General features: G+C 71.2%; 48 protein-coding genes and 1 pseudogene (2 of these 49 only partly in view). 19 read left to right on the plus strand and 30 right to left on the minus strand.

The genetic code is table 11. From position 1 onward, the window contains the following. A protein-coding gene (locus ACIRQP_RS19695) for a UBP-type zinc finger domain-containing protein (protein WP_403891466.1) crosses the window boundary here: on the plus strand, positions 1 to 69 show its final stretch. 249 nt of this gene lie to the left of the window's left edge; 69 of the gene's 318 nt are visible here — the last part of the coding sequence; its start codon lies off the left edge, out of view; the stop codon is at positions 67 to 69. A 58-nt stretch (positions 70 to 127) separates the two neighbouring features. On the opposite strand, the gene ACIRQP_RS19700 is transcribed toward ACIRQP_RS19695, so the two are convergent. Next, positions 128 to 760 (minus strand): TetR/AcrR family transcriptional regulator, encoded by a 633-nt coding sequence (locus ACIRQP_RS19700; RefSeq protein ID WP_403891469.1) that lies wholly within the window; start codon positions 758 to 760, stop codon positions 128 to 130. Between the two features lie 117 nt (positions 761 to 877). Here ACIRQP_RS19700 and ACIRQP_RS19705 point away from each other — a divergent pair, with 117 nt between their 5' ends. Both ACIRQP_RS19705 and ACIRQP_RS19710 read left to right on the plus strand, forming a co-directional pair. Further along, a complete protein-coding gene (locus ACIRQP_RS19705) occupies positions 878 to 1,348 on the plus strand; it encodes a nuclear transport factor 2 family protein (RefSeq protein ID WP_403891471.1) in 471 nt (156 codons plus the stop codon). Between the two features lie 54 nt (positions 1,349 to 1,402). Then, complete coding sequence (locus tag ACIRQP_RS19710; protein ID WP_403891474.1) at positions 1,403 to 2,392, plus strand: NAD(P)H-binding protein; 990 nt, start codon at positions 1,403 to 1,405, stop codon at positions 2,390 to 2,392. On the opposite strand, the gene ACIRQP_RS19715 is transcribed toward ACIRQP_RS19710, so the two are convergent. From ACIRQP_RS19715 to ACIRQP_RS19745, 7 genes are all read right to left on the minus strand, one after another. Next, a complete protein-coding gene (locus ACIRQP_RS19715; RefSeq protein WP_403891615.1) occupies positions 2,373 to 3,155 on the minus strand; it encodes a VOC family protein in 783 nt (260 codons plus the stop codon). The genes ACIRQP_RS19710 and ACIRQP_RS19715 overlap by 20 nt on opposite strands. A gap of 155 nt (positions 3,156 to 3,310) precedes the next feature. Further along, on the minus strand, positions 3,311 to 3,850 hold the full coding sequence (locus ACIRQP_RS19720) for a DUF4232 domain-containing protein (RefSeq protein WP_403891477.1): 540 nt from the start codon (positions 3,848 to 3,850) through the stop codon (positions 3,311 to 3,313). Positions 3,851 to 4,122: 272 nt separating this feature from the next. Next, positions 4,123 to 5,241: an ABC transporter permease gene (locus ACIRQP_RS19725; RefSeq protein WP_403891480.1), complete on the minus strand. Its 1,119-nt coding sequence runs from the start codon at positions 5,239 to 5,241 to the stop codon at positions 4,123 to 4,125. A gap of 76 nt (positions 5,242 to 5,317) precedes the next feature. Continuing rightward, complete coding sequence (locus tag ACIRQP_RS19730) at positions 5,318 to 6,166, minus strand: sulfite exporter TauE/SafE family protein (protein WP_403891483.1); 849 nt, start codon at positions 6,164 to 6,166, stop codon at positions 5,318 to 5,320. Positions 6,167 to 6,231: 65 nt separating this feature from the next. Then, a complete protein-coding gene (locus ACIRQP_RS19735) occupies positions 6,232 to 7,524 on the minus strand; it encodes an MFS transporter (protein WP_403891485.1) in 1,293 nt (430 codons plus the stop codon). 8 nt (positions 7,525 to 7,532) lie between these two features. Next, complete coding sequence (locus tag ACIRQP_RS19740) at positions 7,533 to 8,648, minus strand: PLP-dependent cysteine synthase family protein (RefSeq protein WP_403891488.1); 1,116 nt, start codon at positions 8,646 to 8,648, stop codon at positions 7,533 to 7,535. 143 nt (positions 8,649 to 8,791) lie between these two features. Continuing rightward, on the minus strand, positions 8,792 to 9,235 hold the full coding sequence (locus tag ACIRQP_RS19745; RefSeq protein WP_403891491.1) for a hypothetical protein: 444 nt from the start codon (positions 9,233 to 9,235) through the stop codon (positions 8,792 to 8,794). A gap of 143 nt (positions 9,236 to 9,378) precedes the next feature. Between ACIRQP_RS19745 and ACIRQP_RS19750 the strand changes: the two genes are divergently transcribed. Beyond that, on the plus strand, positions 9,379 to 10,056 hold the full coding sequence (locus ACIRQP_RS19750) for an NUDIX hydrolase (RefSeq protein ID WP_403891493.1): 678 nt from the start codon (positions 9,379 to 9,381) through the stop codon (positions 10,054 to 10,056). A gap of 188 nt (positions 10,057 to 10,244) precedes the next feature. On the opposite strand, the pseudogene ACIRQP_RS19755 reads toward ACIRQP_RS19750, so the two are convergent. Next, positions 10,245 to 10,721 (minus strand): annotated as a pseudogene (locus ACIRQP_RS19755) (YoaK family protein); the annotation flags it as partial. A gap of 272 nt (positions 10,722 to 10,993) precedes the next feature. On the opposite strand from ACIRQP_RS19755, the gene ACIRQP_RS19760 reads away from it, so the two are divergent. Both ACIRQP_RS19760 and ACIRQP_RS19765 read left to right on the plus strand, forming a co-directional pair. Next, positions 10,994 to 12,352, plus strand: a complete 1,359-nt coding sequence (locus ACIRQP_RS19760) for an FAD-binding protein (protein ID WP_403891496.1) — start codon at positions 10,994 to 10,996, stop codon at positions 12,350 to 12,352. A 112-nt stretch (positions 12,353 to 12,464) separates the two neighbouring features. After that, complete coding sequence (locus tag ACIRQP_RS19765) at positions 12,465 to 13,004, plus strand: DUF5954 family protein (RefSeq protein ID WP_403891499.1); 540 nt, start codon at positions 12,465 to 12,467, stop codon at positions 13,002 to 13,004. A 41-nt stretch (positions 13,005 to 13,045) separates the two neighbouring features. Here the strand turns inward: ACIRQP_RS19765 and ACIRQP_RS19770 are convergent, their stop codons facing one another. From ACIRQP_RS19770 to ACIRQP_RS19785, 4 genes are all read right to left on the minus strand, one after another. Further along, positions 13,046 to 13,825 carry a class I SAM-dependent methyltransferase gene (locus ACIRQP_RS19770; protein WP_403891502.1) on the minus strand — a complete coding sequence of 260 codons (780 nt, stop codon included), beginning with the start codon at positions 13,823 to 13,825 and terminating at the stop codon, positions 13,046 to 13,048. Between the two features lie 47 nt (positions 13,826 to 13,872). Continuing rightward, on the minus strand, positions 13,873 to 15,330 hold the full coding sequence (locus ACIRQP_RS19775; RefSeq protein WP_403891505.1) for a PLP-dependent aminotransferase family protein: 1,458 nt from the start codon (positions 15,328 to 15,330) through the stop codon (positions 13,873 to 13,875). A gap of 141 nt (positions 15,331 to 15,471) precedes the next feature. Continuing rightward, the gene (locus ACIRQP_RS19780) at positions 15,472 to 16,491 is read right to left on the minus strand and encodes a helix-turn-helix domain-containing protein (protein WP_403891508.1); all 1,020 of its coding nucleotides are present in this window, start codon (positions 16,489 to 16,491) and stop codon (positions 15,472 to 15,474) included. A 133-nt stretch (positions 16,492 to 16,624) separates the two neighbouring features. Next, a complete protein-coding gene (locus tag ACIRQP_RS19785; RefSeq protein ID WP_403891511.1) occupies positions 16,625 to 17,632 on the minus strand; it encodes an alpha/beta hydrolase in 1,008 nt (335 codons plus the stop codon). A gap of 289 nt (positions 17,633 to 17,921) precedes the next feature. Between ACIRQP_RS19785 and ACIRQP_RS19790 the strand changes: the two genes are divergently transcribed. From ACIRQP_RS19790 to ACIRQP_RS19805, 4 genes are all read left to right on the plus strand, one after another. After that, positions 17,922 to 18,794: an ABC transporter substrate-binding protein gene (locus ACIRQP_RS19790; RefSeq protein WP_403891514.1), complete on the plus strand. Its 873-nt coding sequence runs from the start codon at positions 17,922 to 17,924 to the stop codon at positions 18,792 to 18,794. Positions 18,795 to 18,814: 20 nt separating this feature from the next. Then, a complete protein-coding gene (locus ACIRQP_RS19795) occupies positions 18,815 to 19,720 on the plus strand; it encodes an amino acid ABC transporter permease (RefSeq protein ID WP_403891618.1) in 906 nt (301 codons plus the stop codon). Beyond that, positions 19,717 to 20,523, plus strand: coding sequence for an amino acid ABC transporter ATP-binding protein (locus ACIRQP_RS19800; protein ID WP_403891517.1), 807 nt, complete (start codon positions 19,717 to 19,719; stop codon positions 20,521 to 20,523). Before ACIRQP_RS19795 ends, ACIRQP_RS19800 begins: the two co-directional genes overlap by 4 nt. Before the next feature lie 182 nt (positions 20,524 to 20,705). Further along, positions 20,706 to 22,121: a S41 family peptidase gene (locus ACIRQP_RS19805; protein WP_403891519.1), complete on the plus strand. Its 1,416-nt coding sequence runs from the start codon at positions 20,706 to 20,708 to the stop codon at positions 22,119 to 22,121. Positions 22,122 to 22,159: 38 nt separating this feature from the next. On the opposite strand, the gene ACIRQP_RS19810 is transcribed toward ACIRQP_RS19805, so the two are convergent. The 6 genes from ACIRQP_RS19810 to sthA all read right to left on the minus strand — a co-directional run bounded on the left by ACIRQP_RS19810 (position 22,160) and on the right by sthA (position 27,689). Next, the gene (locus ACIRQP_RS19810; RefSeq protein ID WP_403891522.1) at positions 22,160 to 22,321 is read right to left on the minus strand and encodes a hypothetical protein; all 162 of its coding nucleotides are present in this window, start codon (positions 22,319 to 22,321) and stop codon (positions 22,160 to 22,162) included. A 203-nt stretch (positions 22,322 to 22,524) separates the two neighbouring features. Beyond that, positions 22,525 to 23,133: a GTP-binding protein gene (locus ACIRQP_RS19815; RefSeq protein WP_403891525.1), complete on the minus strand. Its 609-nt coding sequence runs from the start codon at positions 23,131 to 23,133 to the stop codon at positions 22,525 to 22,527. Further along, positions 23,111 to 23,476 carry a DUF742 domain-containing protein gene (locus ACIRQP_RS19820; protein ID WP_030353841.1) on the minus strand — a complete coding sequence of 122 codons (366 nt, stop codon included), beginning with the start codon at positions 23,474 to 23,476 and terminating at the stop codon, positions 23,111 to 23,113. The genes ACIRQP_RS19815 and ACIRQP_RS19820 overlap by 23 nt, the downstream gene beginning before the upstream one ends. Beyond that, on the minus strand, positions 23,473 to 23,883 hold the full coding sequence (locus tag ACIRQP_RS19825; protein WP_030353840.1) for a roadblock/LC7 domain-containing protein: 411 nt from the start codon (positions 23,881 to 23,883) through the stop codon (positions 23,473 to 23,475). Before ACIRQP_RS19825 ends, ACIRQP_RS19820 begins: the two co-directional genes overlap by 4 nt. A 2-nt stretch (positions 23,884 to 23,885) precedes the next feature. Further along, positions 23,886 to 25,616 carry an ATP-binding protein gene (locus tag ACIRQP_RS19830; protein WP_403891529.1) on the minus strand — a complete coding sequence of 577 codons (1,731 nt, stop codon included), beginning with the start codon at positions 25,614 to 25,616 and terminating at the stop codon, positions 23,886 to 23,888. A gap of 669 nt (positions 25,617 to 26,285) precedes the next feature. Further along, positions 26,286 to 27,689 carry a Si-specific NAD(P)(+) transhydrogenase gene (sthA, locus tag ACIRQP_RS19835; RefSeq protein WP_403891532.1) on the minus strand — a complete coding sequence of 468 codons (1,404 nt, stop codon included), beginning with the start codon at positions 27,687 to 27,689 and terminating at the stop codon, positions 26,286 to 26,288. Between the two features lie 113 nt (positions 27,690 to 27,802). Here sthA and ACIRQP_RS19840 point away from each other — a divergent pair, with 113 nt between their 5' ends. Further along, positions 27,803 to 28,885, plus strand: a complete 1,083-nt coding sequence (locus ACIRQP_RS19840; RefSeq protein WP_403891535.1) for a DUF475 domain-containing protein — start codon at positions 27,803 to 27,805, stop codon at positions 28,883 to 28,885. 18 nt (positions 28,886 to 28,903) lie between these two features. Here ACIRQP_RS19840 and ACIRQP_RS19845 read toward each other — a convergent pair whose 3' ends face one another. The 4 genes from ACIRQP_RS19845 to ACIRQP_RS19860 all read right to left on the minus strand — a co-directional run bounded on the left by ACIRQP_RS19845 (position 28,904) and on the right by ACIRQP_RS19860 (position 33,112). Then, positions 28,904 to 29,626 (minus strand): VOC family protein, encoded by a 723-nt coding sequence (locus tag ACIRQP_RS19845; RefSeq protein WP_403891539.1) that lies wholly within the window; start codon positions 29,624 to 29,626, stop codon positions 28,904 to 28,906. Positions 29,627 to 29,703: 77 nt separating this feature from the next. Beyond that, positions 29,704 to 31,617 (minus strand): glycoside hydrolase family 15 protein, encoded by a 1,914-nt coding sequence (locus ACIRQP_RS19850; RefSeq protein WP_403891541.1) that lies wholly within the window; start codon positions 31,615 to 31,617, stop codon positions 29,704 to 29,706. 45 nt (positions 31,618 to 31,662) lie between these two features. Next, positions 31,663 to 32,352: a beta-glucanase gene (locus tag ACIRQP_RS19855; protein WP_403891544.1), complete on the minus strand. Its 690-nt coding sequence runs from the start codon at positions 32,350 to 32,352 to the stop codon at positions 31,663 to 31,665. A gap of 127 nt (positions 32,353 to 32,479) precedes the next feature. Beyond that, positions 32,480 to 33,112, minus strand: coding sequence for a DUF6629 family protein (locus ACIRQP_RS19860; protein WP_403891621.1), 633 nt, complete (start codon positions 33,110 to 33,112; stop codon positions 32,480 to 32,482). Positions 33,113 to 33,505: 393 nt separating this feature from the next. Between ACIRQP_RS19860 and ACIRQP_RS19865 the strand changes: the two genes are divergently transcribed. Both ACIRQP_RS19865 and ACIRQP_RS19870 read left to right on the plus strand, forming a co-directional pair. Then, a complete protein-coding gene (locus tag ACIRQP_RS19865) occupies positions 33,506 to 33,709 on the plus strand; it encodes a cold-shock protein (RefSeq protein WP_014061102.1) in 204 nt (67 codons plus the stop codon). A gap of 274 nt (positions 33,710 to 33,983) precedes the next feature. Then, entirely contained in the window at positions 33,984 to 35,546 is a 1,563-nt protein-coding gene (locus ACIRQP_RS19870; protein ID WP_403891547.1) for a DEAD/DEAH box helicase, read from the plus strand. Between the two features lie 99 nt (positions 35,547 to 35,645). Here the strand turns inward: ACIRQP_RS19870 and ACIRQP_RS19875 are convergent, their stop codons facing one another. From ACIRQP_RS19875 to ACIRQP_RS19890, 4 genes are all read right to left on the minus strand, one after another. Then, positions 35,646 to 36,023, minus strand: coding sequence for a hypothetical protein (locus ACIRQP_RS19875; protein ID WP_403891550.1), 378 nt, complete (start codon positions 36,021 to 36,023; stop codon positions 35,646 to 35,648). 75 nt (positions 36,024 to 36,098) lie between these two features. Then, entirely contained in the window at positions 36,099 to 36,407 is a 309-nt protein-coding gene (locus ACIRQP_RS19880) for an SCO5918 family protein (RefSeq protein WP_403891552.1), read from the minus strand. A gap of 116 nt (positions 36,408 to 36,523) precedes the next feature. Further along, complete coding sequence (locus ACIRQP_RS19885; RefSeq protein WP_403891554.1) at positions 36,524 to 37,822, minus strand: DUF6056 family protein; 1,299 nt, start codon at positions 37,820 to 37,822, stop codon at positions 36,524 to 36,526. A gap of 303 nt (positions 37,823 to 38,125) precedes the next feature. Continuing rightward, complete coding sequence (locus ACIRQP_RS19890) at positions 38,126 to 39,118, minus strand: glycosyltransferase family 2 protein (protein ID WP_403891557.1); 993 nt, start codon at positions 39,116 to 39,118, stop codon at positions 38,126 to 38,128. 703 nt (positions 39,119 to 39,821) lie between these two features. Between ACIRQP_RS19890 and ACIRQP_RS19895 the strand changes: the two genes are divergently transcribed. The 6 genes from ACIRQP_RS19895 to ACIRQP_RS19920 all read left to right on the plus strand — a co-directional run bounded on the left by ACIRQP_RS19895 (position 39,822) and on the right by ACIRQP_RS19920 (position 55,609). Continuing rightward, a complete protein-coding gene (locus tag ACIRQP_RS19895) occupies positions 39,822 to 46,814 on the plus strand; it encodes an SDR family NAD(P)-dependent oxidoreductase (protein ID WP_403891560.1) in 6,993 nt (2,330 codons plus the stop codon). Positions 46,815 to 46,819: 5 nt separating this feature from the next. Beyond that, on the plus strand, positions 46,820 to 51,364 hold the full coding sequence (locus tag ACIRQP_RS19900; protein ID WP_403891563.1) for a beta-ketoacyl synthase N-terminal-like domain-containing protein: 4,545 nt from the start codon (positions 46,820 to 46,822) through the stop codon (positions 51,362 to 51,364). Further along, positions 51,354 to 51,689 carry an acyl carrier protein gene (locus tag ACIRQP_RS19905; protein ID WP_403891566.1) on the plus strand — a complete coding sequence of 112 codons (336 nt, stop codon included), beginning with the start codon at positions 51,354 to 51,356 and terminating at the stop codon, positions 51,687 to 51,689. The genes ACIRQP_RS19900 and ACIRQP_RS19905 overlap by 11 nt, the downstream gene beginning before the upstream one ends. 4 nt (positions 51,690 to 51,693) lie before the next feature. Continuing rightward, complete coding sequence (locus tag ACIRQP_RS19910) at positions 51,694 to 52,503, plus strand: alpha/beta fold hydrolase (protein ID WP_403891568.1); 810 nt, start codon at positions 51,694 to 51,696, stop codon at positions 52,501 to 52,503. Beyond that, the gene (locus tag ACIRQP_RS19915; protein ID WP_403891571.1) at positions 52,500 to 53,690 is read left to right on the plus strand and encodes a glycosyltransferase; all 1,191 of its coding nucleotides are present in this window, start codon (positions 52,500 to 52,502) and stop codon (positions 53,688 to 53,690) included. The genes ACIRQP_RS19910 and ACIRQP_RS19915 overlap by 4 nt, the downstream gene beginning before the upstream one ends. Positions 53,691 to 53,758: 68 nt before the next feature. After that, entirely contained in the window at positions 53,759 to 55,609 is a 1,851-nt protein-coding gene (locus ACIRQP_RS19920) for an ABC transporter ATP-binding protein (RefSeq protein ID WP_403891574.1), read from the plus strand. 89 nt (positions 55,610 to 55,698) lie between these two features. On the opposite strand, the gene ACIRQP_RS19925 is transcribed toward ACIRQP_RS19920, so the two are convergent. From ACIRQP_RS19925 to ACIRQP_RS19935, 3 genes are all read right to left on the minus strand, one after another. Further along, positions 55,699 to 56,499 carry an SGNH/GDSL hydrolase family protein gene (locus tag ACIRQP_RS19925; RefSeq protein ID WP_403891577.1) on the minus strand — a complete coding sequence of 267 codons (801 nt, stop codon included), beginning with the start codon at positions 56,497 to 56,499 and terminating at the stop codon, positions 55,699 to 55,701. Positions 56,500 to 56,574: 75 nt separating this feature from the next. Further along, positions 56,575 to 57,249 (minus strand): 4'-phosphopantetheinyl transferase, encoded by a 675-nt coding sequence (locus tag ACIRQP_RS19930; protein WP_403891580.1) that lies wholly within the window; start codon positions 57,247 to 57,249, stop codon positions 56,575 to 56,577. An 8-nt stretch (positions 57,250 to 57,257) separates the two neighbouring features. Beyond that, positions 57,258 to 57,671, minus strand: partial view of a metallophosphoesterase family protein gene (locus ACIRQP_RS19935; protein WP_403891583.1) — the 3' portion only. It continues 435 nt past the right edge of the window; the window shows 414 of its 849 coding nt (coding positions 436-849); the start codon falls outside the window, past its right edge; its stop codon occupies positions 57,258 to 57,260.

Consider the following 57,671-nt stretch of genomic DNA (forward strand, 5'->3'; position numbering starts at 1 on the left):
TGGTGGTGGTGTTACGAGGACGAGGTCGTCTTCGAGGTCGAGGGCGTTCCGCCGGTACGGACCGCCTGACCGCACACCCTGCACCGCCCTGCGGCTCCCGCGTCTCGGCCCCGTACGTCGTCGCCGTTCACCGGGCTCCACCTGAGGCCGAGGCTGAAGGCGCGGGGGAGGGGAGTGCCGAGGAGGAGAGGACGGCGGCGACGAAGGCGGCGAGTCGCTGACTGATCAGGTCGGGGGTGTCGCCGTCGGCGGCGAGGTGTTCGACCAGATCGGCCCGGGTCGCGGCCAGCAGGGCGTGCGCGGTGAATCCGCTGTCGCCGTGGCCGTCCCCGGGGAGCCGTTCCAGCAGGTCACGGATGACCGTGTGCCACCAGTCGTAGTAGGTGGTCCGATAGGGACTGCCGTCGGCGGGGCTCTCCAGGGCGAGCGCCAGATAGCGGCTGTCGAGTTTGAAACGGAGCAGGGCGTCGAGAATCGCCGCCACACGCTCGCGGGGCGGCGTCGCCGGGCCGAGCGGCGGCGGGCCGTTCTCGACGGCGTCGCGCAGCTCGGCCGTGTGCAGGTCGGCGAGCGCTCTGATCAGTCCCGTGCGGTCGCCGAACCGGCGGAAGAGCGTGCCCTTGCCGACACCGGCCGCGGCCGCGATCTCGTCCATCGAGACGCTGCCGGGTGACTGGTGGCGGGCGAACAGCTTGTCGGCCGCGGCCAGTACCGCCTCCCGGTTGCGGACGGCGTCCGCGCGTTCCTTGCGTCCAGTCATGGCGTCCTCGCTATCGCGTTCTCCGGATCCCGTTCTCCGGCGCTTGTGAAACGGACTGCCAGTCCGTATTGTTTACCGGACCGACAGTCCGCATTCTAACGGAAGCAGGGACCACTCATGGGTTCACTCATGCGCGAGACCGACGAGACCGACCGCACGACACCCGCCGCGCTGTATCGCCACAGTCTGCGGCTGCTGGTGGAGAAGGACATGGACGGCTGGGTCGGACTCTGGGCCGAGGACGGGCTCTTCGAGTTCCCGTTCGCGCCGCCCGGCGCCCCCGCTCGTATCGAGGGCCGCGAGGCGGTCGCCGACTACATACGTGACTACCCCCAGCACATCGACATCCACGACATCCCGTACCTGGAGATCCATGAGACCCGGGACCCCGAGACCATCGTGGTGGAAATGCGCACCGAGGGCCTGATCGTGGCCACCGGGGAGCCTTTCGACTTCTCGTACATCGCGGTGGTCACCGTGCGGCACGGCCGGATCACCCGCTACCGCGACTACTGGAACCCCCAGAAGATGCCCGCCTCCATGAAGCCCACGGCCCCCGCCACCAACCCGGCCTCCTCGACCGACTGACCACGCCCGACAGCGTCCGAACACACAGCGTCCGAACACTCCGGGAGACACCACATGACAGCTGGAACGGCCGACGACATGGCACCACGAGGGACAACACCCGGACCGACGACAGCCGACGACACCGTCCTGGTCACAGGCGCCGGCGGCAATACGGGCCGGCTCGTCGTCGCGGGGCTGACCGCGCTCGGCGTGTCCGTCCGGGCGGCGAGCCGCCGGGGGACCGCCGCGCCCGCCGGGGCCGGGCCGGAACTCTTCACCTCGGCACACTTCGACTGGCACGATCCCCGGACCCACACGGACGCCCTGGACGGCGTGGACCGGATCTATCTCGTACCGCCCATCGGCGCCGTCGAACCCGCCGACGTGATGGTGCCGTTCCTGCGGCGGGCGCGGGAGAGCGGGGTGCGCCGGGCGGTACTGCTGAGTTCGTCCGCGATCCCCGAGGGCGGCCCCGGGGCCGGACAGGTGCACGGTGCCCTGGCGGAGATCTTCCCCGAGTGGGCCGTACTGCAGCCGTCGTGGTTCATGCAGAACTTCATCGGCGGCCATCAGCACGGCGAGAGCATCCGCGCCCGTGACACCATCCTGACCGCGACGGACAAGGGCCGGGTCGGCTTCGTCGACGCGGCGGACATCGCCGCCGTCGCGGTGCGCGCCCTCATCGACGAGCCCGCGCACAACACGGCGCATGTCATCACCGGCCCGGAGGCGCTGAGTTACGACGACATCGCGGCCACGGTCGCGCGGGTGACCGGCCGGCCCGTACGGCACGACTCCGTGTCGTACGAGCAGCAGCGCGACCGCTTCGCCGCCGACATGCCCGCGGAGTTCGCCACACTGCTCGCGGACCTCGACCGGGCGATCGCCTCCGGCGTCGAGGACCGTACGACCCGCACGGTGGAAACGGTCACGGGCCGACCGCCCCGCTCCTTCGCGGACTTCGCCGAGGCCCACGCCTCTTCCTTCGTGGGCGACCGGGCCGACCGGGCCGACCGGGCTCAGCGTGACGTCGGTCCGGGCATCAGCCCGACGTCACGGTGAACAACGCGCCGTCGGGATCGCGCAGCGTCGCCTCGGAGGAGGTCCGCGACGGGTCCGGAGGTGAGAGCAGCGCGCCTCCGCCGTTGAGCGCCGCCGCCACCGAACCGGACACCTCCGGCACCCGGAAGTACACATGCCAGCGCGGGCGGATCCGCGGATCGGGCGTGGCCTGGACGGCGCCGCCGCGGATCTTGGCGACCACATGCTCGTCCTGCCGCAGTACCGCGTGGTCGTGTTCACGGACGAGGGTGAAACCGCCCTCGGTCTCCGGCGCCCAGCCGAGGACCTGGCTGTAGAACCTGGCCGCGTCGTCGGTGTCGCGGGTACGCAGCTCCAGCCAGGCCGGCGCGCTGCCGCGCCCCACGGTCCAGTCGGAGCGCACCGCGCCCTCCCAGATGCCGAACGCCGCGCCGTCGGGGTCCGTTGCCAGCGCGGCCCGGCCCGAGTGGAAGGCCAGCGGACCCACCGCGACCGTCGCCCCGCGCTCCCTGATCCGGGCCGCGGCCACGTCGACATCGGCCACCGCGAAGTACGGCGTCCAGGAGACGGCGACCTGGAGCGAGGCCGCCAGCGCGCCGATGCCCGCGACCGGCATTCCGTCGGACAGGGCGACACAGAAGTCGTCCCCCAGCCCCGCCGGCCGGTAGGTCCAGCCCAGCACATCGCCGTAAAAGGCCTGAGCGGCGGGCAGTTCACGGGAGAGCAGCGTCACCCAGCAGGGAGCTCCGGCCACCGTCTGTGAGGCAATCTTGTCCGGCTCCACGTCGCTCACTCCACCCTCGCCCCGACTCTTGTCACTCTCTGCTGCCACTACCTACTGCCCCCGTTCGGTGCCCCTACTCTGCCAGGCCCGGCACCACTTCCCCGCCGCGGGAGGCAGTTCCGGGGGTCCGCCGGCCCGCGGACCCCCGGAGCGACTCAGCGCAGAGCGGCGGCCGGAGCGGCGTCCGTCTTGGCTCGGGTGGGCTGCCAGAGCGTGGTGACCGGCTCCCAGACCGGGATGCCCGCGGGCGAGCCAAGGGAGGCGGCGTCGAACCGTGTGCCGTCATGCGAGGGGTCGCCCGCGACGGTCAGATACGCGACCGTACGGGAGTCCTCGGCGGCCGGGTCGATGGTGCGCACCGAGGCGTACGCGCTGCCTCCGGCGGTGAGCCTGTACGGCGCGCTCTCCACCGGCGGTACGGGCTGGGCCGTTCCGTCCAGGTCCCCGAAAGTGATGGTCGGGATACGGTCCACGACGCAGGCGCGGCCACTCTTGTTGGTGACGCTGATACGGACCTGGTTGACCACGCCGGACGCGGTCGCGGCCACCTCGACCGCGCCTTCGCGGCAGGTGGCGAGGGCCGCGGGCGCGAAGACCTCGGCGGGCGCGGGAACGGCGGCCGAGGCGCCGGTGGCGAGCAGGAGCACGGTGAGGGCGGCAGCCGCCGGGGCGACAAGGGCAGGACGGATACGCATGGGTGGTTTCCCCGTTTCGGTCGATCGGTGGTGAGCGGCGCAGCGCCGGACGGTGGACCGTCCGGTGTCGGTCGTGCTGTACCGCTTGCCTGGGATGACACGCGAACCGCCCTGGTGGTTGTGCGGTCCGGCGAGATTCGATCACAGGATCGCCCTGACTGGCGGCGCGTCAGCCGCCGTCCCGGGGAACGGTGTCCAGTACCTCCGCCGATCACCGTCGTTCGGGCCCCCGCGTTCGTCACGCTCAGGGTATGAGCCTCCCGAAGGGGCGTTCACACCGCGCTCGCACCCGCTCCCGCACCCGCTCCCGTTCCTGGACCTGTGCCGGCGTGCGCCGGTGTGTGCTCCCGGCCGCCGGGGTGCCGGTGACGCCAGAACCAGAACACGGCGGTGGACACCGACGCCCAGCCCGCCAGGACGGCGAAGGGGAACACATGCTGGGCGTTGCCGAAGTACACAGCGGTGTGGGTGGCGTTGACCGAGGCGCCCGGTGGCAGCCACCGTCCGATGTGTCCCAGCAGGGAGGGCAGCAGCGGCCAGGAGACGGCCCCGCCGGAGGAGGGATTGCCCAGCAGCACCATCAGCGCCCAGGTCGGAAGCATCGCCCACCGGCCCATAAGGGTGTTGAACATGGTGAAGACCATCCCGGACGTGAACATGGTGAACGCCAGGATCAGCCAGGACTCCACGAACGGAAGATCGAGCGCGCCGATCCCCCAGTCGACCACCGAGGCGATCGCGAAGGCGCCGAGCAGGGAGTACGCCACGATGAAGGCGATCCGTTCCCCGGGGTTGAGCTCGTTCGCGTTGACGCTCAGCTGAATCGCCCCGACGAAGCCGACGATCACGGCGGCGAGGGAGATGTAGAAGAGCGCCAGCCCGCGTGGATCGCCCTTCTGCAGCGGTTTGATGTCGCTGATCCGTACGGGGAGTCCGACGGCCCTGGCCACGGGCAGGGCCGTCTCCGTGAGCAGTTGCGCCACGGAGGCCCCCGCCGCGCCGACCACCGCGAAATCGGCGCGGTCCGTACGGAACGTCAGAATCGCGAAGACCTGCTGCTCCTCCACCCCGTGCCGCGCCGCTGTGCCGCTCGGATAGCGACGGAGTTCGAGCGAGCCGTTGAGGGCCTTGTCCATGCCGTTCACGAACGCGGTGGCGTGTGCCGTTCCGGTGGGCCCCACCGCGCCGACGGGGATCCGGTGGGGCGTCGGATTCGCCATGTTGTACGTGTAGGAACCCGCGAAGAGCCCAGCGGCCGCGGCGATGATGAAGGTCAGGACGATCGCGGGGAGGAAGGGCGAGGCGGTGAAGGCGGACCACCGCTCGCCCATGGTCCGATGTCTGCCGTGCGCGCCGCCGGAGTGGGGGTGACCTTCATGATCCGCGTCCATGAAGGCACCGTAAACCACGCATATCGGAATAACCGCCCATGCCCTCCACCCTCGTCCGGCAGTCCAGGGGCGCGATTCAGCGCAGCAGAAGTTGCAGACCGCCGAGGGCGGTCGCCCCGATCACCAGCCGCTCGAAGAGCCGTTGGTCGATACGGTCCACGCACGCCTTGCCGATGAGGGCGCCCGGGAGGACGAAGAGCACGAGAGCGGCGTCCAGCAGCAGGGAGCGGCCGTCGACCAGGCCGAGTCCCACGCTGAAGGGCAGCTTGGAGGTATTGACGATCAGGAAGAACCACGCGGAGGTGCCGAGGAATCCGAGCTTCCGGAAGCCCGCGGAGAGCAGATAGAGCGACATGACGGGGCCGCCCGCGTTGGCGACCATGGTGGTGAATCCGCCGAGCACGCCGTACGAACGCGCCCTGAGGCGACCGGTGGTACCGGTGGACGATGCCGACGGTGCCTCTGGGCCGCCCTTCCCGGCGACCACTTCCGCCTGGTCCGTCCCCTCGCCGTCGGCCTGTTTCCCCTGTGTCTCTTCCGGCTTCTCCTTCGCGCTGTCCGCGCCGACGCGGCGGCGCCAGATCGTGACGCCCGCCATCATCAGGAGAATCGCGCCGATGGAGGTGCGGACAGCGGCGTCATCGGCCCAGAGCAGGAAGACGGTGCCCGCCACCACCCCCGCGGCGACCGCGGGAAACAGCCGCCACAGCGTCGGCCAGTGGGCATGCCGCCGATAGGTGAGCACGGCCAGCACATCACCGACGATCAGTATCGGCAGCAGTACGCCCGTCGACGTACGCGCCGGCAGCACGGCCGCGAATACGGCCAGACTGACCGTATTCGCGCCGCTCACCGCGGTCTTCGAGAAACCGACGAGCGCCGCCGCCGCGGCGAGCGCGGCAAATCCCCACCAAGATATGTCCATTTCGGCAACCGATGGTATGCCCCGGCGCGGGACCGCCACAGGGCAGGCGGCGCTCGAAGCGGGGCTCAGCCGGGTGCCGGCCGGGTCACCGGAGCGTTCAGCCGGCCGCCGCGCGCCAGCGCGAACACCGCTCCGGCGCAGGTCAGGCCCGTACAGGTCAGCACTGCCCAGGGCAGCCAGCGCGCATCATGGCGCTGTGCCGTATCCCACAGCACGCCCGTGCCCAGATTGCCGAGCGTGATGCCCAGCCCGGAGACGGTGTTGTAGAGGCCGTAGTGGGTGGCGACCAGCCGGCCGCCCGACAGCGCGACCACCGTGTCCATCTCGAACGGATAGACCACCGCGCTCCCGACGGCCAGTGCGACGACCGTCGCCACCAGCGCGGCGAGCGTCCACGGCCGCGCCGTATATCCCTCACCGGCGAGGACCAGAGCCGGCGGGACGAACGCCAGCCCCATGACGGTCAGCCCCCGCGTCAGCGCTCCCGGCGGACTCCAGCGCCGCGTGGCCCAGCGCGTCAGCCGGGTCTGCCCCACCACCGCCACGGCGGCCGAGACCACGAAGAGGCCGCCCGTGGCCTTCTCGGCGGCCGGCCCCAGCGCGTCGGCGGCGGCCAGCGGCAGCGCCAGATAGACCTGGAAGGTCAGTACGTACGAGCCGATCATCGCCAGCGAGAACAGCAGGAACGGCCGGTTGGCCAGCACCGTGCGCCACTGCGCGGACACCCCCTCGGGCCGCTCGCCCGCGCTCTCCCCGCCGCCCCGGGCGGGCAGCGCGCGCCACTGGAGCACGGTCAGCGCGGCGAAGATCACCGCCGCGACCACGCACACCAGCCGGAAGTCGGCGGCGAGCAGAACGAGACCCACCGGCGGCCCCAGCAACATCCCGGCCTGGTAGTAGACATTGAAGACCGCGAAGGCCTCGACCCGCCGCTCGCCCGCCTCGGCCGCCAGATACGCGCGTACCGCCGGGTTGAACAGCGCGCCCGCGAATCCGGTCGCCGCCGAGGCCACGATCAGCGCGGGCAGTTGGTCGACCCCTCCCAGCAGCGCGAAGCCGCCCGTGCGCAGCAGACAGCCGGCCATGATCGGCGCCTTGTAGCCGAAGCGGTCGGCGAGGGCGCCGCCGATCAGGAACATCCCCTGTTGCGAGAGCGTGCGTACGCCGAGGACCAGACCGACCGCCCAGGTGGCCAGCCCGAGCCCACCGGCCAGATGCGCCGCGAGATACGGCATGAGCATGTAGAAGGCGAGATTGATGGCGAACTGGTTCGCCATCAGCAGGCGTGCCGCGGGCGGAAAGGACCGGGTCGTGGCCCACAGGCCCGTCGTCCTGGCGTGTGCGCCGGGGGCGGTCATGGAGCCCTTCACCGGGCCACCCCCGCCAGGCCGCCGCCCGCTTCCGGGCCGGTCGTGGTGAGCGGGTCCACCACCGTGGTGCAGCGCGTCCACCGGGTGACGGTGCGTTCGGCGGGATGCGTGATCTCCCGCGGATGGTCGGTGGGCCGGTGGTCCAGCAGCCCGTGCTCACGGCAGTACGTGTCGTCGAAGACGGTCCCGACGTAACGCTGCGGCCCGTCCGGGAAGACCGCCACGATCCGCTCCCCGGGCGGCCGTACGGCGGCCAGCCAGCGCGCGACCAGGGCGACGGCCCCGACACTCCAGCCGCCCGTCGCGTACCGCGCCCGTGCCAGTGAACGCGCGGCCCAGACCGCTTCCGGGGCGGCCACCCAGTGCACCTCGTCGAAGAGTCCGTACGCCACATTGCGCGGATGGATGCTGCTGCCCAGACCGCGCATCAGCCGGGGCGCCGCGGGCTGGCCGAAGATGGTCGAGCCGGTGGTGTCGACGGCCACCACCCGCAGGGCGGGGAAGTGGTGGCGCAGCACAGTGGCGATCCCGGCGGAGTGCCCGCCCGTACCCACGCTCGCCACCAGGGTGTCGATCCGGCCCAGTTGGGACACCAACTCCTGGGCGAGCGGACGGTACGCGGCCACATTGTCCGGGTTGTGGTACTGATCCGGGCACCAGGAATCCGGATACACGGCGAGCAGCTCCGTCACCCGGCGCCGGCGGGCCTCCTGCCAACCGCCCACCGGATGCGGCGTCCGTACCAGCTCGATGTCCGCGCCGTACGCCCTCAGCAGCCCGGTCATCAGCGGTTCCATCCCCGGATCGGTGACGACGGTGACGGGATGGCCGAAGGTCACGCCGGCCAGCGCCAGCCCCAGGCCCAGCGTGCCGGAGGTGGATTCCACGATCCGTGCCCCGGGCAGCAGTTCGCCGCGTTCCCGGGCGCGCGCCACCATGTAGAGGGCAGTTCGGTCCTTGATTCCGCCGGGGTTGTGTCCCTCCAGCTTGGCCCAGAAGCCACGGCCGGGAGCCGTGAACGGGGCGCCGATCCACAGCGTCGGGGTGTCGCCGACCAGCGCCGCCGGGCTGTGGGCCGGCTGAGGGGCGGGGGAAATGTCGAAGTGGTCCATCGCGCAGAGCTCCAGTGGCCGGCCGCGCGTGGGCGCGCCCCGGCCGTGGTGAGGGGTGTGAGGGGTCGGAGAGCCCGGGGAGCCACCGGCGGTACGGGCGGGCGGTGCCGCTCGCCCGTACCGTCAGAGGCCCGGGGCCGTCGTCAGTTCCGCCACACACCCAGCGCCGCGCGCCGCCGCTGTTCCGCGCCCCGACCACCGCGGGCGTCCCCGCGCTCCGCATGGGCACGTGCGCTCATCGGGTTCCGCACGGCGGTGTCCGCCGCGTTCGGTCCGTCCACCGCGAGGGGTGCGGTGGAGGCGTCAGGGCGCTGCGGCAGGAGGCCCGGTTCATCCGTGTCGGTGCAGGAAGCCGCCCCATGGCTGGCCCGGCCGGCGCAGCCGGCCACCGGCGTGGCCGGGTGACCGGGAGCGGAGTACTGCGGCGCGACTGCCGCCGTGGGCGCCGCCGCGCTCCGGAGAGACGCGGCGGAGACCGGACCGTGCGCGCAGCCCAGCACATGCAGGAGCGCGGCCAGCACGGTGAGCAGGACGACGCAGGGTCTCGACCCGCGCCCGCTCTTCCCGTTCCTCACCGCACCGTTCATGTAGCGCAGCGTATGCGATCGCTCGCCCTACGTCGCAACCGGAGGGTGTTCGCCTCGGTCCCCTCGAACAGGGGGCCGCAAGCCGCGAGCGCGCGAAAACCCGGAGGACATCCGCCGCCGTCATCCGTAACGTCCTCGGTGGCGTGGCGCGCGACGACCGCGTCGGCTTCCACGAGTTGACGGATGTGACAGGCGTGACGGATGTGACGGGGATGACAGGTACGGGTATGGAGAACGCGACGCACGCTGTCGGCCGACCGATCCTCGATCTGCTGTCCCGGTACCGGACACGGGATCCGCGCGAGGCCGCCGACGTGGCCCGCGTTCGCGCGCTCGCGGAGGGCGCGGGTGATCCCTGGCTGCGTTCGATTCCGCTGCATGTGACGGCGTCCGCGCTGATCGTGCACCCCGCGAGCGGACGGGTGCTGATGCGCTGGCACGCGCGACAGCGCTCATGGCTCCAGGTCGGGGGCCACGGCGATCCGGGCGAGAGGGATCCCCGCGAAGTCGTGTTGCGGGAAGGCCATGAGGAGACCGGGCTCGGGGACCTGGTCCCGTATCCGGACGCGTCGCTCGCTCAGCTCGTACAGGTGGTGATCGTGCCGGTCGCGGCGGGCGGCGGTGAACCCGCGCACGAACACGCGGACCTCCGGTTCGTCCTGGCCACGGCCGACCCCGACGCGGCACGTCCGGAGAATCCCGACGCCCCGTTGCGCTGGATGACCCCGGCCGAGGCGCGCGAGGCCACCTCCGAGGAGAACGTCCGTGAAGCGCTGCGCCGGATGGAGGAGTTGCTGACCGTCGCCGCGGAGCGCGGCTGACCGGCGCAACGGCGCGGGCCGGGCGTCCTCAGACCGCGGCGTCGTCCGGTACCGGCGCCAGCGCGAACACACAGGCGACACCCGCCACCAGGACGGCCGCGAGCCCCACCACACCCGCCAGAGTCGTCTGAAGCAGCAATCGCGCCGGCCGCCGCCCCGCCCAGCATGGCCAGCAGCGAGCCGATCTTGCGGTGTGGTTTCGTACCCGTGCCCGCCCCGAGCACACTCTCCGCCGTGAGCCCGGTGAGCGTCTGGGTGAGGACGGTCGTCGTCAGATCCCGGGGGGCGAGCAGGCGCACCGTCGCGTTCTGCAGGCCGCAGCAACCGCCGAGCAGTGCGATGATGACCAGTCCCATCCGGCCCTCGGTGCCCAGCACCCCCGTACCGATCAGCAGGGCCGTCAGCGTGAGTCCGGCGGCCTGGCAGGCGAAGGCGCAGACGAGCCAGAACCGTGGCCGGCCGCCGAGGAACTTGCTGAGCTGCCCGCCGAGAAACGACCCCAGGACGAAAGCCGCCATGGCCACGATCGGTGCCACCACCGGCAGCTGGTACGCCGTCGCGACGGAGAAACCGAGGAAGACGACGTTGCCGGTCATATTGGCGACGAAGACATGTCCCAGCCGCAGATAGCTCACCGCATCCACGAGACCGGTCGCGAAGGTCATGGTCAGCAGGGCCCCTACGGCCCAACGTCGCGCCAGGGGAAGTTTTTCGGGCACGGGGGCACCTGCTTTCCTTCGCGCTTTCCCTCACCGGACACTCAACGGACACGGCTTCCGCGGACGGCTTCCGCGGACGGCATTCGTGGACGGCTTCCGCGCACGGCTTCCTGTACGGACCAACGGATCGAAACCCTAGCCCCGGCGTACCGGCCGCCCTGGCCGCACGACGCGGACCGGCGCCGCCGGCGCATGAGGTAAGAAGTAAGGGAACGGGCATGGCCGCCACGCCCGACCGCAGAGAAGGAGACGCCGTGCTCACGCCGCCCGGAAGCCCCGATGTTCCCCGTGACCGGGCCATACGTCCCGTACCTCCGGTGCTGAGGAACTGGGCGGGCAACATCACCTTCAACGCGGCGCGCGTCCACACGCCGTCCTCGGTGGAGCGGTTGCGGGAGATCGTCGCCGGGAGCGGCGCGGTGCGCGCTCTGGGCAGCGGCCACTCGTTCAACACCATCGCGGACACCCACGGCGATCTGGTCTCGGTGGCCGGGCTGCCCCGGATCGTGGAGATCGACGAGGCGGCCGCCACCGTCACGGTCAGCGCGGGTCTGCGGTTCGCCGAGTTCACCGGAGCCCTCCATCGGGCGGGCCTGGCCCTGCACAACCTCGGCTCGCTCCCGCACATCTCCGTCGCGGGAGCCTGCGCCACCGGAACGCACGGATCCGGGGCCGGCAACGGGACACTGGCCTCGGCGGTACGCGCGCTCGAACTCGTCACGGCGGACGGCGAACTGCTCGTCCTCGACCGGGACGACGCGGACTTCGCGGGGGCGGTGGTCGCCCTGGGCGCGGCCGGTATCGTCACCCGTATGACGCTGGACCTCGTACCCACGTACGACATCCGGCAGTGGGTGTACGAGGGACTCCCGTACGAGCACCTGCGCGAGCGGTTCGACGAGGTGCTCTCCGCCGCGTACAGCGTGAGCCTCTTCACCAGCTGGCGTACGGAGCGGATCGAGCTGATGTGGCTCAAGCAGCGCGTCGGCGACGGCGATCCGGATCCGGCGCCGGACCGCCGGTTCGGTGCCGTACGCGCCGACGGCCCCCGGCACCCGGTGCCCGGCATGGACCCGTGGACCTGTACGGAGCAGTCCGGCGTCCCCGGGCCGTGGCACGAACGACTGCCGCACTTCCGGCCCGAGTTCACTCCGAGCAGCGGCGACGAGCTCCAGAGCGAGTACTTCGTGGCACGGGAGGACGGACGGGCGGCCTTCGACGCGCTGGCCCGGATCCGGGAGCGCATCGCGCCGGTCCTCCAGATCGGTGAGATCCGGACGGTCGCGGCCGACGAACTATGGCTCAGTCCCGCCTATGGACGGGACACCGTGGCCTTCCACTTCACCTGGCACCCGGACACCGCGGCCGTCACGCCCGTGCTGGACGCGATCGAGGAAGCGCTGGCGCCGTTCGAGGTCAGACCGCACTGGGGGAAGCTGTTCACGATGGGCCCGGAGCGGGTCGGGGCGCTGTACGAGCGGTACGCCGACTTCGAGGCGCTGACGGCGAAGCTGGACCCGCGGGGCGTCTTCCGTAACGACCTGCTGGAACGGTACTTCCCGGGCGGGCGCGGATAGCGGCGGACGGCGGTCCCCGGCCGATCCGCACCACGTAAACATGGCGGGATTTACCCCGGAAGATCCTCCTATCCCGCCCTCGGGGATCACCGTTTTACGGCACGCTACTTACGTGAGCGCGAATCCCGGCGAGGCGGCGGACGATGAGGCGGCGGGCGACGAGTCCGCGGCCGACGAGTCCGCAGGCGAGTTGTTCGATGACGCGGCGGCCCGGCGGCTGCTGGAGCTGGGCGAGCGTGAGGAGGCGCTGCGGCGTAAGTTCCCGGTGAGCGGTCCGGACTGGGAACGGACGTCGGTCTCGCACTACACGGCGTATTCGGCGATGCTCCACGAGGACGGGGGCTGGCGGCAGCTCTTTCCGGCCGTTCCCGCCGAGGCGGAGGCCAGGACGGATCTCCGCGATGTGCTGCGGGTACGGGCCCTGGACGCGGGCGAGCTGGGGCCGCGCTTCACCCGGGCCGCCGAGGCGGTCGTACGCGGCGAGGACCAGGTGATCATCGGCGGTGATGTCTACCGCGTGGTGCGGATCGAGCAGACCATCATCATGACCGGCCATGGTCCGCAGCCGCCGCAGCCGCGGGACCAGGAGTTTCCCGAAGTGCTCGATGAACGTCCCGGTCCCCGGGGGCCGGGACGGGTACTGGACGACTGACCGGACCGAGCGGGCCCGCACGGCCCACGGGAGTACCGGACTCACCTCCGGCGTGCCACGACCAGGGCGCACCGGGGGCTGCCGTCGGGGCGCCGGCCGAGATCCGTCAGCGGGAGGAGTTCCGTGGTGAACCCCGTCCGGGCCAGTTCGTCCAGTACGTCGGGCAGCCTGAACGTGCGGTAGTACATGACGAACCGCGGATGCCAGAGCAGATTGCGCAGACGCATCGCCGTATCGAAGCCCCAGAGGGCCCAGTAGAGCGGGGAGCCGACGCGGGGCGGGGCCGGAACGGGAAAGACGAACAGGCCGCCCGGCCGCAGCACCGCGTGCGCCTGCGCGAACAGCACGGGCCGCTCGGCGGGCAAAAAATGACCGAACGCCCCGAAGCTGACGGCCAGATCGAAGACCGGCGCGAAGGGCAGGGCGCGCGCGTCGGCCCGTACCCAGTCCACGGCCGCCGAGGTGAATTCGGGGGAGGCGGCGTGGGACGCGGAGGACGCGGAGCGAGAAGGAGAGGCAGCGGCAGAAGCAGAGGCGGAAGCGGCGGCGAGCATGCCCGCGCTGAAGTCGACACCGGTCACGCGCTCGTCGCACAACCGCCGCAGCACCCCCACTCCGGCCCCGGTCCCACAGCAGATGTCGAGTCCCGTGGCGAACGGTCCGAGCGGCCGGACCGTGCGGACCGCCGCGTCCAGCAGATGAGCGGGCGTACGGAACGGCGTGTGGTCGAACTTGGGCGCCAGCAGGTCGTAGCCGTGCTCGATGGACGAGAACGCCTGCACGGCGAGTTCGCGAAGGGTCGGGCCCTGGGGTGTGAACATCAGGGCCCAGGGTAACGACAGGGCCCCACGCCTCGCCCCACGCGTCCTCAGAAGGTGCCGGACAGCGACTCCCGAGCCACCCCGATGCGTCGGACGGCGTCCCTGAGCCGGTCCGGGGGCTGGGTGAAGGGCAGGCGCAGCCAGCGCTCCAGCTGGTCCTGTACGCCGAAGTGGGCGCCCGGCGCGAGGAGCACGCCGTGCTGTTCCGCGGCGGCGACCAGACGCGAGCCGATCGGGGACGGCAGCCGGCACCAGAGGCTGACGCCGCCGTCCGGCAGCCGGAAGGTCCAGTCGGGGCACTCGGCGCGCAGCGCGGCGGCGAGGGTGTCGCGCCGCTCGCGCAGCTCACGGCGGCGCGTCCGCGCGTGGGGCGCCGCCGGATCGGCGAGGAGTTCGGACAGCCACAGCTGCTCGAAGAGCGGAGAGCCGAGGTCCAGCGAGACACGGCGCTCGCCGAGCCTCTCGACGAGTTCCCTAGGGGCCCTGATCCAGCCAATACGCAGGCCGCCCCAGTGCGACTTGGCGGGCGAGCCCACGGTGATCGTCCAGCGTGGCGCGAAGGCCGCCAGGGGCGGTGGTGCTTCTCCGTCCGTCCGGTCCGTGGAATGGCTGAGGTCGAGATCCACCGCTGATTCGTCCACGACGGTGTAGGTACGGGTGGCACGCAGTACGGCGCCCAGCCGCTCGCGGCCGGCCGCGTCCAGCCTGCGGCCGGTCGGATTGTGGAAGTCCACCATCAGATACGCCAGCCGGGGCGCGGTCTGCCGCACGGTCGCCTCGATACCGTCGATGTCCCAGGCGGGTGCGGCGAACGGGTCGACCGGCACCGGTACCGGCTGGGCCCGCGCGGCGGCTACGGCGGCGAACGCGTGCGGATAGCCGGGCTGTTCGACCAGAACCCGGTCACCCGGCCCCGCCAGCAGATGGAGCGCCAGCACAAATCCGTGGTGCGCACCGTTGGTGATCATGATCTCGGACGGCGCGGTGGGCAGCCCCCGCGCCGTGTACCGGGCGGCGAGCCGCTCGCGCAGCGACGGGATGCCCAGGTCGTCGTAGGTCTCGTCATGGAGCGCGTCCCGCATCGAGCGCCGCGCCGCCTCGAACGCGGGCAGCAGGCCCGGGACCGCGGCCGGGGACGCGCGGGCGAGATTGATCAGGCCCGAGCCGCCCGGCAGCCCGCTCGTATCGCCCCGTACACCGGGCGGAGCGGCGGTCCAGGATCCCGCGCCCTGGCGGGAGGCGATCAGACCACGGTCGCGGAGCCGGTCGAGGGCCGCGCCGATCATGGTTCGGCTGACGCCGAGGGCGGCGGCCAGCTCGCGTTCCGGAGGCAGGCGGATGCCCGGAGGCAGCCGGCCGTCGTGGACGAGGGCCGCGAGGGCGTCGGCCAGATCCTTCCCGCCGCTGCGGGGCCCGCCCGCACGCCAGCTCCCGAGGGTGTCGGCCAGCCGGGCGGCGGAGATACGGCCGGTCACGCGGCTGGGGAAGGGCGGAGTGGCACTCATGGCCCCACTGTATGCGGATTGGTCATGGAGGAAACTTCTCTCTGGAGGACCACTGTGGTGGAAAGAGAGCGAATTGGTCCTTCAGTCCGTGCCACGGTGCCGGTACGCGCGCGGCGGCACGGACATGAATGCCGTACCTGCTCAGAGATGGAGGTTGCGATGCAGCCGCCGCAGCGCGAGGGCCAGTTGCAGCCGCAGCCGTCCCCGCGGATCGTGCACCGGCCAGCCGAGCCAGTGCTCCGCCTGCGCCAGCCGGTCCTGGAGCGTGGAGTGATGCATGTTCAGCTCCGCGGCGGCGGCGCGCAGGCTCGTGGCGTAGGCGACCGTATGGAGTGTGCCGCCCGCCCAGGGGGCCGCGGTGATGGCGCGGTCCAGCGCCCGTACATCGGGAATCGGTTCCGTGTCCGGGCCGACGGAGGCCGCCAGCAGGGCGAGACCGCCCAGCTCGTCCGCGTACACCACCCTCGGCCCGGGATCCTGGTCGGTGCCCTCAGCGGTGAACCGCAGCGCGGTCCGGGCGGCCGCCGTGGACGCCGGCAGTTCGAGCACGGGCACCGCGGGACCGACGCCCACACGCCGGCCGCCGGGCAGCGGCGGCCGGGCTTCCGGGGCGTGCGCCGCCTCGATCACCGGTACATCCCCCGTGGGCGCCACCACCCGGGCCAGTGCCACGTTCCGCAGCCCGAGCAGGCCAGCCGCCCGCCACCGCGCCTGCTCCGGGGCTGACGCGTCGAGCAGCACCTCCACCGAGGCGGGATCGGTGACCGGGCCCGCCAGCGGCGCCCGGCCACGGGTCCGGTCGAGGACCCCCCGGGCGGCGGCCGCGGTCCGTTCCAGCACCATCGCGTGGACCCCGTTGGGCGGTCCCGCGCTCTCCAGCCAGAGCGCCGGGGCCCCGCCCGGCACCAGCGGGGCGGACATCCACGACGACAGCGCGTGTCCGGTGCGGTCCTGACGCACCCCGTCGGCGTCGACCCGGATACGTACGCCACGCTCGGCGTCCACCAGCCGGGCCGGGCAGCCCGACAGCACGGCGGCACCGCGCACCAGCGACTCCAGGCCGGCGCGGCCCTCGACCAGCCGGTCGAAGTACGCGATCACATGGAGGGCCGCGCCCGCGTCGGGGTCCAGCGCCGCAAGCTTGCCCGCGAGCTCCTTCACACCCACATCCTGCTTCTCCGAGCGGCCGGTGCCAACCATTCCGTTGCCTTTCCGGAGAATCCCGGCCCGTTCGCCCGTCCGCCGGCTTGTCCGGTCGCCTGTCCGGTCGCGGGTCCGGCCGCCGGTGCGCTCGTCAGCCGGCTGCCAGCAGTCTGCGCAACCACGTCAGCTGAGCGTTCCGCGCGTCCTGGGAGATCACCGCCTGCGGCACCAGGATCTCGAACCCGTGGAAGCCGCCCGGCCACACATGCAGTTCGGCTTGGCCACCGGCCTGCCACAGCCGGCCGGCGTATGTGACGTCCTCGTCCCGGAAGGTCTCCGCGGAACCGACGTCGATGAACGCGGGGGGCAGCCCCGACAGATCCTCGGCACGGGCGGGCGCGGCGTACGGGGAGACATCGGGGCCGCCGCGCCGGTCCCCGAGAAGCGCGGTCCATCCCGTGTGGTTCGCCGCCCTGTCCCACACCCCGAGGCCGGCCATCTGGAGACTGGAGGGCGTGTCGTTGCGGTCGTCGAGCATCGGGCACATCAGCATCTGCCCCGCCAGTGCGGGTCCGCCCCGGTCGCGTGCCAGCAGTGCGACGGCGGCGGCCAGGCCACCGCCCGCGCTGCCGCCGGCGACGATGATCCGGCCGGGGTCGATGCCGAGTTCGTCGGCGTGCTCCGCGGTCCAGACGAGTCCCGCGTAGACGTCCTCCACCGGCGCCGGGTGCGGGTGTTCGGGGGCCAGCCGGTACTCCACCGAGACGATCACCAGGTCGAGTTCCCGTGCCCAGTCGAGGAGGGGCACGACGCCGGACCTGTTGTCGCCGAGGATCATCCCGCCACCGTGGACGTGGTAGAGCGCGGGCAGCGAGGTGCCGGCCCCGGCCGGCCGGCCGATCAGCAGGGAGATGTCCGGCTCGCCCGGCGGGCCCGGCACCGTACGTTCCTCGATCTCGAACGCGCCGTCCTGCCGCAGGTCCTCGTCCGAGGGCCGGACCATGGTCTCGCTCCCGCGTATGGCGGGGATGTCATCGAGGTTCAGGGTGTCCATATGCTCACCGATGACACCGAGCGCCGCGGCGAGTTCCGGATCGAACGGCGGTGGCGGCGAACCGGCCCGGTCGGCCCGTATACCGGAGGACGGAGTGGCGTTCATGGGTACCTCCCTGCGTCGCGGTCACGTCCCTGTGACCGCCTGCCGCCATCCTGCCTCCGGGCCCGAGCCCGTCGGGAGTGCCAAACGGCGGAGATCGCCCGCCGGACGGCGGGTGCCGCACGGGCTGCGGGGCTGTGTGGGCCGTGCGGGGTGGGCGGCACGCGTCGGCCGGGGTGCCGGGGGCGCCCCAGGCCGATCCCGGCCACGCGGCCCCGCTCACCGGCGGAATTCATGCGATCGCAACGCCGTGATCTCGACAGATCCCCCCGCGCGGTGCCACTCTCCCGCCATGCACCTCACCGCCCGAAGCCTTCTCCCCGCGCTTCCCGCCCTCCTCGTCATCGCCGCCGCCACGGCCTGCGCCCCGCAGGACACCTCGACCGAAGCCGACGCGTCGTCCTCCGCGTCCGCCTGCGCCCCGGGCGCACTGGCCACGCGGGCGAAGGGGAAGCTGACGGTGGGCACGGACAAGCCGGCCTACGCGCCCTGGTTCCAGGACGACGATCCGGCGAGCGGCAAGGGCTTCGAGTCGGCGGTGACCTACGCCGTGGCCAAGGCCCTCGGGTACGAGAAGAACCAAGTCGTCTGGCAGACCGTGCCGTTCAACAACTCGTTCGCACCCGGCGAGAAGAACTTCGACTTCGACATCAACCAGATCTCCATGAGTGACGAGCGCAAGAAGGCCGTCGACTTCTCCTCGGGCTACTACGACGTACGGCAGGCCGTCATCGCCCTGAAGGACTCCCCGTACGCCAAGGCGACGACCGCCTCCGACCTCAAGGGCGCCAAGCTCGGCGCGCAGGTCGGCACCACGAGCCTCGACACGATCAACCAGGTCATCAAGCCGACGCGGCAGCCCGCCGTCTTCCAGAAGAACGACTTCGCCAAGTCGGCGCTGCGCAACGGCCAGGTCGACGCGATCGTCGTCGATCTGCCCACGGCCTTCTACATCACCTCGGCGGAAGTGCCGGACGCGAAGGTGGTCGGCCAGTTCGCGGACTCGGCAGGCGTCGCGGAGCGGTTCGGACTCGTCCTCGACAAGGGCAGCGCGCTCACGTCCTGCGTCACTCGGGCCGTCGACGGACTGCGGGCGGACGGCACGCTCGCCGCGCTGGAGAAGCAGTGGCTCTCCGACGCCGTGGACGCCCCGGTGCTCAAGTGACCTCCTCGAACACCGTCCGGCTGACGAAGGACGAAGGCGAGGGCGAAGGAGGAAGCGAGGCCCGGCCCGGCGCCGAGGACACGTACACGCCCTCGGCGCGGCGGATCGCGCGCGAGCGGTACAAGCGCGCCCGCGCCCGCCGGGCCACCGCCGTCGCCGCGCTCTCCACGCTGGTGACGGGCGTGGTCCTGTTCCTCGTCATCACGGGCTCGCCCGGCTGGCAGCGCACCCGCGAGACCTTCTTCAGCGCCGAGTACGCGCGTATGGCCCTGCCCAAGGTCCTGGACGGACTGCTGCTGAATCTGCGGCTCCTGGCGATCTGCGGGGTGTGCGTCCTGCTGCTCGGGCTGCTGCTGGCCGTCGCCCGTACCCTGCGCGGCCCGGTCTTCTTCCCGGTGCGCGCCCTGGCCACCGCGTACACCGACTTCTTCCGCGGGCTGCCACTGATCATCTGCCTGCTGATGGTCGTCTTCGGAGTCCCGGCGCTGCGGCTGCAGGGCGTCACCACGGACCCCGTACTGCTGGGCGGGACGGCGCTGGTGCTGACGTACTCCGCGTATGTCGCCGAGGTCTTCCGGGCGGGCATCGAGTCCGTACACCCGTCCCAGCGGGCGGCGGCCCGTTCGCTGGGGCTGTCAAGCGCCAAGACGCTGCGGTACGTCGTGCTTCCGCAGGCCGTACGGCGCGTCGTGCCGCCGCTGCTCAACGACCTGGTGTCGCTGCAGAAGGACACCGGTCTCGTGTCGATCGCCGGTGCCGTGGACGCCGTGTACGCGGCGCAGATCATCGCCGGAAAGTACTTCAACTACACGCCGTATGTGGTCGCGGGCCTGGTCTTCGTCGCGCTGACGATCCCGATGACCCGCTTCACGGACTGGGTCACGGCCCGGATGGACCGCCGACGCGCCCAGGGAGGAACCGTATGACGGCCGACGAGACCCGTACGTGGGCCGACGGCACTCGCGCGGCAGGCGAGGGCGACGCCCCGGTGCTGCGCCTGGAGTCCGTACGCAAGACCTTCGGGCGGGACCGGGTCGTCCTGCGCGATGTCACTCTCGACGTGGCCCCGCACACCGTCACCGCGCTGATCGGCGCCTCAGGATCCGGCAAGTCGACCCTGCTGCGGTGCGCCAATCTGCTGGAGGAGATCGACGACGGCGCGATCTTCCTCGACGGCGAGGAGATCACCGATCCGCGGACCGATCCGGACGCGGTGCGCCGCCGCATCGGGGTGGTGTTCCAGTCGTACAACCTCTTCCCGCATATGACGGCCCTTCAGAACATCACGCTGGCCCCGCGCAGGGTCCTCGGCGTCTCCCGCGAGGAGGCGGAGGCGCGGGCGCGCGAGCTGCTGGTACGGCTCGGCCTCGGGGACAAGGCGGGAGAGTACCCGGACCGGCTCAGCGGTGGTCAGCAGCAGCGCGCGGCGATCGTACGCGCGCTCGCGGTACGGCCGCGGCTGCTGCTCCTTGACGAGATCACGGCGGCGCTCGACCCCGAACTCGTCGGTGAGGTGCTCTCGGTCGTACGCGATCTGAAGGGCGACGGGATGACGATGGTGCTGGCCACTCATGAGATGGGCTTCGCCCGTGAGGTGGCCGACCAGGTGTGCTTCCTGGACAACGGGGTGGTGCTGGAGCGCGGTACGCCCGAGCGGGTGTTCGGGGATCCGAGGCAGGAGCGTACGAGGCGCTTCCTCCGGCGGATTGTCGAGGCGGGCCGGCTGTGACGAGGTGAGGCCGGCTGTGACGAGGCGGGCTGACCGCGACGAGGCGGGTCGGCTGTGACAGGCGCTGACGGCGAACTGGGGTTTTCCTCAGCCCCATTGTGTGGCCAGCAGGATGGTCCGCGACCACCGTCGATCCGATCATGGGAGTCGTACCTGAACGATCGACGGGGGAAGACATGACCATGCGATGGAAGCGTCACTCGGGCCGGCCGGCCGGTGCCGTGACGGCGGTCGCGCTGCTGTCGGTGGTGGGCGGCGTGGCGCTGCCCACGGCCCCGGCGGATGCCACGTCCCGGCCGCTGCCGCCGACCGGTATCTGGCGGATGGACGGGTACGGGACGGTGCTCGCGGCGGACGACGGCGTTCTGCGGGAGTACCAGACCACCGCCGTCGGCTGTCTGGAGGGCGTCCCGGCGCGCCGCACGGGCGGGGACACCGGATCGGCCCGGTACACCAACGATGGCGGTGATGTCTTCACCCTGCGCGCGACGGACAGCCGGGACCGGGCGTCGATGCGTGTGGACGGGTCGGCCGGGGACAGGACCCTGCTCCGTATCGCGGCGCTGCCGGATTCCTGCGCCCAGGAGCAGGCAGGCGACCCGGTGGCGACGTTCGACGTCTTCTGGCAGACCTTCGAGGAGAACTATCCGTTTTTCGCGGCCAAGGGGATCGAGTGGTCCGCGGTCCGGGAGCGGTACCGCCCCACGGTCCACGAGGACACGACCGAGGCCGAACTGTTCGCCGTTTTCCGCGAGATGGTGCGGCCGCTGTACGACGCCCATGTCGCCGTCCTCGGCGGTTCCGCCGGCGTCTTCGCGCAGAGCAGGCCGGGCACCGCCGTACCGGGCCCGGAGCTGGACAACCGCACCAGGGAGTATGTCGAGCGGCGCGATCTGGGCGGTCGTCAGCTCCAGGAGTTCGCGCGGGGCCGGATCGGCTACGCGGATCTGCCCGGCGGACAGGGCTATCTGCGCGTCTCGGGCTTCAGCGGCTATACGGAGGAGGACACCTACGCAGCCGACAGCGCCGAACTGGACCGTGCCCTGGACGAGATCCTCACCCGCGAGCGCACGGCCGGACTGAGCGGGCTGATCATCGACCTTCGGGTGAACGGTGGTGGGTCCGACATCCTCGGACAGCGGATCGCCGCCCGTCTCACCGACCGGCCCTACTTCGCCTATGCCAAGCGGGCCCGCAACGACCCGGCCGATCCGACCCACTTCACCCGGCCGCAGCCGCTGTACATACAGCCGGCGCGGACGCCCCGGTTCACCGGACCCGTCGCTGTGCTGACGGCGGGCACCACCTACAGCGCCGGGGAGACCTTCACCCAGGCCCTCATCGACCGTCCCGGCAGGACCGTCCGGATCGGGGAATCGACACAAGGCGTCTTCTCGGACGTCATGGAGCGCGGGCTGCCCAACGGATGGTCGGTCCTGCTACCGAACGAGGAGTTCCTGACCCGCTCGGGCGAGACCTTCGACGGTCGGGGTATCCCCGCGCACATACCCGAACAGGTCTTCACCGAGGAGGAGTTCGACCAGCGGCGGGACTCGGCGTTCGACCGGGCGACCGAGGTGCTGCCGGCCCGGTCCTGATCGCCGCTTCCCCTCCTGGCATACCGGACAGTTCACGATCACTCGCAGGGGCGCGGGGTGCGTGAAGTGCGGCAGCGGATCGACACGGGGCCCAGCCCGCGGAGCCCGGCCGCCTCGCCGCGGTGGCCGGTGCCGGTGCCGTACGGATCGAGTGCGACGACGGGTATCCGCTTCTCGGAGGGAGCCGGTTGCGAGGTCATGTTTCTCCAGAGGGCGGGTCCGACGTGACGGTTCTATCGGGGGCCGGGGCCGGGGGCCTCGGACGCGGAGAATTCCACGGGGAGGGAGATCGGGATACGCGTCCAGGGCGAGGGGCGCCAGGGGGAAGGGGCGGGGGAGGAGTGCGCCGGGCACCCGGGCGGCGGGGAGAGTGCCGGGGGCGGGGCGGGCGGCGAGGAGGGGCTCATGAAGCGGTCTCCTTGGTACGTACCGTACCGACGCTCGACACAAATTCGACCAGGCTGATCAGCGCGTCCACCGACGCGGCACGCTCCCGCGCGTCGCACATCACCACAGGTGTCTCCGGCAACAGGTCGAGCGCGGCGCGCAGTTCCTCCACCCCGTACTCCTCGCTGTCCGGGAACTGATTGACCGCCACCGCGAACGGCAGTCCCCGGAGTTCCAGTTGCTCCAGAACGTCGAAGCTGTCCTCCAGCCGCCTGGTGTCGACGATGACGAGCACACCGAGGGCGCCCTCGGCGAGGCCGTCCCACAGATCCCAGAACCGACGTTGTCCGGGGGTGCCGAACAGATAGAGGACCAGCCAGGAGTTGAGGGTGATCCGGCCGAAGTCCATGGCGACCGTCGTGGTGGTCTTGGTGCTCATGCCCGCCAGATCGTCCACGCCGACACTCGCCTCGGTCATCACCTCCTCCGTGCGCAGCGGTGCGATCTCGCTGACCGAGCCGACCAGGGTGGTCTTCCCGACGCCGAAGGCGCCCACCACCAGAATCTTGACGGCCTGCTGGACCGTGTCGGGCAAGTAGCGGTCAGCGGAGCCGACGGAGACCATCCAGTACCTCCTGAAGCAGTTGCGAGTCGGGCAGAACGGCCTGCGGAACGCCGGAGCGCGCGGACAGATGGCCACTGTCGACGAGATCGGATGCCAGCACCTTCACCAGACTCACCGGCAGTTCGAGATGGGCGGCGGCCTCCACCAGCGACAGCAGGCGCTCGCACATCCGCACCAGCGCGCGCTCCTCCCGCGTCGCGGAGACCGGAACGTCGCGCGGGGGATCGACGGCGATGAGGAGGGTCTCGACTCCTATGGTGTTACGGGAGGGCCTGGAGCGTCCCTTGGTGATCACGTAGGGACGTAACGCACTGGCCGCGTACTCACCGTCCGGTTCACTCACCGCGCGGACTCCTGTCGCGGCGGGCTGCTCAGATTGCCGGCGCCGATCTTCATGACCTGCGCCTGCATCTGACGGGCGACCAGCTTCGGGTCCACCACAGGGCCCGTCACCACCGCGAGATGGGCCCCGTTGGCGCTGCGCATGAACAGGAACCCGCCGTTGAACTCCACCATCTGCTGATGGACGGCCCCACCGTCCTCGCCGAACTCCCTGCCGAGGCTGCGGGCCAGGGACTGGAGACCCGAGCAGTTCGCCGACAGCCGGTCGGCGGAGTCCCGGTTCATCCCCTCGGAGCTGGCGAGCAGCAGTCCGTCGGCGCTGAAGACGATCACCTCGCGCACCCCGGGGACAGCGGCGACCTCGGCGATCATCCAGCCTCGCTGCTCCGGGTTCTCCACGTAACTCATGCTCACGTCAGTCCTTCCGGTGAATCGGGGGTGGGGGAGGAGCCGTCCTGGCCCTCGTACGGGACGGAGCCGGACGCCGGGATGGACCGGCCGCCCTCGAAGAACTGCTCCATCCAGTCACCGGCCTGTTCCGGTGTACCCGGCGGGGTGAGGGCGGTGGGGGCCGCCTCGACCGCGGGCGCGTATTCGTCACGCCGCGAACGGCGCTGGGGGAGCCGACGGCCGTTCCGTGACGGGAGGGCCGGCGAGCCGGACACCGGGGTGTTCTGGACCGCCGCGTTGCGCGCGGCGGGCACCGACACGTCCCGCGCGGGCGACGGTGCCGATGCGGCGGTTTCAGGGACGGCGGGCCGCGGAACGACCGACTGGGTCCCGGCTTCGGGAGCGGCGGTGCCGGGGACGGCGGTGTCGGGGACGGCGGGCTGATCAGCGGCCGGCTGAGCGGCGGGCGGCTGGCCGGCGGCGGGGCCTTCTCCGCTGGCGTGCCGCTCCGGCGGGGTGCCGGTCGCGTCGGGCGATGAGGTGGGCTGGGGCACGTGGGGTACCTGGGGTACGGGAGGGACGGGCGTCGTGGTACCGGCGGGGGCGAGGGTCTCCAGTACCCCCGTGGGCACCAGGACCACGGCGCGGACACCGCCGTACGGCGAAGGGCCCAGGTCGACCTGGAAGCCGTGCCGGTCGGCGAACCGGCCCACGACCGCGAAGCCGGTCTGCGGGATCTCGCCGACCTCGCCGACCCCGAGCAGCCGGCAGCCGGAGACGATCTCGCGCGCCTCGGCCAGCCGGTACTCGTCCATGCCGAGACCGCCGTCGTCCACCTCGATGACCGCGCCGCGCTGCACCGTACGCACGGTCACGGGCACCCCCGTCCGCGGCGGTGAGTACTCGGTGGCGTTGGCGAGCAGTTCGGCCAGCAGATGGATCAGCGGTTCGACCACCGACGGTGTGACCCCGACGTCAGGGTCGCCGGTGACCTCGACACGCTTGTACGCCACGATCCGTCCGGAGGCCGCCCGGACCACGTCCACCATCGCCAGCGGCTTCTGCCACTGCTGTCCCGGCCACTCGCCGCAGAGCACCTTGAGGCTCTGCGCGTGCCGGGCCTGCTGGGTCGCCGCGTGATCCACCTGCATGGTGGTCTCCAGCAGATCGGCGTCACCGGGATAGCGGTCCGCCAGCCCCGTCACCGCGGCCTGGATCCGGTGCGCGGAGGTCTGCACCCGGCTGGCCAGCTCGACCAGCGCGAGCCGCTGCGACTCCTCGCGGTGGTCCACCGCCTCGGCGACCTCGGCCAGCAGCCTGCCGAACCAGTCGGTGACCCCTTCGCCCAGCCGTTCGGGGCTGTGCAGCGGTCCGGGGATCTCCGTATTGGCGAGCGCGGCGGGCAGCCTCTCCTTGACGAGATGCTCGACCTCCTCCCGTACCAGCTCGGCCTGGTGCTGGACATGGGAGCGCCAGCGGGTGTCGCGACGGGCCGTTTCCGCCTCTCGCTCCCGTGTCTCGTCGCCGTGGCGGACCACATCGGACTCGGCGCGCCGGTGCTGCGCGCGCAGCACGGACAGAGAGACGAGGACCAGCAGCGCGATCACGCCGTAGGCCACGGCCGCGCCGCTGCCGAGGCGCGCTATCGGCACGATCGCGACAGCGAATGCGGCGAGGGCGGCCACCAGGGTTGTCGGCCAAAGCCACGGCGACCTGCGGGATCGGGCAGAGGGCGCGGGGGAACGTGCCATGGAGAACCTTCGAATCGGCTGAGAAAGTGTGGTGCGGAGCATTCACCCGGCAGTGGTCACGGGGAGTGGGGAGGCACGGAGCCGGTACGACCGCCAGGTGCGAGGGTGTCCGTCAGCGGGGTATCTCAGTCCCACCGCGGCCATGCGACTTGATCATGGGTTGAACTACCTCTTCACCAGACGTTGTTGGGGGATCGTATATCCGCCCGGCCTTCCCTGAAGGCAAATCCCGTCCACTGGTGGTGGGGAGCGTGTGCTACGAGGTGGGCGCACGCCGGTGTTGTTATGTGCATGATCGTCGCGGCGAAGTCGACGGGCCCGGGGCCCTCGCGGCCCGTCTGGCGGGGCGGTTTTCCTCTCGGGTCCCCTCGCTCCGGGGGCGCGGGAAAGGGCTCCGGGCGCCTCGTGTATCCCCTTCGGGGTTCCTTGGACGACAGTCGGCGGGAAAGCAAAGAAAGGGCAAAGGTCGGCGGATCCGGTGTCATGCGGACACGGCGCGCCGTCACGACGCCCGGCGCTTCGCGGAAAGGATTCGCGGGAGATTCGCGGGAGAGAGGGGGGCCGACTCCTTGCGGGGAGCCCTGAAGCGGCCCGATCCACCGGTCTTCGACGCGCCGGTGAAAGCCGCGTCGGTGAAAGTCGCGCCGGGCTCAGCGCTTCACGCGCGGCTCAGCGCTTCATACGTTCGATCTCGCGGATCTTGTTGGTCACGTCGAGGGCGGCGACCTTGTACGACTCGGCCAGCGTCGGATAGTTGAACACCGCGTCCACCAAGTAGTCGACCGTACCGCCGCACCCCATCACGGCCTGGCCGATATGTATCAGCTCCGTCGCCCCCGAACCGAAACAGTGCACTCCGAGCAGCCGCCGGTCCTCCGGGGACACCAGCAGCTTCAGCACACCGTGCGCGTCCCCGACGATCTGGCCCCTGGCCAGTTCGCGATAGCGGGAGATCCCGACCTCGAACGGCACCCGCTCCTTCGTCAGCCGGTCCTCGGTCCGGCCGACGAAGCTGATCTCCGGGATGGTGTAGATGCCGATCGGCTGGAGGTGGTGCATCGGATTGACCGGCTCGTCACACGCGTGGTAAGCGGCGGCCCGGCCCTGCTCCATCGAGGTCGCGGCAAGGGCGGGGAAGCCTATGACGTCGCCGACGGCGTAGATATGCGGAACCTCGGTGCGGTAGTGCTCGTCGACCGTGATCCGTCCGCGCGCGTCGGCGGAGAGACCCGCCTTGCCGAGGTCGAGTTCCTCGGTCAGTCCCTGGCGCCCGGCGGAGTACATCACGGCGTCGGCGGCGATCTTCTTGCCGCTCTCCAGGACGGTGAGTGTGCCCTGCTCGTGCCGTTCGACCGCCGCCACCGTCTCGCCGAAGCGGAACGTTACTGCCAGATCCCGCAGCCGGTACTTGAGGGCCTCGACCACCTCGACATCACAGAAGTCCAGCATCCCGGCGCGCTGTTCGACCACAGTGATCTTGCTGCCGAGGGCGGCGAACAGCGACGCGTACTCCATGCCGATGACGCCGGCGCCCACGATCACCATGGACCGGGGCACCTTCTCCATGCTGAGCACACTGTCCGAGTCCATGACCGTACGGTCGTCGAACTCGACGCTCGCCGGGCGGGCCGGCCGGGTGCCGGTGGCGATCACGATGTGATCCGCGGTCAGCAGCCGATCCTGGCCGGAGGCGTCCCGTACGGCGACCGTGTGGTCGTCGATGAACCGGCCGGTGCCCGCGAGCAGCGTGATCTGGTTCCTGGCCAGCTGACTGCGTACGACATCGACCTCCAGGCCGACGACATGCCGCGTCCGGGCCGTCAGATCGGCGATGGTGATCTCTTCCTTGAGCCGGTAGCTCTGGCCGTACAGATCCCGCTGAGCCAGCCCGGTGAGATAGAGCACTGCCTCGCGCAAGGTCTTGGAAGGGACGGTTCCGGTATGAATGGAGACACCACCGACCATGTCGGGGCGGTCGATCACGGCGACCCGGCGACCGAGCTTGGCCGCCGCGATGGCGGCCTTCTGGCCGCCCGGTCCTGATCCAATGACAAGCATGTCGAAGTCGGGCACGGGAGGAGTCTGCCAGCCGTGTGTGTTTCCCGGAAGAGCGGGCTTCACGGTGGGACGCCGACCGGGCCTCGCCGAGGGAAAACCGGGCCTCATCGAGGGGAAATGGATAACCAGTGGTTCTGAAAACGTTCAGATGGGCGTTCGTCGTCACCGCGGCGGGTCTCGCCGTCGGGGCGCTGTACGGCGGTTGGGCCGCACTGTGGATCGTCGCCATCCTCGCGGTCCTGGAGATCTCGCTCTCCTTCGACAACGCGGTGATCAACGCCGGGATCCTGAAGAAGATGAGCGCCTTCTGGCAGACGATCTTCCTCACCGTCGGGGTACTGATCGCCGTCTTCGGCATGCGGCTCGTCTTTCCCGTCCTGATCGTCTCCCTCACCGCCAAGATCGGCCCGGTCAAGGCGGTGGAGCTGGCCATCAACGACAAGGACCGGTACCAGCAGCTGGTGACGGACGCCCATCCGTCGATCGCCGCCTTCGGCGGAATCTTCCTGCTGATGATCTTCCTCAACTTCATCTTCGAGGACCGGGAGATCAAGTGGCTGGCCTGGCTGGAGCGGCCGCTGGCGAAGCTCGGCAGGATCGACTCGCTCGCGGTCTGTATCGCGCTGGTCGTGCTGCTCGTCGCGTCCATGACGGTCGCCACCCATGCCCACCAGCACGGCGGCGCCCACGCTGACAAGGCCCAGACGGTGCTGACGGCCGGGGTCGCGGGGCTCATCACGTATCTGATCGTCGGCGGACTCTCCCGCTTCTTCGAGAACCGCATCGAGGACGAGGAGGAACGGGTCGAGGAAGCCGCGAAGAAGCGCGGACCCGGCACGGCGGTCGCGCTCACCGGCAAGGCCGCGTTCTTCATGTTCCTGTATCTGGAGGTGATCGACGCCTCGTTCTCGTTCGACGGGGTCATCGGCGCCTTCGCCATCACCAACGACATCGTGCTGATGGCCCTCGGCCTCGGCATCGGCGCGATGTACGTCAGGTCGCTCACGGTCTATCTGGTCCGTCAGGGGACACTCGACGACTTCGTCTATTTGGAGCACGGCGCGCACTACGCCATCGGGGCGCTCGCGCTGATCCTGCTCATCACCATCCAGTACCAGATCAGCGAACTCATCACCGGACTCGTCGGCGTCGTCCTGATCGGCTGGTCCTTCTGGTCCTCGGTCCGTCGTAACGCGCGCCTGTCCGCGTGACCCCTGAGCGTGGCCCTCTCACGCCGAGGTGACGGTGAAGAGGCCGCCGTCGGGATCACGGAGGGTGGCCTCCTCGCCCTCCGGGGTGAGGACCGGTGGAGTGACGACGGTCCCGTCGGCCGCGGCGGCTGCCCGCGCGGCGGCGCTCACGTCGGGCACCCGGAAGTACACATGCCAGCGCGGTCTGATCTGCGGGTTCGGGGCGCTCTCGACCGCTCCGCCGCGCAGCGCCGCGACCGTGTGCGTCCCGTCGCGCACCAGCACCTGATCGTCCTCGTAGTGGACCTCGCAGCTCTCCTTCTCGTCCGAACCCCAGCCGAGGACCTGCCCGTAGAAGATGGCGGCGGCGAACGCGTCCCGGGTCCGCAGCTCCAGCCGCGCCGGCGCGCTGCCCCGCCCCACGGACCAGCCGGCGACGGTCCTGCCCTCCCAGAAGCCGAACACGGCGCCGTCCGGATCGGCGGCGAGGGTGGCACGGCCCGTGTGCATGGGGAGCGGCCCCACCGCCACGGTCGCGCCACGCTCGCGGATACGGGCCGAGACCAGGTCGGCGTCGTCCACGGCGAAGTACGGGGTCCAGGCGACCGCGGCCTGGAGGCTCGGAGCCAGCGCCCCGATCCCGGCCACCGCCGCGCCCTTGTCGAGCGCGAGGCCGAACTCGTCGCCCAGGGCCGTGGACCGGAATGTCCAGCCGAGGACCGCTCCGTAGAAGGCTTGGGCGGCCTCCAGGTCGCGGGCCATCAGACTCACCCAGCAGGGGGCCCCGGATACGGGGTGAGGTGACGCCGGCATGGTTCCTGTCCGCTTCCTTCCCGCTCTCAGCCCATCGCCCGGTCGAGGTTGATCGCCGAGCTGATCAGGGCGAGGTGGGTGAACGCCTGCGGGAAGTTGCCCAGATGCTCACCGGTCAGCCCGATCTGCTCGGCGTACAGGCCCACATGGTTGGCGTACGTGAACATCTTCTCCAGCGCCAGCCGCGCCTGCTCCACCTCGCCGGTGCGGGCGAGCGCCTCCACCCACCAGAACGAGCAGATCGAGAACGTGCCCTCGGAGCCGTCGAGCCCGTCCGGGGCCTGCTCCGGGTCGTACCGGAACACCAGGTTGTCCATCACGAGCCGGTCGGCGATCGCCTCGACGGTGGACAGGAACCGCGGATCCACCGGCGAGAGGAACTTGACCATGGGCATCAGCAGCAGCGAGGCGTCCAGGATGCTCTCGGGAGGCCGGCCGGGCTCGACGGAGAGCCGCTGGACGAAGGTATGGGTCCGCGGATCCCAGCCCCGCTCCATGATCTGGTGGTAGATCTCGTCCCGGGCGGCCGTCCAGCGGACCAGATTGCCGGGCAGTCCGCGCTGGCGCGCCATCCTGATCATCCGCTCGACGGCGACCCAGCACATCAGCCGTGAGTACGTGTGGTGCTGCTGGCCCGCCCTGGTCTCCCAGATGGACTCGTCGGCGCAGTCCCAGTGCGTCAGCAGCCACTCCAGGATCTCGCACAGATCGGTCCAGCTGTCGTGCGAGATACCCGCGCCGTACTTGTTGAACAGATAGATCGAGTCGATCAGTTCGCCGTAGATGTCCAGCTGGCGCTGGTCGCTGGCGTCGTTGCCGGTACGCACGGGATGCGAGCCCCGGTAACCCTCCAGATGCCCGAGCACCTCCTCGGGGAGATGGTGGTCACCGTCGATCGAGTACATGACGCGCAGCGGGCCCACCTTGCCGTCCGACGCGTTCCGCAGCCGCGCGGCCAGCCAGCCGATGAACCCCTGGGCCTCCTGGGAGAAGCCCATCCGCAACAGCGCGTACAGGGAGAACGCGGCGTCCCTGATCCATACGTACCGGTAGTCCCAGTTACGCGCGCCGCCGAGCTGTTCGGGAAGCCCGAGCGTCGGCGCAGCGACGATGGCACCCGTCGGTTCATGGGTCAGCAGCTTGAGGGTCAGCGCCGAGCGGTGGACCATCTCCCGCCAGCGGCCGGTGTACGTGGACTGCCGCAGCCAGCGGCGCCAGAAGTCCACGGTGCCCTCGAAGAGCGCCTGCGCGGTCGCCGCGTCCACCGCGCACGAAACCGGCCCGATGTCGGAGCCGATCCCCGGGTCCATGGCGGCGGACGCGCAGGCGTAGTCCGTTTCGAGGTCGAACAGGGCCGTTTCGCCCTCGTCGAGGTCGAACGTCGCGTAGGCGTCGGTGTCGTCGAGTTCCAGCGCGACGGAGGACCGCAGCGACAGCGTGAGGACCTCGCCGATGAACCGTACGCCGTCGGGCATCCGCTCCAGCCGGTGCCGGTCCCGGCCGTAGTTCAGCCGCGGCGCGATCCGCACCCCCAGCCGCATCCGGCCACGTACGTTGACCACCCGCCGCACCAGCCGCTGCCGGTGGTTCGGGTCCTGCTCCCGCACGATCGGCATGAAGTCCTGGACCTCCACGATGCCGTCGGCCGTGAGCATCCGGGTGATGAGGATGTTCGTGTCGGGGAAGTAGAACTGGTTGTGGGTGGAGACCTGGCACACCGGCCGGATGTCCCAGCAGCCGCCGCGCTCCGCGTCCAGCAGCGACCCGAAGACGCTGGGGGCGTCGAAGCGGGGGGCGCAGAACCAGTCGATCCGGCCGTCGGTGCCCACCAGCGCCGCGGTCCGCAGATCCCCGATCAGACCGTGCTCGGCGATCGGCAGATACTCCTCGTACCGCTGCTCCTCGGCAGGGGTGTCCGTCTCCTGAGCGTCCTCGTTCATCGTGCTGTCGAGTCTCGCGCACCGGCCCCCGGCCCGCATGTCGGCTCAGTGGCGGGCGCCGTACACCCGGAGGTAGTCGACCCGGTACGACATGGCGGTCACGCCCGGATCCGGGGCGGGATGGTACCGACCGGCGCAGACGGAGAGATTGACGATGAGAAAAGCCTGCCAGTCGCGGCCCACGCCCCTTCCGTCGGCGAAGACGCGCCGGCCGTTGACCCACCAGATGACGGTCCTGGGCCGGAACTCCACCGCCAGCTCCACCCAGGCGCCTGGTCCGATCGCTTCGTCCGTGTAGTAGCGCTCGCAGCCCCGCACACGGTTCGACAGCTCCAGCAGATGGGGGTTGTCGGGGTGGTACTCGAAGATGTCGATCTCGTTCCCGCCGTCCAGCCAGGTCCAGATCGCGGGCCACGCGCCGCTCTCGGCGGGCAGCTGTACGCGCGTCTCCAGTACGTCTCCGGTGCGGACGGCGAACTCCTCGGGGCTGCCCTCCGTGGTTAGCAGCCCCACGTTCCAGCGGCCGTCGGAACGGAGCGTCGCCCGGAAGGTGCCACCGCGGCCGTACTCCGGGTCGGGCACGAGATGATCGAGCTTGTTGTCCCCCGGATTGGTCGGTCCGCCGCCGGGATACGCCCACGAGCGCCCCGCGACCCACTGTTCCGGGGAGGAGAAGTCGGCGGTGAAGCGTGGCGTACGAGACGTCCGGGACGGGCCGGGCGCAGCGCTGCTCATGACGTACCCCTCCCGAGACCTTGGCCACGCGGCGGCCGCCGGAGCCGTTCGATTTCAGGTTAGGGATCGACGGCCGGGTGATGGGGGCGGCGTACCGCGCGACCGAGGGCGGCCGTTTGTTCGTACGTCACCCGGTCCGTGCCCGGGGGTCCGCCGCGAGGCGCCGGGTCCACACCAGGACCAGGACGGACGCCAGCGCCGCGAGGGCGCACCAGGTGGAGAGGAACTCCAGCCGCCAGAACGCCGCGCACAGCACCGCTCCGTACGCGACGACCATGCCGAGCACCCGCACCATCGGATCGCCGCCGATGAGCAGGGCGCCGACGGTGGCCAGGAGGTAGGCCATCACAAACAGCGGGGTGTGCGGGAGACCGAGCACGTACCCGATGGTGTTGCCGCGGATCTCGGCCGTCACCGTCCGACGGACGAGGAAGTACGAGAGCGCCGCGGCGGTGCCGAGCCCGATCGCGGCCGGAACCACCAGCCGGCGCCGCGCCCGGGGCGGCGCGGCGAGCAGGACGGCGAACGGCACCCACACCGCCAGCACGGGCAGTGCGATCACGGCCCAGGCGAGGGTGGCCGGGCCCGCGCCGCCGCCGGAGCGCCACACGACCGATTCGATGATCTGGTGCGCGCCCAGGAGCAGCGGCAGCGCGGCGAGCGGCAGATTACGGACCGCGCGCACGCGCGCCACACAGGTCACGCCGACAACGGTGATACCGGCGCCCACCACAAGATCGGCTGTCGCACTCCAGCACACCCGTCCCACGGTACGCGTCGCCGGAGTTCCCGCCAGGCGTACGGGCGTCCCCGGCCCGGAGGGCGAGGTGCGGTGCCCCCGGCCGACCGGGGTGGAGCCCACGACGCCTGAATATCTGTGGTCGCTGATGCAGAAATTGGCTTGATGCGTGATGAAGTTTGTGGCATGGCGGACGGAGTGATAATGCCTGCCGTACCCGGCCGCTCGCGCCGTGCTACTGTTGATCTCAGTTGCAGTTGTGGTTCCCAAAGACTTCAAGTGCTCTTACCGGCTTTATGTGCCGGTGGGTGCGCTTTTGTATTTCCGGGCTTTATCCGGACGGGGTAATCATCGCGGCGACGTGGGGTCGGCATAGTGCGGACCTCCGGGCTAAATGCCCCGAAGGAGATCAACATGGCCAGTGGCACCGTCAAGTGGTTCAACGCGGAAAAGGGTTTCGGCTTCATCGAGCAGGACGGCGGCGGCGCCGACGTCTTCGCCCACTACTCGAACATCGCCGCCCAGGGCTTCCGCGAGCTGCAGGAGGGTCAGAAGGTGAACTTCGACGTCACGCAGGGCCAGAAGGGCCCGCAGGCGGAGAACATCGTTCCCGCCTGACGCTGAATTCATGACCTAGCTGGGGTCCGCACCTATAAATGCGGGCCCCAGCTCGTTGTTTTTCTACTTTTCCACAGATTTCCCGTAATTTCCTACGCTTTCACAGAGCCCGTTCCGCGCGCCGGCGCGATGTGCGGAACGCGGCGCACGGTTCCGGCTGTTCTCCGCCCCGGCGCGGCTCTGGTCTCTGTATGTAATCGGCTCGTTCTTGCGATTCTTCGTGCGGTGTTCCTGCCGAGAATTCTCGATACGTGCCCATCGAGAAAGGTTCTGAATGAACCGCGCAGCACGTACGAACGACCGTTACTCGCGAACCCGCACGGGCGGCTCCGGCGGCTCCGGCCGGGGCGGCCGGTTCGGCTCGGGTACCCCCGGCCGCTCGGGCTCGGGATCCCAGGGGCGTTCCGGCGCTCCGAGCCGTTCCGGTGGCGGCTACGGGCGGCGGCCCGCCGCCCTGAAGGGCGAGTTCGCCCTCCCCGTCACCCTCACCCCGGCCCTGCCCGCGGTCACGTCCTTCGCCGACCTGGACATGCCGTCCGAGCTGCTCAAGACGCTCACCGGCCAGGGGGTCACCGAGCCGTTCCCGATCCAGGCGGCCACCCTGCCCAATTCGCTGGCCGGCCGGGACGTTCTCGGCCGGGGACGTACCGGCTCCGGCAAGACCCTCGCCTTCGGCCTGGCGTTGCTGGCCCGTACCGCCGGACAGCGCGCCCAGCCCAAGCAGCCGCTCGCCCTGATCCTCGTTCCGACCCGGGAGCTGGCCCAGCAGGTCACCGACGCGCTCACCCCGTACGCCCGGTCGCTGAAGCTGCGGCTGGCCACGGTCGTCGGCGGCATGTCGATCGGTCGGCAGTCCAGCGCGCTGCGCGGCGGCACGGAGATCGTCGTCGCCACCCCGGGACGGCTCAAGGACCTCATCGACCGCGGCGACTGCCGCCTGGACCGGGTCGCCGTCACGGTGCTCGACGAGGCCGACCAGATGGCCGACATGGGATTCATGCCGCAGGTCACCGCGCTGCTCGACCAGGTACGCACCGAGGGCCAGCGGATGCTGTTCTCCGCCACCCTCGACCGCAATGTCGACCTCCTGGTCCGCCGCTACCTCCACGACCCGGTGGTCCATTCCGTCGACCCGTCCGCGGGCGCGGTCACCACGATGGAGCACCACGTACTCCACGTACACGGCGCCGACAAGTACGCCACCACCACCGAGATCGCGGCGCGCGACGGCCGGGTGCTGATGTTCCTGGACACCAAGCACGCCGTCGACCGGCTCACCGAGCATCTGCTGAACAGCGGCGTACGGGCCGCCGCGCTGCACGGCGGCAAGTCCCAGCCCCAGCGCACCCGCACCCTCGCGCAGTTCAAGACCGGCCATGTCACGGTGCTGGTGGCCACCAATGTGGCGGCCCGCGGCATTCACATCGACAATCTCGACCTCGTCGTCAACGTCGACCCGCCCAGCGACCACAAGGACTATCTGCACCGCGGCGGACGCACCGCACGGGCCGGCGAGTCCGGCAGTGTCGTCACGCTCGTCCTGCCGAACCAGCGGCGCGAGATGAGCCGTCTGATGGCCGACGCGGGTATCACTCCGCAGACCGCGCAGGTCCGCTCGGGAGAGGCCGAGCTGAGCCGCATCACGGGCGCCCAGGCGCCCTCGGGGGTGCCGGTCACCATCACCGCGCCGGTCACCGAGCGGGCCAAGCGCGGCCCCTCCCAGGGCCGCGGCCGCGGTCGCGCGGGTCAGGGCCGCCGCTCGTCCTCCGTCGGCTCCGCGTCCAAGGCGCGCACCGGCGGCGCACAGCGCCAGTCGCCCCGTAACAGCACCGGCTGAGCCACCGGCCGAATCCAGCGGAAGAGCCCCGGTACCAAGCTGGTACCGGGGCTCTTCCGCCGAGGTGTGTGAGGGCGTTCGGAGGGGGAGCGGACGGTCTCAGCCGTCGGAGTAGCTGAGGTCTCCCACCGTCCAGGCGTTCACGTCCCCGATGGCGATGCGGTACATGCCACCGGTTTCCGGGATCCCGAGACTTCCCTGGAGGATCCGGGCGACATGGAAATGCAAATGGGTGGGCGGCTCGACCCGCCGCGACGAGCGGGCATCCGCGTCGGCCGGACCGAAGACGGCGGAGAACGGACCCAGCCGCTCGGAGTCCTCCAGGACCTCGGCGACCCTCTCCCTCCACACAACTTCCGGCGCCAGCCGTCCTGTGATGACGGCGCCCTGGACGACCACGGTGAGGGACATCTGATTGCTTTGCTCGGACTCCACGGTGGTGGCGATGTCAACAAGCAGATGATCAGGCTTCGACATGGGCGCCGACTCTACTACGCGGGCGCCGCCCTGAGTGAGCGTACGGAACGCCGCCCCTGGCCCGTCCGGCGTGTATCAGTCCCGCGCGCCGGGGCCGAGCAGCGCCGACGCGGTTTCGAGCGGGGTGAGCGGCTCCGGCTCGACGGGAGCCGGGACGGCGTGGCAGGTGAAGCCGAGCCGGGTCAGCGCCCTTGTCACCTCGAAGGAGGTGAAGTCGCGGCGGTCCTGCCGTGTGATGACTTCCCCCACCTGCTTGACGGGGTAGGCACGGCGGCCGATGACCACGGATTCACCGGTGATGGGTTCGGGCTTGATGCCCTTCATCGCCTGCTGCACCTCGCTCTTGACCAACTCGAAGGGGAAGCGGGCGATGACGCAGCGCATAGTGCCTCGGGGGGAAGAAGGGGACGTGCGGATACGTCAGCATCCCACAAGAACCGGCGTGGAGGCGCCGGTGACGGCGGTGGGACCGAAGGTGCCGGGGATCGGCGGTGGTGGGATCAGGGAAGTTTCTCCGTGTAGGTGATCCGCTTGAGGTGGTAGTAGTCGGCGACACACCGGGCCGGCCAGATCCTGCGTCCCTTGCCCCCGAACGGCTCACCCATCCCGCTGACGGACAGCGGCTTGTACGGGAGGACCCACGCGCCCCGCGCCGCCTGCTCCCGCAGCCAGTGGTCCTGGTGGTCCCACTTCCCGGCCCGTACGCGCATGTTCTCGCCCAACTCGCCGAGCGGAAGGGCCAGTCCGACGCACACCGCGACGCACATCGCCGCCCCGGCGGCCGTCGCGACGGCGCGCGTAGGCGTCGCGCGCCCCCGCCACGCCCGCCCCAGGAGCGCTCCGGCACCCACCAGAAGCACGACATACAGCAGGAGGTAGTCGTTCCAGGTCCGGTACGCGTACACCACATGTGGTCCGAAGAGCGGGTACGTGATGACCGTGCAGAGGTATCCGGCGACCAGGAACGTGACGGTGCCCGCGCACAGCAGGAAGAGCGGGCGGCACGGCAGCAGCACCGGCGCGCGCCCTTCCCGGATCCCGGGCAGCAGCGCCAGCAGCACACCGGCCGCGAGGGCGCCCAGATACAGCCAGGTGGTGAGCAGGGTCCCGAGGATGTCCAGGAACCCGTCCAGCGAGCCCGCCAGCGATTCGGGCGCGAACATCGAGGCGGTGCCCGCGTCGTACCGCTCACGGCGGTTGTGTGATCCGGGGGAGGTGAGCAGCAGCAGCGTTCCGATCCCGATCCCGGCCGCACCGGCCAGACACCAGGCGCGCGCGTGGGCCCGTACGCGGGGGACGAGGATCCGGCGGTTGAGCAGCAACAGGGCCGTGAGCACGACCAGCGCGACGACCGACGTCTCCTCCGAGAGGGTGCCGAGGAAGGCGCCCACGACGAACGCGGAGGCCGCCGCCACGACGCGTCCCCGGCGCGACCCGGCCCGGAGCAGGGGGACGGCCGCGGCGCACGCCAGTACCGGTGCGGTGGTGTGCGAGACGGAGGAGGCGGGCCAGTAGAACGTCTTGTACGTGTTGAGGGTCGCGAACAGGAACACCACCGTCACCATCGACGCCACGAACAGCGGTACGCCGCGCGGCGCAGTGCGGCCCGCCAGGCGCAGCAGCAGTACGGTCACGGCCCACAGCAGCCCCAGCATCACCACACCACTGACCAGGCCGAACCACTGGTGGCCCGCGACCCCGAACTTCGCGTACACCCCGACCAGCAGGCCGTTCCCGAGCCGTCCGTTGTCCGCCAGGTAGAACTTCCCGACCAGCCCCGTGATGCCGTGATCGCGCACACTGGGCAGGAAACACCACTCGTCCGCGCTGGGACGGACATGGCGGCCGAGCCAGAACGCCGACCCGAGAAGGCCCAGAGGCAGTGACAGCAGGCCAAATACCGCGTATCTCTTCCACGAACCTACGGGTGGTACAGATGGCACGCGGCCGTTCTCCCGCTTCCGCCGGGGTCTTCCACCCGGCTGTTCCGGGATGATGACGCTCGACGCGCCCGCGGCCATGTACACCACTGCCTTTCGAGAGGGGTTGTTCCGTCTTTGCCGGGACCGCGTCCGGCGGGACCGCGTCCGGCCGTCGGTTCCCTATCGCTCCGAACGGGCTTGTCCGACGGAAGCCGCCGACGGCGCACCGGACGGAAAGGGCGAACGCGTCGCGTCCGTTTCCCGGACCACATAGTGCGGACGGCGCTTCGCCTCGTGGTAAATCCGCCCGACGTATTCACCGATGACGCCGAGCGTGGCGAGCTGGATTCCGCTGAGCGCCACGATGGCGGTCATGAGCGTCGTATAGCCCGGCGCGTCGACACCATTCAGGGCGACATTCGCGATGATCCACAGCGCGTATACGAGCGCGGAGAGAAAGAGCCAGAGACCGGTATGGATGGCGAGACGCAAGGGGCGGCTGTTGAAGGAGAGCAGTCCGTCGATGCCGTAGTTGAGCAGATTCCGGCCGCCCCACTTGGAGGTGCCGGCCGCGCGCTGGACATTCCGGTAGGTGAAGCTCGCCGTGTCGAAGCCGATCCAGGAGAAGATCCCCTTGGAGAATCTGTTGCTCTCCGGCAGGGCCAGCACACTGTTCACGGCATGGCGCGAGAGCAGTCTGAAATCACCCGCCCCGTCCACGACATGGACATCCATACAGCGCCGCACCAGCCGGTAGTAGACCCTGCTGAGCGCGGTGCGCAGGGCGCTCTCGCCCGTGCGGTCGCGCTGCGCCACGACCTGGTCGTAGCCGTGGCGGTGGAGCTCCAGCATGCGGGGCACCAGCTCCGGGGGGTGCTGGAGATCCGCGTCCATGAGCACGACCGCGTCGCCCCGGGACATGCGCAGTCCCGCGAGCATGGCGGCCTCCTTGCCGAAGTTGCGGCTGAAGGAGGTGTAGCGCACGCGCGGGTCCGTTGCCGCCAGTTCGCTGAGATGTCTTCTGGTGCCGTCCACGCTGCCGTCGTCCACATAGCAGATCTCAAAAATCTGCCGGGTCGGTTCGAGGGCGGCGAGCAGAGTGGTGTGAAAGGTCCCGAGAACCTCGCTCTCGTTGAAACACGGTACGACAATGGAAATCTGAGGGGTTGTCATCTCACTCCACATACCCGTGGTGGGGCGGGAAGGAATGGTCACCGCAAGGGAACGGGTCGCGAGGGGAAACCGTTGGATTACGGTGCTGTCCGGGGTGTTGAGGGAGCGTCAGCCGGTCCGGCCCGTACTGATTTCCGGAGCTGTCACGGAAAGAGGGGGACGCGCGCGTGGAGACGTCTACGTCAGCGGGTGGCGGCGGGCGGGCATATGGGCAGGAAGAGCTGTGGTGGAACGTTCCTCACTCTTCTTCCTCCGGTTCATGCCGCGTTCACTGATGCCGTGACAACTATAAGATTTATCTATCTCCTGCTCAAGCGTCACCACGGCATGGCGCCGAGGCAGCTGAAGCGTTTCTGCAGCACCGTCACGCCGCGTAGGGATGCCCCTTGGGCGACGGAATGCGAGACCCCGGTACTGTGATCTGCGGCACAGCCGATGGTCCGGAGACAGATCCTGCATTTCATGGGCATGACAGGTCGATATCAGGCACATGATCCGCGGATTGCGGTCCCGGTAAGGCGCCCGATTACTGCCCCCTCGCGAGGGTTCTTCGATTACGGAGTGTGTGGAGCGACGGCTACGTGTAACTCGTCGCGCAGCGTGACCATTTGACCCCTGGGAGGCAGGGCCAGTTAACTACCGGCCAGTCAACCTCACGGTCTGCCCCCCACGGTCAACCCCCCACTTCGATCCGGGAGACTTCATGCGGATGCCGGAATCCGTCGCGTCCATTGAGTTCTCGCTGCCACAGTCGGTCATCGCCGTCAACCCGCTGCACCGCTCGTCGCCACGGCTGACGGCCGCCGCCGCACGGGCGGGTGCGCTCAGTGTGCTGGAGCTGTCCACCGGTGATCCGAGGAGCGTCGCCGACACACTCGACCGCACCCTGCGCTGGTCGCCGCTGCCGTTCGGGGTGCGGATACGTCCTGGCTGCACCGTCACCGCGGCGGATCTTCCCGAGCCGGTGGACACCGTGCTGCTGGCGGACCCCGGGCGCACACCGGCGGAGTTCGCCGGCCGCCGGGTCCTGGTGGAGGTGACCGGCCTGGCGGGCGCGCGGCGGGCCGCCGGAGCCGGGGCGGCCGGGCTGATCGTACGCGGTGCGGAGAGCGGTGGCAGGGCGGGCGAGCTGAGTACGTTCGTCCTGCTCCAGCAGGTGCTGGCGGACCCGGACATCGCGCTGCCGGTCTGGGCGTGCGGTGGTATCGGGCCGCACACGGCCGCCGCCGTCGTCGCGGGAGGCGCGGCGGGTGTCGTACTCGACACCCAGCTCGCGCTGTTCGACGAGGCGGGCCTGCCGGCGGAGCTCACCGGCGCGCTCACCGGACTCGACGGCTCGGAGACGGTGCTGCACCACGGGACGCGGGTGCTGCGCCGCCGTGGCCCCGGCGCCCCCGAACTCCCCGCCGATCCGGCCGAGTTCGAGGCCAGGGTGGGCAGTGATGATCTCCGCACACAGTTTCTGCCGGTCGGCCAGGACGCCTTCCTCGCGGCCTTCTTCGCCCGGCGCTGGAAGTCGGTGGGCGACGCGATCCGGGGCGTCAGAGCGGCGATATCCGCCGCCGTCGAGGACGACCGGCCCGCCGCCGCGCTGGCCGCGGGATCGGCGGGCGCACGGGCACTCGGCACCGAATTCCCCATCGCTCAGGGGCCGATGACCCGGGTCAGTGACGAGCCGGCGTTCGCCGCCGCCGTCGCGGCCGGGGGCGGGCTGCCGTTCCTGGCGCTGGCGCTCGCGAACGCGGACCGCACCCGGACGATGCTGGAGCGCACCCGCGAGGCCCTCGGAGACGCCCCCTGGGGAGTCGGTGTGCTCGGGTTCGCGGACGAGGAGATCAGGTCCGCGCAGCTGGAGGTCGTACGCGAGCTGAGGCCGACGCACGCGATCATCGCGGGCGGCAGGCCGGCCCAGGCCGCTGCCCTGGAGGCGGAGGGCATCGCCACCTTCCTCCATGTGCCCTCCCCGGGACTGCTGCGGCAGTTCCTCGCGGCCGGTGCGCGCCGGTTCATCTTCGAGGGCGCCGAGTGCGGCGGGCATGTCGGACCGCGCAACAGCTTCCCGCTGTGGGAGGCACAGACCGAGGTCCTGCTCGACTTCGTGGCCGAGACGGGCGACGAGAGCGCCGCCGAGCTGACCGTTCTGTTCGCCGGAGGCATCCACGACGCCCGCTCGGCCGCGATGGCGGCGGCCCTCGCCGCCCCGCTGACCCGCGCCGGAGCCGCGTTCGGCGTGCTGATGGGCACCGCGTACCTCTTCACCGAGGAGGCGGTCGCGGCCGGTGCCATCCAGCCGCTCTTCCAGCGCCGTATCGTCGCCGCCGAACGGACCGATCTGCTGGAGACCGCCCCCGGGCACGCCACGCGCTGCGCCCACAGCGCCATCACCGAGGACTTCGCGCGCTTCAAGGACGAACTGCGCGCACAGGGCGTGCCCGACCGGGAGATCTGGGAACAGCTGGAGCGGTTCAACGTCGGCAGGCTCAGGCTCGCCAGCAAGGGCATCGAACGGGTCGGCGACGAGCTGCGGCCGGTCGACGAGGCACGCCAGTCCGGCGAGGGCATGTTCATGGCGGGGGAGGTCTGCGTCCTGCGTGAATCCGTCACCACCGTCGCGGCGCTCCACGAGTCCGTCGCCGAAGGGGCCGCCGGATGGCTGCGCTCCCGGGCCGCCGGACTGCGCACCGCACTCGGACTCGACCGGGTGGTCGAGGACGGGGAGAGCGCGCCCGAGCCGCTGCGGATCGCCGTGGTGGGCATGGCCGGTATGTTCCCCGGCGCCCCCGACCTCGCCGAGTTCTGGGCCAACATCCTGGCGGGGAAGGACTGCGTCACCGAAGTCCCGGCGCACCGCTGGGACGCGGAGCGGTACTACGCGCCCGACGGCGACGGCGAGCGCACCCCGTCGCGCTGGGGCGGATTCCTGCCCGAGATCCCCTTCGACCCACTGCGCTACGGCATCCCGCCCGCCTCGCTGGCCAGCATCGAACCCGTACAACTGCTCGCGCTGGAGGCCGCGCGGCGCGCGCTCGCCGACGCCGGGTACGACGGGGCGGACACCGATCACGCCCGTACGTCCGTGGTGTTCGGCGCGGAAGCGGGCAGCGATCTGTCCAACGCGACGACCCTGCGCACGGTGCTGCCCGGATATGTCGGCACCATCCCGTCCGCGCTCGACGCACAGCTGCCGCGGCTGACCGAGGACTCCTTCCCCGGGATGCTCGCCAATGTCATCGCGGGCCGGATCGCCAACCGGCTCGACCTCGGCGGCGCCAACTACACCGTGGACGCGGCCTGCGCGTCCTCGCTCACCGCCGTGGACGTGGCCTGCAAGGAGCTGGTCACCGGCACCAGCGATCTGGTGCTCTGCGGCGGCGCCGACCTGCACAACGGCATCAACGACTATCTGCTGTTCTCCTCCGTGCACGCGCTCTCCCCGACCGGCCGCTCCGCCACCTTCGACGGCGCCGCCGACGGCATCGCGCTCGGCGAGGGCGTGGCCTGCGTGGCGCTCAAGCGGCTGGCCGACGCCGAGCGCGACGGCGACCGTATCTACGCCGTGATCGACGGAGTCGGCAGCGCCAGCGACGGCCGGGCGCTCGGCCTGACCGCGCCCCGCCCGGCGGGCCAGCGCTCCGCGCTCACCCGCGCCTACCGCAACGCCGGTGTGTCCCCCGCCGATGTCGGACTGATCGAGGCGCACGGCACCGGCACCGTCGTCGGCGATCGCACCGAACTCGCCACGCTGACCGAGGTGTTCACCGAGGCGGGGGCCGAGCCGGCCGGCTGCGCGATCGGCTCCGTGAAGTCCCAGATCGGCCACACCAAGTGCGCGGCGGGACTGGCCGGACTCATCAAGACCACACTGGCCCTCTACCACGGGGTGAAACCGCCGACCCTGCATGTGCGCGAGCCCAACGCGGCATGGGACGGCGAGAGCAGCCCGTTCGCCTTCCACACCGCCGCCCGGCCGTGGGCGTCGGAGCCCGCGGACCGTATCGCGGGAGTGAGCGCTTTCGGATTCGGCGGCACGAATTTCCATGTCGTTCTACGCGCGTATGAACAGGCGCCACCTGCCCATACGCTGGACACCTGGCCCGCGGAGCTGTTCACGTTCCGTGGCCGGGACGCCGCCGCGGCGCGCCGCGCGGCCCGAGCACTGCTGGATCTGATTGAGCGCGGAGGCGACTGGCGACTGCGTGACTACGCGCGTCACACGGCCCACCGCGGCGACCAGGCGGCGGTACGCGGCGAGCCGGTACGGATCGCCGTGGTGGCACAGAGCCTCGCGGCGCTGCCCGAGCTGCTGCGCAGGGCCGCCGACGGGGAGCACGACCCGGAGGCCGGGCTCCATGTCTCCGACGACATCGTGACCGGCGATACCGCGACCGATGACATCGTGACCGGCGATACCGTGACCGGCGATACCGCGACCGGCGCCACGGGCATCGACGGCGGGGGAGCCGGAAAGCTGGCCTTCCTCTTCCCCGGACAGGGCAGTCAGCGCCCCGGCATGCTCGCCGAACTCTTCGTCGCCTTCCCCGAGTTGCAGCGCTACCTCCAGCTCGGCGCACGCTGGGGGGACGCGCTCTACCCGCCGGCCGCCTTCGACGAGGAGACGAAGGCCGGTCAGCTGGCCCGGATCACCGACACCTCCGTCGCCCAGCCCGCGCTCGGTGTGGTCGAGCTCGCAGCCGCCGAACTGCTCGCCTCGGTCGGCGTACGCCCGGCCATGGCCGCCGGTCACAGCTACGGCGAACTCGTCGCGCTTGGTGTGGCCGGGGCGCTCGCGCCCCAGGACGTCCTCACCGCGAGCGCCGCCCGCGCCGAGGCGATCCTCGCCCAGGTGGCGGACGGCGACGCGGGCACGATGGCGGCTGTCACCGCCACCGTCGAGCAGATCGAGGAAGTGCTGCGGCCGGCCGGTCTCGCCGAGGACATCGTCGCCGCCAACCGCAACGCGCCCCGGCAGACTGTCCTCTCGGGTCCCACCGAGCCGATGGCCGCCGCCGTCGCTCAACTGCGAGACGCGGGCTACTCGGCGAAGCCGCTCCAGGTGGCCTGTGCCTTCCACAGCCCCCTGCTGGCCGGCGCGGGCGACGCGTTCGCCGACCGCCTGGAGTCCATGACCGTCTATCCGACCACCTTCGACGTCTGGGCCAACCGCACGGCCGAGACGTACCCGGCGGAGCCCGCGGCGATCCGGGCCGGCCTCGCGGCGCAGATCGACGCGCCCGTCCGGTTCACCGAGCAGATCGAGGCCATGTACGCGGCGGGCGCCCGGGTCTTCGCCGAGGTGGGCCCCGGCACCGTACTGAGCAGGCTGGTCTCCGCCGTCCTGGGCGACCGCCCGCACCGTACGATCCCGCTCGACGGAGGCCGGGGCGCCGGACTGACCGGCTTCCTCACCGCCCTGGCCCGGCTCGCCGTCAGCGGAGCCGATGTCCGCACCGGCCGGCTCTTCCAGGGACGCGACGCGGTCGATCCCGAGACCGCGGTCCCCGGGCGCACCGCAGGCTGGACGGTGGACGGCCAGCTCGTCCGCCTCGCCGACGGCACCATTCCCCCCAACGCCCTGCACCCCGCCAGACTCGTTACGGAGCTGATCGTGCCGGAGAACTACGCCCCCCACGGCGCCGCGGCGTCCGGTCCCGACGCACTCGTCGCCGAATTCCTGCGCACCAGCAGGGACTTGGTGGCGGCGCAGCGAGACGTCATGCTGAGTTATCTGGGCGGCCCCGGGGCCGTCCCGGCGGACCGGCAGCTCGCCTACGCCGCCGCACCACAGCTGTCCGCCCCCGCCGCGCTCCCCGCCCCCGCCGCACTGTCCGCGCCCGCCGCGCTCCCCGCGTCCGTCCCGGCGACCGCTGTCGTCGTGTCCGCCGCGCCGGCCTCCGCGCCCGCCGCTGCTGGTGGAGTGCCGGATCGTGAGGCGGTGCTCGGCGCGGTGCTGGCGGTGGTGGCGGAGCGTACGGGTTATCCGGTGGACATGATTGAGCCGGAGCTTGATCTGGAAGCGGATCTGAGTGTCGACTCGATCAAGCGGACGGAGATCGCGGGTGAGTTGGCGGTCAGGCTTGGGCTGCCGGTGGATGGTGGTGCTGAGCTGGAGGGGCTGAGTGCCGCCCGTACCGCAGCAGGCATCGCCGGACTGCTCGCCACCCGCCTCGGTGGAGGGGAGACCTCCGGGACGCGTGACGCCCAGGCCGTTCCCGCCGTACCCACTGCCGTACCCGCCTCGCCCGCCGGCCCCGCGGCCGAGGTCGTGCCCCCGCAGCGGCTGGAGTTCACCGAGGCCGAACTGCCCGCCGTGACCGGGACCGTGGACAGCGGAAGCACGGTGCTGCTCCTGGGCGGCGGTGAGCTGGCCCCGATCGTGGCCGAACGGCTGCGCGCCGCCGGCGCCGAGCCCCGGCTCGTACCCGCCGGAGAGCCGCTGGAGGCCGGTGCCGACGCCGTGCTCTATCTGGACGCCCTCGACGCGGTCGAGGCGCCGCTGCCCGAGGCCTTCCCGCTCTTCCGGACCGTGCTGGCCGGCGCCCCGCGCCGACTGCTCGCCGTCGAGCGCAGGACCGAGGGCGCGGCCAGCGGGCTGCGCGGCTTCTTCCGCAGCGTCGCCCGTGAGTACCCCGACCTCGCCGCGACCCTGGTCGAGGTGGCACCCGGCGCGGCGCCGGACGTGGTCGCCGACGCACTGGTCACCGAACTCGCCGCCACGGAACGGGAGCCGGTCGTCCTGACGGACGCCGGCACCCGGCGCGCCCTGCGACTGACCCTCACCGATCTGGGCGCGCTGGCCGCCACCGGCGCGGGCCCGGCCGGTGACGGGGTCGCGGAGGCCGAGGCGGCGGGGCTCGACCGTGACGCGGTCGTCCTGCTGGTCGGCGGAGCCCGCGGGATCACCGCGCGGTTCGCCCGTACGATCGCCTCCGTCAGCCGGTGCCGTATCGAACTGATGGGCCGCACGCCGGTCCCCGCCGACGCCGAGGACCCGGCGACCGCCGGAGCCACGGACCGCGCCGGGCTGCGGGCCGCCTTCCTCGCCTCCGGGCCGACCTCGCCCGCCGAGGTCGAGCGCCGGGTGTCCGCCGTGCTCGCCGCGCGCGAGGTGCGCGACACGATCGCCGGACTGCGGGCGCTCGGCAGCCGGGTCCGCTACCACTGCGTCGATGTGCTCGACGCGGAGGCGGTACGGGCCACGGTGAAGGACATCCACGCCGAGCACGGCAGGCTCGACGGTGTCGTCTACGCCGCCGGGGTCATCGAGGACAAGCTGATCGCCGAGAAGCCGGTCGAGTCGTTCCGCCGGGTGTTCTCCACCAAGGTGGGCGGGGCGCGCACGGTGCTCGACGCGGTCGACTCGCTGCCCAGCGGACCGCGCTTCGCCGTACTGTTCGGCAGCATCGCCGCCGCGCTCGGCAACCGGGGCCAGTCCGACTACGCCGCGGCCAACGACGCCCTGGAGGAGCTGGGCCGCCGCTGGTCCACCGAGGACCGGCGCGGGCTGACCGTCCACTGGGGCCCCTGGGCGGCCGCCGAGACGAACGGTGGCATGGTCACCCCGGAGCTGATGCGCTCGTACGCGTCGCGCGGGATCAAACTGATCGACCCCGAAGAGGGACCGCTGAGCCTGCTGCGTGAACTCGCCTGGGGCGCCCCCTCGGTGCACGCCGCGGTCTACACCGCCTCCGGCTGGTGACCGGGATGGATCCCCGGACGTCCGCCGGTGCCGGGACACCGGTGGCCATCGTCGGGATGGCCGCGTTCTTCCCCGGCGCGCGGGACCTGGACAGCTACTGGCACAACATCGTCAACGGGGTCGACGCGATCAGCGACGTACCGGCCGATCGCTGGGACGGCGAGTTCTACGCGCCCGACGGGCCCCGGCGCAGCGACCGGGTGTACTGCCGGCGCGGCGGATTCGTCGACCAGCAAGCCGAGTTCGATGTCACGCGGTTCGGCATCATGCCCACCTCCGTGGCGGGCACCGAGCCCGACCAGCTGATCGCGCTGGACGTCGCCCACCGGTCCATCGAGGACGCCGGCGGGGACCCCGTATTCCCCGCCGACCGGCAGCGCGCCGGGATCGTCCTCGGCCGGGGCGGGTATCTGACGCCCGGTCTGGTCCGGCTCGACCAGCGGGTGCGTACGGCCGGCCAGGTCGTCCGTACGCTCCGTGAGCTGGCGCCCGAGCTGGGCGAGGACAGGATCGAGGAGGTACGGGCGGCGTTCGCCGCGCAACTCGGCCCCGAACAGCCGGAGTCGGCCATCGGGCTGGTGCCCAATCTGGCCGCCTCGCGCGTCGCCAACCGGCTCGATCTGCGCGGCCCCGCCTACACCGTGGACGCCGCCTGCGCCTCCTCGCTGGTGGCGGTCGACCAGGCGGTCCGTGAACTGTCGGCAGGGCGTTGTGATGTCATGCTGGCCGGCGGTGTGCACCACTGCCACGACATCACTCTCTGGAGTGTGTTCAGCCAACTCGGCGCGCTCTCGCCGAGCGAGCGGATCCGCCCTCTGCACGCCGGCGCGGACGGGGTGCTCATCGGTGAGGGCACCGGCATCGTGGTGCTCAAGCGGCTCGCGGACGCCGAGCGCGACGGCGACCGTGTCTACGCCGTGGTCTCCGGGACCGGAGTGGCCAGCGACGGCCGCTCCGCCAGCCTCTTCAACCCCGACCCCGGCGGCCAGATCCGCGCGGTGCGGCAGGCGTGGGACGCGGCGGGGCTCGACCCGCGCGCGGCGGACGCCCTGGGACTGCTGGAAGCACACGGCACCGCCACCGTCGCCGGTGACCGCGCCGAACTGGCCACGCTCGCCGAGGTGTTCGGCCCGGCCGCGGGCGAGCGGGCGGCGATCGGCTCGGTGAAGTCGATGATCGGGCACACCATGCCCGCCGCCGGGATCGCCGGGCTGATCAAGGCGGCCCTCGCGATCCACCACGGGGTGCTGCCACCGACCCTGCACTGCGACGAGCCGAACCCCGCCCTGGACGGCACCCGGTTCGCCCCGCTCGCGAAGGCCAGGCCCTGGGCGAAGCCCGCCACCGGCGTGCCGCGCCGGGCGGGCGTCAACGCCTTCGGCTTCGGCGGCATCAACGCGCATGTCGTCCTGGAGCAGCCGGCCACCGCCCCCGCCGCGCGGAAAGCCCGTACGACGGTGACCGAGCCCGAGCGGGTGCTGCGGCTCGCCGCGACCGGCGCCGCGGAGCTGGCCGCGCTGCTGGCCGCCGATGACTCCACGGTCCTGGCGGCCGGACTCGACGAGCGCGCCCCGGCGACGGGAGCGGCGGCCGGTCCCGTCCGGCTCGGCATCGTCGACCCGACCGCGCGCAGGCTGAAGCTGGCACGCAAGGCCGTCGGCAAGGGCGCGGCCTGGCGTGGACGCAGCGATGTGTGGTTCAGCCCGCGCCCGCTGCTGGGCCCGGCGGGCGGCGGCCGGACCGCGTTCGTCTTCCCCGGCCTCGAAGCGGAGTTCGAGCCCCACGTCGCGGAACTGGCCGAGCGGTTCGGACTCCCGTGGTCGGCCGGCGGGAACACCAGGGTCGGGGACGTGGGCCGGCACGGAGCCGCGGTGTTCCAGCTCGGCCGCCTCCTCGACACCGCGCTGCGCAGGCTCGCCGTCGTGCCCGACGCGGTCGCCGGACACAGCGTGGGGGAGTGGACCGCCATGGCCTGCGGCGGCATCCACGCCGCCGACGAGGTGGACACCTTCCTCGCGGGCTTCGACCCGGACGCGCTGCGCGTTCCCGGAGCGGTCTTCGCCGTGCTCGGCATGCCCGCCGACAAGGTGGTGGCCGAGCTGGGCGGTCGTACCGATGTGGTGCTCTCGCACGACAACGCCCCGAACCAGTCGATGATCTGCGGCCCGGAGGAGGCCGTCGGTGAACTGGTCCTGCGTTTCCGGGGCCAGGGGGTGATCGGGCAGGCGCTGCCGTTCCGCTCCGGTTTCCACACCCCGATGCTCGCGCCGTACCTCGATCCGATCCGGCGCGCGGCGGAGACGTACACCCTCCATCCGCAGACCACCCCGGTCTGGTCCGCGACGACCGCCACGCCCTACCCGGCCGAACCGGCCGCCGTACGCGAGCTGTTCGTCCGGCATCTGCTCGAACCGGTGCGGTTCCGGCTCATGATCGCCGCGATGCACGAGGCGGGGTACCGCGCGTTCATCCAGCTGGGCGCGGGGCAGCTCGGCTCGCTCATCGACGACACCCTGGCGGGCCAGGACCGGCTCGTCGTCTCCGCGCACTCCACGGCCCGGGACAGTCTGGCGCAGCTGCGCCGGGTTATCACCGCGCTCTGGGTGGACGGCGCCGGTCCCGATGTCGCCCCGCTGCTGGGGTCCGTGACCGGCACGTCGGCCCGTACGGCGACCGCATCGGCGCGGCCGGTCCGGGCCGGGGTACGGCTGGATCTCGGCGGGGCGCTCGTCTCCCTGCCCGAGCAGGCCAGGAAGGCGCTGACCGGGATCGTGCCCCGGCCCGTCACCCCCGCCGCCTCGCCCGCGCTCGCCGTCGCCGACGGCGGGGCGCTGGAACTGCTCGGCCGGGCCGGCGCGCGGTTCCCGGTGGCCGCCGAACTCTCCGCGCTGCTGAACGACACCGCGGCCGTCGCGAACGAACTCATCGGCGCGGGCGCCGCGCACCGGCGTACCGCCCCGGCCCGCCGGGGCCCCTCGAACGGCACGCCCGCCCCAGCCGGCGCCGTGGCACCGGTCCCCGGGGTACTGCGGGTGGACGTCGCCGCGATGCCGTATCTGCTCGACCACTGCTTCTTCCGGCAGCGCCCCGGATGGCCGGACGAGGCCGACCGCTGGCCGATCGTGCCCGCCACCACGGTCATCGGCCATCTCATGGAGATCGCCGAGCGCGCCGTGCCCGGAACGCGGGCGGTCGCCGTGCACGAGGTGCGGCTGCTGAAGTGGATCGAGGCCATGCCGTCCGTCGACGTACCGGTGGTGGTACGGCGGCAGGCGCCCGACCGGGTCGAGGTGGGCCTGACCGGCTACTCCCGGGCGGTGGTCGAACTGGCCCCGCGCCATACGGAACCGCCCGCGCCCTGGCCGGTGGACCCGGCCGCCGAGCGCACCCCCGGGCTGCGGGCCGAACAGCTCTACAGCGAACGGTGGATGTTCCACGGGCCGCGCTTCCAGGGCGTCAGCGAACTGACCGCGCTCGGCGATCTGTCGGTCCGGGGCGTCATCACCGCCCCGGACGCCCCCGGCGCCCTGCTGGACAACGTCGGGCAGCTCCTCGGCTACTGGATCATGGCGACGCTCACCGAGCGCACCACGGTCTTCCCGATCGGGATGGACCGGATCCGCTTCCACGGGCCGGAGCCGGAGCCGGGCCAGCGGCTGGACTGCCTGATCCGTATCACCGAGGTCACCGACCTCACCCTCACCGCGGACATGCAGCTCGTCCACGAGGGCCGGGTCTGGGCGGAGTTCACCGGCTGGCAGGACCGGAGGTTCGACACCGACCCCAACATCCGCGCGGTGGACCGCTTCCCGGGCCGCAACACCCTCTCCACGGCCGAGCCCGAGGGCTGGACGAAGGTGCACGAGCGCTGGCCCGACCTGGCCACCCGTGAGCTGATCATGCGCAATATGCTCGGTGGCGAGGAACGCGCGGGATACGACGAACTGCCCCCCGTCCGCCGCCGCCAGTGGCTGCTCGGCAGGGTCGCCGCCAAGGACGCGGTCCGCGGACTGCTGTGGGGCGAGGGCGCCGGCGAGATCTATCCGGCCGAGATCGCCGTACGCAACGACGACACGAGGCGGCCCGTCGCCCACGGTGTGCACGGACGCGCGACGGGCGAGCTGACCGTGTCGATCGCGCACTGCCGGGAGACCGGCGTGGCCATCGCCCGGCGCGGCCCGTGCGGGATCGACATCGAGGAGATCACCGACCGGCCGAGGTCCGCCGCCGAGATGGCCTGCGACAGCGGCGAACTGGCCCTGCTGGACCGGCTGGTGGCCGCGGCCCCGGACAGCGGACCCGGCTGGTTCACCCGGTTCTGGACGGCCAAGGAGGCCGTCGCCAAGGCGCGCGGTACCGGTCTGCGCGGCCGGCCCGCCGACTACCGCGTGGTGGCGGCGGACGCGGAGAGGCTGCGCGTCGTGACCGAGGGCCGGGCCTACGAGGTGAGTGTGCGGCAGGTGGCCAATCCACCGGGACTGCCCGAGCGGCGGTACATCGTCGCCTGGACGACCGATGACAACGAGACAGGAGAGTCTGATGAGCACTGAGGCGATCGGGTTCGTGACCACGGAGCCGCTGGACACCGATGATGCCGCTGTGCTGGCGGACATCACCCGGATGCTGCGCGAACTGCTGGAGGAGGACGGCCTCGACGACGCCGAGATCACCCGCGGGACCACCTTCCACGACGATCTCGAACTGGAGAGCATCGATCTGGTGACGCTCGCCGGTGTTCTGCGCGAGCACTACGGGGAGCGGGTCAACCTCGCCCTCTTCATCGCCGATCTCGAACTCGACCAGATCATCGCCCTCACCGTCGGTGAGCTGGCCGACTATGTCGCGGCGTCGCTGCGCGCCAACGGGCAGGGCTGAGCCGATGACCAAGATACGTACCGGCGAGATCACCACCCATGTGCAGCGGCTGCCCGCCGCCACCAGGCCCGCCGACGGAGGTGAACCGGCCGTTGTCGTCTTCGTGCACGGTCTGCTCACCGACAGCCTGGCCAGCTACTACTTCACCCTCGGCCCGGCCTTCGCCGCCGCCGGCTTCGACGTGATCATGTACGACCTGCGCGGCCACGGCCGCAGCGACCGGCCGGCCACCGGCTACCGTCTCGAATCCTTCGTCGCCGACCTCGCCGGGCTGCTCGACGCGCTGGGCGAGACCCGCCGGGTGCATGTCGTCGGTAATTCCTTCGGCGGTACGGTGGCCGCCGCGCTCGCCGCGTGGCACCCCGACCGGGTCGCCACGGTCACCATGATCGAGTCCGAGCCGCCGGTCGCGGAGTGGACCCGGCACATGGCCGACGGACTCGCGGACGCCAAGAGCCAGCTCGCCCGCGAGGATGTCATCGGCTGGATCTCGGCCCATCACGGCGCGCACACCGCCCGGCTCTCGCGGGGTGCGAGCCGTATCCTGCGGGTCACCACCCTCGCCGAGGACATCCCGGCGGGACGCGTCATCGACGACGATCTCTCCGCGCTCGTCTGTCCGGTCCTGGCCATCTTCGGTGACGAGTCCGGACTGAGCGCCCAAGTGGACGCCCTGGAAGCCAAGCTGGCGTCCTGCCGCACCGTGGTCCTCGCCGAGCAGGGCCACTCCGTACTCGTGGAGCGGACCGAGGAGACCCGGGACCTGATCCTGGAGTGGATACGGGATCACACACTCGCCGGGGCGGTGCGGTGAGCCGCTTCCTGCTCGTCGTCCCGCCGCTGGTGGGGCATGTCAACCCGCTGGTCGGGGTGGCCGGTGAACTCGCCCGGCGGGGGCACCCGGTGGCATGGGCCGGACAGGCCGACCAGATCCGCCGGCTCGCCGGCGCGGACGCCACGGTCTTCGACTGCGTCATGCCCGCCCATGGGCTGGCCAGGCCGCCGGAGCTGACCGGACCCGCCGCCTTCCGGTTCCTGTGGGCGGAGTTCTTCGTTCCGCTGGCCGACCTGATGGCGCCGGGCATCGAGGCCGCCATCGACGCCTTCCGGCCGGACGTCGTCCTCGGTGACCAGCACGCCGTGGCGGGCGCGCTGGTGGCCGAGCGCAGGGGCGTCCCCTACGTCACATCCGCGACCACCTCGGCCGAACTCATCGACCCACTGGCCGGGATGCCGAAGGTGGCCGCCTGGCTCGGCGATCTGCTGGGCGCGCTGCGCGCGCGGATCGGTGACCCGGCGGGCACGGCCGACCCGCGGTTCTCGCCGTACGGTGTCATCGCCTTCACCGGGCGCGAACTGCTCGGTGACGCGCCGCTGCCCTGGGAGCGGACACATCTGGTCGGACCGGCCATCGCCCCCCGCGCCGACCGCTCCGACTTCCCGTGGGACGAACTCGATCCGGAGCGCTCCACTGTGCTCGTCTCGCTCGGCACGGCCAACGCGGACGCGGGCGGCCGGTTCCTGGCGGAGGCGGTCACCGCGCTCGACGGACTCGGGGACGCGGTACAGGGCGTCGTGGTCGACCCCGGCCATACGCTCTCCGCGGTGCCACCGGGAGTGCTCGTACACGCCCACGTCCCGCAACTCGACCTACTGGCACGGGCCGACGCCGTCGTCTGCCACGCCGGACACAACACGGTGTGCGAGTCGCTCTGGCACGGGCTGCCGCTCGTACTCGCCCCGATCCGCGACGACCAGCCCATCGTCGCGCAGCAGGTGGTGGACGCGGGCGCGGGGGTGCGGGTCCGCTTCAACCGGGTGAACGCCGCCCGGCTGGCCACGGCCGTCGAGACCGTACTGGACAGCGCCGGTGGCCACCGCGCCGCCGCCGAGGCGATCGGCCGGTCCTTCCGCGCGGCGGGCGGCCATGTCACCGCAGCCGACCACCTGGAGCGGATGGCGGCGCGGCGCCCGCCCGCGCCCGTCCCCGCGACCCACTGAACACCCCACCGGTGCCCCCCACTCCCACCGGCGAACACCCCTCCCGACCAGCGAACCCGGGACTACCCATGACAACGGCTTCCGCTCCCCCCGCGACGGCTGAGACCCCTCGGTCACCCGCGTCGGCCCCGCCCCCTGAGGCGCCCGCGACGCCCCCGCTGCGCGTACTGCTGCGCTACGCCCGACCGCACCGGACGGTGCTGCTCGCCACCCTGCTGCTCGTGCTGGCCGCCAGCGCGGCCGGACTCGTACAGCCGCTGGTGGCCCAGCACGTACTGGACGGACTGAGCGACGGGCGCGGGGTGCTCGGGCCCGTGCTCCTGCTGGCCGCGCTCGTCGTGCTGGGCGCCGGGCTCACCGGACTCCAGTCCTGGTGGCAGCAGCGCACCTCGGAACGGGTGGTCCGGCAGATCCGCCGCGACCTGGTGTTCCGGCTGGTACGGCTGCGCGTACCCGAGCTGGACCGCCGTCCACCGGGCGACCTCATCGCCCGCGTCACCTCCGACAGCGCACTCGTCCAGAACGCCGCCACCGAAGGGCTGGTGATGGTCTCCAACGGAGTGCTCAGCATCCTCGGCGCGGTGGTCCTGATGGGCGTGGTGCATCTGGGACTGCTCGGGGTGACCGCCGCCGTGCTGATCGCCGTCGCCCTGATCATGGTGCTCGTCCTGCCCCGGATCCGTGAGGCCGTCGCCCGCGCCCAGGAGTCGGTCGGCGCGGTGGGCGCCGCGCTCGACCGTACGCTCGGCGCCGCCAGGACCGTGAAGGCCAACGGCGCCGAAGGCCGGGAGACCGAACGTGCGGGAGAGGCCATCGAGGGCGCCTACCGCGCCGGACTGGCCGGAGCGCGCTATGTCGCGCTGGTGAAGGTCCTCTCCGGGGTGTCCATCCAGGCGGCGTTCCTCGCGGTGCTCGGCGTGGGCGGAGCGCTGGTGGCCTCCGGCGGCCTCGAAGCCTCCGCGCTGATCGCCTTCCTGCTGTACGTGTTCTATCTGGCGAGCCCGGTCGGCTCACTGGTCGCCGGGCTGAGCATGCTGCAACAGGGTCTCGGCGCCGTCGGCCGTATCGAGCAGGTCAAGCACATGCCCGTCGAGGACGATGTGGACGCCCCGCGCGAACCCGTCGCCGCCGTGGCCGCGCCGGGCGCGCCGCCGGTCGAGTTCCGGGACGTACGGTTCTCCTACCCCGGCCGCGCACCCGCCCTGCGCGGTATCTCGTACACCGTCCCCGGCGGCACCCAGACCGCGCTGGTCGGGCTCTCCGGCGCGGGCAAGACCACGATGTTCGCCCTGCTCCAGCGCTTTCACGAACCGGACGCGGGACAGATCCGGATCGACGGTGTCGACATCGCCACCCTGCCCCGGTCGGAGGTGCGCAGGCGCATCGCCTATGTGGAACAGGAGTCGCCGGTGATGGCCGGCACCATCGAGGACAATCTGCGGTACGCGGCGACCGACGCCTCGGACGAGGACATCGCGGAGGTCCTGCGACTCACCCGGCTCGACGCCCTCATCGACCGGCTGCCCGACGGGCTGCGCACCGAGGTCGGCAACCGCGGCGTCACCCTGTCGGGCGGCGAGCGGCAGCGGCTGGCCATCGCGCGGGCCCTGCTGCGCCGGCCGGAGGTGCTCCTCCTCGACGAGGCCACCGCCCAGCTCGACGCGAGCAACGAACGGGCGCTGCGGGAGGCGGTGGACCAGGCGGCCCGGCGCTGCACCGTGATCCTGATCGCGCACCGGCTGTCCACCGTGACCGGCGCCGACCAGATCGTGGTTCTCGAACACGGTCTGGTGCGCGCCGCGGGAACCCACGCGGAGCTGGTCGAGGCCGACGTCCTCTACCGCGAACTCGCCTCCTCCCAGATGCTGGTGAGCGAAGGAAATGAGGACATCGGCGAATTGGCGGACGTGCCGCGCTGACAAAAGGAAACGGCAGTGGGGGTGTTCCGCCGAATGAAGCGGAACACCCCCACTTAATCAGTCCGTTGACCGGTCGGCCGGTCGCTCCGTCAGCCGGTGAGGGCGTTCAGAGCGGCCAGATAACCGTCGCGGTGACCCGCGGCGTTCGGGTGGTAGGACTCGTTGATCTTGTCCCATTCCAGGCTGGTGACCCAGGTGGAACCGGACGAGCAGATCGTGTGCGGGTCGAATACCGGCCGTGCGTCGAGGAATTCGAAACCGGCGGCCGCCGCACGGCTGGACATGACGGAGGCCAGGGCGTCGGCCGCGGAGTTCATCGCGGTACGCTCGGCGTCGCTCAGCCCGAATATGCCGCAGTTGCCCCCGATGGTGTAGAGCCGGGGATATCCGACGACGACGACTCTCGCGTTGGGCGCGGCGGCGCGCACCGCCCCGTAGGTCTGCGCGAGCGCGGGGGACAGGACGGACTGCGCCGCCTGCTTGGCCGCCTCGACCCCGTTGATGCAGTCACGGTCCTCGATCGTGAGGATGCAGTTCGTCAGTACATCGACGAACCCGACGTCATTGCCGCCGACCTGCAGCGTCACCAGTGTGGTGTCCGCGGTGAGCTGCGGTATCTGGGAGTTGATCACATCGGTCGTGGTCGCTCCGGAACACGACGCCTCGACGAACGCCACCGAGCTGTGCTGAGCCGCCCACAGCCGCGGGTAGGTCAGCGGGCCCCGGCGGCACGCGTCGTTGGGGTCGTCGTAGGTACGGGTACCCGGAGCGACCGCGTACGAGTCGCCCAGCGCCACGTACTTACCGTCGGCCGCGTAGGCGGAGGGCGACATCGAGGCCGCCGCGACGATTGCCAGAAGAACGGCGAACAGTGCCTTTATTGAACGCACGGAGATGCTTCTCCAGGAGTGGGGGGACATGGACTCCACTTGGATAGCAGTTCACGGCGGCAAGTGACGATGGATTCAATGAAAAACTGATGACGATTCAGATGCCAGATGGATCGCGGTGGCCACCAGACCGCGTTCCGCGATCCAGCGGCCCTGGAATTCACCGATATGACGGTCGTTCACGAAGGGGCCCGGTACCAGAAGCCTTGCCTGAAAGGTCCGTTCGACCGGGTCGATGTCGATTTCCGCCTCGGAGAAGTCGAGTTCGCGCCCGGTGAGTGGATACCACACCTTGAAAACGCTCTCCTTGGCGCTGAAAATCAGCCGGTCATAGCTGATTCCGGGGTGACTCACGGTCAGCGACGTGATGCGCGTCCGCTCGGCCGGCAGCGCGATGACATCCAGCACACCCTCGGGCAGCGGCGCGTCGGGCTCCGCGTCGATACCGAGCGCCGCCGTCCCCTCGGACCTGGCCACGACCGCGGCGCGGTAGCCGTCGCAGTGCGTCATGCTTCCGACGATGCCTTCCGGCCATTGCGGCGCCCCCCGCCGGTTGGGCAGCAGCGGTACGGGCCGATGACCGAGACGGCGCATCGCGCGCCGGGCCAGGAACCGCACGGTGGTGAACTCCCGCTGCCGCTTGGGAACCGCGTTCGCCACCAACGCCTTCTCCTGCGGGAACAGCTCTTCGCCCGGCTCGCGTCCGCCGTCGTCGTAGGCCGCCTCGGCGGCGACCGCGGCGGGCAGCACCTCCCCGATCACCGGGCGGCCTGTCCGGCCGGCTCGGGCAGGATCTGGCGCAACGGCTCCCGGGGCGGGCGTTTGCGCCACTCGCGCGGATAGCCGATCGACACCTCCTCGAAGCGCACCTCGTCGTGCCAGGTGACCCGGGGGATGTGCAGATGGCCGTAGACCACGGCGGCGGCACGGAAGCGCACATGCCAGTCGGCGGTCAGTTCCGTGCCGCACCACTGCGCGAACTCCGGGTAGTACAGAACGCGGGTGGGGTCACGGACCAGCGGGAAGTGATTGACCAGAACCGTACGCAGGGACGGGTCGACGGCCGACAGCCGGCGCTCGGTCTCCTCGACCCGCGACCAGCACCAGGCGTCCCGGCCCGCGAACGGCTCGGAGTGCAGGAAGTATTCGTCGGAGCAGACCACGCCCGCCTC

This window comes from Streptomyces sp. NPDC102274, assembly GCF_044766385.1.
Classification (GTDB): domain Bacteria; phylum Actinomycetota; class Actinomycetes; order Streptomycetales; family Streptomycetaceae; genus Streptomyces.

Coding starts and splice junctions, on each gene's coding strand:
- ACIRQP_RS19700 (WP_403891469.1), bottom strand. CDS start 760: ATGACTGGACGCAAGGAACGCGCGGACGCCGTCCGCAACCGGGAGGCG.
- ACIRQP_RS19705 (WP_403891471.1), top strand. CDS start 878: ATGGGTTCACTCATGCGCGAGACCGACGAGACCGACCGCACGACACCC.
- ACIRQP_RS19710 (WP_403891474.1), top strand. CDS start 1,403: ATGACAGCTGGAACGGCCGACGACATGGCACCACGAGGGACAACACCC.
- ACIRQP_RS19720 (WP_403891477.1), bottom strand. CDS start 3,850: ATGCGTATCCGTCCTGCCCTTGTCGCCCCGGCGGCTGCCGCCCTCACC.
- ACIRQP_RS19725 (WP_403891480.1), bottom strand. CDS start 5,241: ATGGACGCGGATCATGAAGGTCACCCCCACTCCGGCGGCGCGCACGGC.
- ACIRQP_RS19730 (WP_403891483.1), bottom strand. CDS start 6,166: ATGGACATATCTTGGTGGGGATTTGCCGCGCTCGCCGCGGCGGCGGCG.
- ACIRQP_RS19735 (WP_403891485.1), bottom strand. CDS start 7,524: ATGACCGCCCCCGGCGCACACGCCAGGACGACGGGCCTGTGGGCCACG.
- ACIRQP_RS19740 (WP_403891488.1), bottom strand. CDS start 8,648: ATGGACCACTTCGACATTTCCCCCGCCCCTCAGCCGGCCCACAGCCCG.
- ACIRQP_RS19745 (WP_403891491.1), bottom strand. CDS start 9,235: ATGAACGGTGCGGTGAGGAACGGGAAGAGCGGGCGCGGGTCGAGACCC.
- ACIRQP_RS19760 (WP_403891496.1), top strand. CDS start 10,994: ATGGCCGCCACGCCCGACCGCAGAGAAGGAGACGCCGTGCTCACGCCG.
- ACIRQP_RS19770 (WP_403891502.1), bottom strand. CDS start 13,825: ATGTTCACACCCCAGGGCCCGACCCTTCGCGAACTCGCCGTGCAGGCG.
- ACIRQP_RS19775 (WP_403891505.1), bottom strand. CDS start 15,330: ATGAGTGCCACTCCGCCCTTCCCCAGCCGCGTGACCGGCCGTATCTCC.
- ACIRQP_RS19785 (WP_403891511.1), bottom strand. CDS start 17,632: ATGAACGCCACTCCGTCCTCCGGTATACGGGCCGACCGGGCCGGTTCG.
- ACIRQP_RS19790 (WP_403891514.1), top strand. CDS start 17,922: ATGCACCTCACCGCCCGAAGCCTTCTCCCCGCGCTTCCCGCCCTCCTC.
- ACIRQP_RS19800 (WP_403891517.1), top strand. CDS start 19,717: ATGACGGCCGACGAGACCCGTACGTGGGCCGACGGCACTCGCGCGGCA.
- ACIRQP_RS19805 (WP_403891519.1), top strand. CDS start 20,706: ATGCGATGGAAGCGTCACTCGGGCCGGCCGGCCGGTGCCGTGACGGCG.
- ACIRQP_RS19810 (WP_403891522.1), bottom strand. CDS start 22,321: ATGACCTCGCAACCGGCTCCCTCCGAGAAGCGGATACCCGTCGTCGCA.
- ACIRQP_RS19815 (WP_403891525.1), bottom strand. CDS start 23,133: ATGGTCTCCGTCGGCTCCGCTGACCGCTACTTGCCCGACACGGTCCAG.
- ACIRQP_RS19825 (WP_030353840.1), bottom strand. CDS start 23,883: ATGAGTTACGTGGAGAACCCGGAGCAGCGAGGCTGGATGATCGCCGAG.
- ACIRQP_RS19830 (WP_403891529.1), bottom strand. CDS start 25,616: ATGGCACGTTCCCCCGCGCCCTCTGCCCGATCCCGCAGGTCGCCGTGG.
- ACIRQP_RS19845 (WP_403891539.1), bottom strand. CDS start 29,626: ATGGCCCGCGACCTGGAGGCCGCCCAAGCCTTCTACGGAGCGGTCCTC.
- ACIRQP_RS19850 (WP_403891541.1), bottom strand. CDS start 31,617: ATGAACGAGGACGCTCAGGAGACGGACACCCCTGCCGAGGAGCAGCGG.
- ACIRQP_RS19855 (WP_403891544.1), bottom strand. CDS start 32,352: ATGAGCAGCGCTGCGCCCGGCCCGTCCCGGACGTCTCGTACGCCACGC.
- ACIRQP_RS19865 (WP_014061102.1), top strand. CDS start 33,506: ATGGCCAGTGGCACCGTCAAGTGGTTCAACGCGGAAAAGGGTTTCGGC.
- ACIRQP_RS19870 (WP_403891547.1), top strand. CDS start 33,984: ATGAACCGCGCAGCACGTACGAACGACCGTTACTCGCGAACCCGCACG.
- ACIRQP_RS19875 (WP_403891550.1), bottom strand. CDS start 36,023: ATGTCGAAGCCTGATCATCTGCTTGTTGACATCGCCACCACCGTGGAG.
- ACIRQP_RS19880 (WP_403891552.1), bottom strand. CDS start 36,407: ATGCGCTGCGTCATCGCCCGCTTCCCCTTCGAGTTGGTCAAGAGCGAG.
- ACIRQP_RS19890 (WP_403891557.1), bottom strand. CDS start 39,118: ATGACAACCCCTCAGATTTCCATTGTCGTACCGTGTTTCAACGAGAGC.
- ACIRQP_RS19895 (WP_403891560.1), top strand. CDS start 39,822: ATGCGGATGCCGGAATCCGTCGCGTCCATTGAGTTCTCGCTGCCACAG.
- ACIRQP_RS19900 (WP_403891563.1), top strand. CDS start 46,820: ATGGATCCCCGGACGTCCGCCGGTGCCGGGACACCGGTGGCCATCGTC.
- ACIRQP_RS19905 (WP_403891566.1), top strand. CDS start 51,354: ATGAGCACTGAGGCGATCGGGTTCGTGACCACGGAGCCGCTGGACACC.
- ACIRQP_RS19910 (WP_403891568.1), top strand. CDS start 51,694: ATGACCAAGATACGTACCGGCGAGATCACCACCCATGTGCAGCGGCTG.
- ACIRQP_RS19920 (WP_403891574.1), top strand. CDS start 53,759: ATGACAACGGCTTCCGCTCCCCCCGCGACGGCTGAGACCCCTCGGTCA.